This is a genomic window from Cohnella lupini (assembly GCF_003386205.1).
GTDB classification, from domain to species: domain Bacteria; phylum Bacillota; class Bacilli; order Paenibacillales; family Paenibacillaceae; genus Cohnella; species Cohnella lupini.
In genome coordinates this window covers 1-47,748 of the sequence record NZ_QRDY01000029.1, presented here as the reverse complement: position 1 = coordinate 47,748, position 47,748 = coordinate 1, and the positions used below count along the sequence as shown (strand labels likewise).

Here is a 47,748-nt window from a genome sequence, read left to right as displayed (position 1 = left end):
TGATTTCTTTGTATTCTTCATCAGTTAAGTCAATTAAATATGCCACATTAACAAGATAAGTTTTTTTAGTCACTTCTTTAATCCTTTGATTTTCAGTAACGTCACTCACAAAAGAGCCCCCAATGCTGAATATGTTATCATTGTCAACGAAATAAAGAGATTGTCAACCATCATTCGTCATCCGTTTAACCTGGATAAAAGTATTCAATCACCAAAAACCTTAGAAATAATGCAACAGTCTTCAATGGCGTTGACAATCCTCTAGGCTCATGTAAACATTCAGTTCGTACAAGAAAGGGGCTACCTTGTGGCAACCCCTTCGTACCCTGTGTTACAACTTGTTCTTTCTAAGTTTGTAAGAATGGAATTTATTGTTTTCAATCTCAATGTCGTCAAGTAAGTCAAAACCACATTTTTGTATCACTTTATTCGATGGAAGGTTGCGTACCTGAGCGATCGCTACCAGTTCCTCGACATTGGTATGATGAAACAAATACTTAATTAATCCTCTTGCTGCTTGAGTGGAGTAACCCTTATTTCTGTGGTCGTTTGAGATTCCATAATAAATTTCTCTATTGGGCGGCGATACTTTATCCAATATTCCTGTACCGCAAACGCCGATAAACTGACCGGAGTCTTTGGCAATGATACCCAATCGCAAACGAAGTTCTCCAATTTCTCCATCTCTAACTACTGCATCTAAGAAGCGTTCGTTTTCTGGTATTTCATAATGCTCGATCCAATCTTCCCGTTGTTCCTTGGATACATTCCAATCCATTAGAAACTCATAAAAGTGAGGCTGCCAGGTGAGATTCTGTAGTTCGTCCAAGTCCTCAACCTGATACTCCCTCAGAATGATTTCCCTACACTCGATCGTAAAGAGGTTTTTGCTTCTATCTTGTGAATTGCTCATATGATCCTCCTAATGTATAGAAGGAATACAAAGGCGATAATGAGAAGGATTTCACAGAAATGCAGCAAATCACAAGGATTCACTACATCATGTGATTAAACCACACTGTGCTTTGTACCCTTGTAATAGTGAAAATAAATATACCTATCAACCATTACAAAGTTACTGGCATAGCGTTAAGCCCCCTCCCAAATATATCCTTATTTATTGTAGCAAAATCTAGGATTTTATTCAACTAAAGCAAATATTTGTTTAACGCTTCGTTAGTTGAATCAAAAAGGATCAGGCCATAGTTGCGACCTGATCCTTTGAGCTATCTTACCCAGTCAGCGTAATAAAAAGTTATCTTTATGTAGCAAGGCCTCTGCCTCTTGAATACTTTCTTTTAACCAGATTGGAGCCCTTAGGTGATTAGTTATTTCATCAGTTGTCATCCAATATACAGCATCAACTTCATCAGGACTCTTAGCAAATGGTTCACCTTCTTCAAACTCACAAAGGAAAACAATATCAATAACTTCACTACCGTTATCTAATGAAAACGAGGTGTCTCTTACAAACCTTATCTTTTCTTTTACCTTTACCCCGACTTCTTCAAATAGCTCTCTTTTTATGGATCTTTCCAATATATTTTTTGAATTACCCTCGTTTTCTACTGTGCCTCCAACAAGAGAAAGAAGTCCTCCAGCATGTGCCTCTTTTATACTACGTTCAATTATCAACCACTTATCTCCTCTAAAAACAGCTCCTTCTACGTTCACATAAAACATTTTAACTCCCCCTTTGCAGTTGATGTGATCTTCATCTTCAACACCCTTAATTATTCCCTATTTATGTAAACGAACGGAAAGTAGCTTTGTTGCATTAACCTGCCCAGTTACCTTAATAAACAAAAACGAGGAGCTGCCACGCGGTAAGCTCCTCCACTATCGTATCCGTTATCTGTGCGGTTCCAACATGTCACTGGATAGTACACCTAAGAAAAGTGTAATACCATAACTGCTATCAGATATTTCAACATCAAAATTTTAATCACCGCAAACTTCTAATATTGTTCCAATCTGCCCTTTAGTGATTCCATTCTCAGGGTCATCTTTAGTTATCTTGACGACATCGTATTGATTTATAATTTGCACCCCCATTTTTCTGTATCATTAGAGTTTTCTATTTCACAAATTGATTTCCTTTATCCAGCAATCCTGACCGTTACTCAATGAAGAAGTAGACTTTGTTGCAACGTTAGCTTAATGTCTACTGATTGGCTAACTGCATCAACTTCTCTCGGGTTTCGCTTAACCGTCCCTTAGCATTTTTGGTATCAGATGGTTCCACCCATGCAAAACCATCTGAATTGTATCGTGGGAAAACATGCATGTGGTAATGTGTTAAATCATTGAATTTACCACCATTTTGTATAACCGTTATTCCATCAGGCTGGAATAGTTTTTTTTAACAACCTTGCTAACATTGCAGATGTCTTCATAATCTCACAGGCGGTGATTTCGTCCAAATCGTCGACATCGTGGTAATGTTGTTTAGGAAGTATTAATATATGACCTTCATTTAATGGTGCAATATCGAGAATGCAAGTAACCAATTCATTCTCATAAACAGTTTGCGTTTCAATTTTATTATTTGCAAGTTGACAACCTAAGCACTGACTTTCTTGCATCTCTGTTCCCCCTTATGAATAAACTTAATCTGCTATTTCGTCGTTAAATCTAATTCTCCTTCTTGAGCATAACTGCCCTTTAGCATAATAAAAAGGAGCAGCTACCGTTGTCGCAAGCTGCTCCTGGATGGCCGAACTAACGTTTCCGTTAGTTCAATCTTCTGGACTTTCCCAATCCTCATCTAAAACAAGCTTACCTGTTTGATCTCTTATAAAAGCAGTACCTGTTGGAGCATCAAGAAATTGAATAATTTCTGTATCATAATTACATATAGTGTTTACCTGATAAACGGAATGATTCTCAGGATTATTCATATAGTCGTCATCCTCATCACCAGACATAAAGCGCCAACCACTATCAGGATTGCTAGGGGACGGTACTTCTCTGTACATGAATCCAACTTTACAGCCATCTATGGTAATCCTGTCAGTTGCAATACATCCCTCATTAGAATCAATTAACTTTCGTATTTTATCTCCAGGAATTTTATATTTTTTCTTGTTTTTAAAACCAAACATTCATGTTCCTCCTCATATGTACTAAATGTTTGCAGATCCTAAATAATTCGTGAAGCCTAAGCAATCCTGCCCGCTAGCGTAGTGAAGGGCTGCAGAGGTAGACCTTTCGGTATTGCGCTATCGTTCTCCGTTAGTGTAAAAAAGATTGGCAGAGCCAGCCTATATAATGAGTTGTGATTCTTACCTTACAAATTGAAATAAGCCAACTAATAACAGAGCTATTATCGGTCCTATTACGAAGAACGCAATAAACTTCATTGGCATTGACAACCCTTTGGGCTCATTTAATTTATCAAGTTTTTGATTTATCTTTTTTAGTTCTATTAGTATTTCTTGATCCAACTCATCAGACAAAACTAAACACCCCCATCAGGAAAATATAGCTCAACAATGTATTTTACCATAATTAGGAGTAAATCTTATTAACTGTCCGATTACTTCGGATAAACGAAAAGAGAACTGTCTTAAGGCAGGCTCCTGAATTATTGTAATCCGTTAGCATTCCTGTAGATGGATTAATTTCGTCTTTGAAAAAAGAAAAGCGCCTCGGTACGATGGGAGTACGCAACGGGTCATAGCCCTTAAAATCCCATCATCCAGGAGGACGCTCTACTATGAAGTTTAAAGCGCAGGATAAACAAAATCAACTCATTGAAAAAATTACCGCTCACCATCTAGTCGTCGGCATCGACATCGCTCAACACATTCACGTCGCACGAGCGGTCAACTTCCGTGGGATCGCACTTGGAAATCCGCTATCCTTCTCGAATGACGAAGATGGCTTTCAAAACCTGCTTCAGTGGATCCTTTCGCTGCAAGCCGCTCAGGGTCTAACGGCAGCCATTGTTGGCATGGAACCTACCGGTCATTACTGGCTCAACCTCTCGAAGTGGCTATCCGAGCGCCAGTATGAGGTCGTTCTTGTTAATCCTCACTTGGTTAAGAAGAACAAAGAGAACCGCGACAACACGCCATCCAAGAGCGACAAAAAGGATGCTCTCGTCATTGCGGACATGGTCAAAAACGGCTACTACTCGTTCATTCGTAACACTCCTGAGGCCTTTGAAGAGTTACGTGTCTTTCTCTCAAACCGAGACTCAGTTGTGACGAGACTCGTTAGTGCCAAGAACCAAATCCATCGATGGGTCGACGTTGTTTTCCCAGAGCTGCGACAGGTCTTCAAGAGCCTCATGTGTGTAGGTGCACTGGCTACACTTCGTCTATTCCCTACCCCAGATGAACTGAGTAAACTACAGTCTCAAGACATCGTCAAAGGCTGGAAATCTCTTATGAAACGGCATTCTGGGGAGCGAAAAGCTCGAGCACTGGTCTCTCTTGCTAGCAACTCAGTTGGTTCGAAGCAAGCTATTCATGCCTACAAACTTCATTTAAAGCAGCTACTCGATGAGTACGATCTTGCCTGCATGCAGCTGAAAACGGTAGAAACCGAGATCATTTCCGTTCTTGAACGCATTCCTTTTGCGAAATCCATGCTTGCTGTTAAAGGGATTAGTGCCATTTCACTTGCCGGAATTTTAGGCGAGGCGGGGGATTTGAGCGGCTTTGTACACGGGAATGCTTTACTTCGGCATGCTGGCCTCAATCTCGCAGAAGCAAGTTCGGGCAAATGGACCGGACAAATGAAGATTAGCAAACGTGGACGTTCTCGTCTCCGTAGGTTCATTTTCATGATGACCATGAGTTTGGTTGCAAACAATCCGGAATTCAAAGCTATGCATGCAAATAACGTGAAGGTTAAGAAGATGAAGAAAATGAGGTCCATCATGAAACTATGTGGAAAGTTAGCTCGAATATTGGTTGGAATGGCTTCCCGTGGTGAAGCCTACAACCCTCAGAAAACCTTGCCAATGCAACAAGCAGCTTAACTAATACCTATCGCTTCATTGAACGAGTATTGGCTTATTCGCGGGATTTCAAAGAAAGCACGGAGTACCGGATCCATTAAACCAAAGGGCACCGACCCGTACCGTTAGCATAACCGGCCTCCACCCCTTGGAAAGGCGTAACGAAGGAATGAGAGGGCATAGACCCGTTGAGACATGGGAGTGAAAACCTCCAGGGGCGGCGTGGAGAAAGCGTGCAGTATATGGAAGGATATGGGGTTGCAACCTCCCCCTTTATTTCCTCACGCCTTCATGTTGTCCGGCTCTACTACGAGGTCCCTCTTACTCTCGTTCTATATTTCTTGCAAGGGTGAAATCCTGCGAATAAGCGAGCATTCGTGAGAAAACTAAATCGTACCGAGGGAGTTTAATTACGACAGCCCGAAGGTCGAATTCATATCAATTGAAATTCAAGAAGATCCAGGTTATCGCGCACGAGAATCATTTTGTCTTTATAGTCCCAACGGCTGATCAAATCAGGCAGCTTCACCAGATTATACTCTTTATTCCATGCCAATAAGTTTTGGATGCCTTCTAGTGTCTCGCGCTTCTTGCTTGGAACGATGTCTGTAATGCGCTCTTCATAGCGCTTCCATATTCGTTCTTCCTGGACGGGCAAGGGTGTCATCAAAACGACGATCTTATCTGCGGCGGCAAAGCTCGGCTCAACCCACGCCCTGAACACACCTTCAACGATCCATGAATCGAATTCGATGATCTTTTTGAGCTGACGGTCCCGTGCTTCTTCCGATGCCTTGACGCCGTATTCGTTCGACTGATTATGCCAGAAAATATCGTCTAGATCGTAATGCGGGATCCCGAGCTTCCCGCTCAATAAAGCCGCGATATAGGATTTGCCGCTTCCTGAGCCGCCGATGATATGGATTCGAATTGTGAACACCTCTTCCTTCCAAATTACCTGATTTCGATATTACTTCGTCGTATTGTTTAAATTTTCCTGCCCGTTAATTCAATGGAAAAAGCAGACTGCCGTAGCAATCTGCTTCATATCGCTAACGTATCCGTTAGCGGAATGATAAACACTACAATTGAGTGGATTTTTCGATTCTCTTAAACTTCTAATTGACACAAACCTTTACGAAAATACCATAGTCTAAGATTAATTCCTTTGTACGGGAGTTAATTGAATTCTCCGTGTAAGCTATTTCATTAGTATCTAATGATTGTGTTGACGAAACTCGTCTAAACTCACCGAAATCATTATAGATGGCTCCTATTGATTCTAGTACCTTTTTCTCTTCTTCTGGTGTCATTTTTTGTTGTGGACCAAAATCACTTGAGGGAGAACCGTTTCTTGTATCTGCAAAACTTTTTGTCGCTACACCGCCAACGAGAATGATGCTAACAGCACAAATAATTATTCCTATACGTTTAATTTTAAACATCTTGTTTTAATCAAATCCTTTCAGCAATTTGAAATGAGACAACCTATTAGATTAGACTAAGCATTCATGGGGAAAGTTTCCATTTATACAAAATTAAATTTTACTATTTGTTTCATCTAATCTACCCCATTAATTGAGGGGGGCTTAAAGCCCCCGATCTTAGAAATAACGGCGGTACAGCTCTTTCCGTCTTTCTCCCCGTAACTGAGCATAGATTTGAGTTGTGGATGCTTTATCGTGGCCCAACATACCTTGAATAAACTCCAGCGGAGCACCGTTGTCTAACAGGTGGCAAGCATATGTATGGCGAAAACGATGGGGATATACATTTGCTTTAACTTTGCCGCGGATCGCTAATCTTTTAAGTGAGTAACGGATTGTCGAGATCGCCATTCGACGAGTTGGAAGGCTTTCCGTTACGAAAAGTGCTTTACAGGAATCTTCACGGCTTTCGACGTATCTCTTTAGCCAGATCTTGCACTCCGTTGTGAAATAGACCTCTCTTTGTTTAGAACCCTTCCCATTCACAACAGCCGAGCAGTTTTCCCAGTTAATGTCCTCAACGTTCAGCCGATGAACCTCGCCAACACGGCAGCCAGTACAATATAGAAATTCCAGCAATGCATGCTCGCGCGGAGATTCGCAGGTGATCTTGAGATGAATAACGTCCTCTTCAATCAAGAATTTTGGAATACGTTTGTCCATCTTCGGTTCTCTTAGTTTAAGTGCAGGATTCCTGGCCACATACCCTTCTTCAAATGCAAATCGAAAGAGGGATCTAACGAACCGTACGCGGTGTCCTAAACTGCTTGGTTTCAGCCGTTCTGATTGTTTAGCTAGATATTCTTTGAGCAAGGTTAACGAAACTTCTTCAATATCGAGGTTGCCGATGTCACGGGTCAGCACCTTTATCTGAAGGGAATATGCCTTCAACGTATAAGGACTAAATCCCAAAATGCGCTTGTCTGCCTCATACAAAAACCACAATTCGTTCAAATTCATAACAAAACCTCCCAAGGGTGAATTATCATTAGCTTCGCACCGTTTGGAGGGGTTTAATCTACAATGTTTGGATATCCGTTAGTTCAATCTTTTTTACTTATGCTTTTTATCTCATCATCAGAAATTAGGTATTCCTCCTGGTGTTCAGGGACCCATATAAAGAGGAAGGTATTTCCCCCTTCATCTTGCCAATGTGTGTCTGCAATTTGTGCTTCTAATCCATGGATGCTAATATCTTCATCAAAATAATGAATAACGTAACCTTCACCAATAGTTAATTCATATTTCAACCCTTGGATACTAATCAAAAGCAAGCCAGAATTTGATTCCATATTGTTCTCCTTATTTCAACTCTCGTATCCGCGTAAAGGCATGTGCCTACTTTTTGGCTCTAATCCATTGACTGTGTTCTGTTTCCCTCCATGCAATCCAGCCCATAGGAAGGTTAGCTAATTGAACCAAACTTGGTATGATGAGCACCTTGAGAGCCTCCCCTGATACCCGCAACTCTCCGTCTGTGATTGAACTGCCTCCCACTTAGTGGGTACCAAGTTCGACCAGGCTATTTCCGGCCTTAGTGCCAATATCTCACCCGTATAACAAAAGGGATCAGGCGGAACACAGGAAAAATGCCCGTTCGAAAAAAGTTGTTCGATCGGGCTTTTACTATCTCGACTATTCAGATCATTTCTCCCCTAATATTTCAGAAACAAATACAATTATCTTTCGAGTGATCCTCAGCAGCGCCTCCGAACTCTGCATTATGTCCAATAGCTTGTTCTCCTTCCAACCGCACCAAGCGCACACTGGCCGGTTGCTACTATTGGCAAGTAATTTTCACGGTCGTAGTTCGGATCACATATATAACAGCGAACCAGGTAGAGTTGCCCGTCCTTTCGAAAGTTCGCCCTACAATCATTGATGTCTGTTCAAAACTCAATTAGCTTCCCCGTTCTTCTTGTGCTCCAAATCCTGTACCGCGGCAGAAGAGAATGCTGTCCTGCACTTTCCCGCTAGAGGACTCGATAAGCCTCATCGGTTTGCCGTTAAAAACAGGACCGATTAATACTTGTTTTTTACTCTGGCCTAAGATTTGAGTACCATGATTTCTTTTAAGGCCAGTAGAAGAACCTGTACTTCCACCTCTAATCACCGTATATCTGCTGGTAATTTTACCAATGGAACGACGAATTTTTCTACTCATTTTAATTCCCTCCAACAATATATTTTTCGTAAGAACACCGACCATTTTGCAGATCCTCCGTGATATCGACAATCATTCATTGAATTAGCTTCTCTCTTGAATAAAATTGTATAATTGAGTAGACCACTCAGTTCTCCAATAGATAATGAATTCGTCCATGAATTCTTTCTGTGTAATGAATTTTTTTAATATTTCCGTTTCTTGAATGCAATAAATAAGTTTACTTTCAAGTTCTTTAATTCGACTATCTTGTTCAACAACTAATTCTGAAGTAAGTTCCAAGAACTTACTAAGTTCATATTGATCAGAAGCTGATAACTCTCCTGCCCTAAGCTGTTTGCATAAACTAATGATAATTGTACTCATAACATCACTGTGCATAATTTATCTCCTTTCCAATCGATTAACTATCTTTCCTTTTTATAATCCTATCTTTCAAATCATTTATGGTTTCCAGATACGCATTAACTATCTCTTTATCCATTTCCTCATGTGCATCTACTGCACTAGCCACTTCCAACCCGTCCATATCATATAGTAACAAAAAGTCAGGATTCTCTGGCTTATATAGCACAGGTATAAACCATTCACCATTCTTCTCTGCAGCTTCAAACCATTGGTTCGAGACCATCCTTACGTTTGTATAGACATTACCGTTAAAAACAATACCTTGACCGGTTACTGAAGCCAGCCTCATTTGAAATTCGTTTAATAGTGCATTTTTCATTTTATTTTCCCCTCTCAGTGATAAGCATACAAATGCTACTTCAAAACAATAGTCGATTTCTGATCGATCGAATGTAACATTCATTAGAGAATCACAAGTTAATTCGCTTGCCGTCTGCAGTACTCCATCGACTACAAGCTTAATAATCCCCGTAACATCCAATCCTCTCTTTGGATACATTTGCACAATATCTCTTAATGAAATACGACCCGTACAATTCTTCTGGTCACCTTTGCACTTAATTAACAGGCGTTGAATCTCATCAAGAGCAACCTTCTTCTCAAAGCCTATATCTTTCTCATGTAAGATTCCTATTCGAGCCATCTTGTTAACGGTCTCTTTTGCTACACCAAGAAAATGACTAGCTGCTGTCTTTGACAAATATTGATAACTGGAAATGTTCAACATAGAAGGTGTAGCACGTACATTCCAATTTGGTTTAGCATCTTTCATAAAATTCGAATAAACCTGTTTGAGCTGGTGCCATGTCGGGTCCAATAACAGCTTTTCAAAGTTGTATTTTGCAATCGTTTGTGCGGAAGGTGTTTTTGATTTCTGTTCCTTCAGAACCCGAATAAACCTGTTGGGGAAATCACGGTACATTTCGATTACTTCAAAGTAAGATAAGCAGCTCTTATAACTATGTTTACCTTTACTGGTCAGATCCCTAATCTGTGTCCCCTCACTTATGCAGCTAGGGATATCGTGAAGTAAACTAAGACTGTGTTTTACTACAGCGAGGAATTCCGCAACCCCAATTTCTTGGCTAAGAATATGAATCTTTTTGGACGAAGTTACGAATAGCCGACTTAACTCGTATTGAAGATCAATGAGGTGCTTATCCGGATCATTCTCATTGGAAAACTGCTGCATGCGTGTTTCGCAATACATACAGTACCCCTTAATAATGGAATGAAGATTGATTATCTGACCGCAAATACATCCACTTTGTAGCCAGATATGGTGCACGGGACAAATATTAATTGCGCTGAGACACCATGACTTCCGATGGACGGGCATCTCTTGAACACAAAGTGGGCAGTATTGCACACGTTGACGTAATATTAATTGATTATACTGATGCCCGTGAATAAGAACACGAAGATCTTGGCTGGTCATGTTTACTAATTCGATTTCGTTGTATCCCGTATACTGACCTAATCTACTAATACTCCTTTCATTTAAAAGGTTACGTTCCAACTCCCTTTTATCAGCCTGTATTAGGTGTTTCACCTGACTGACAGAAGGATAACCGTTTTCCTCAGTCAATCGGTATAAGTAACCAATCATACTTTCTCCATCTTGAGGCTTTGGCCTGATTAACAACATTTCTCTTCCTCCCTACTAACTATTATTCCCATTTCTCAGCAAAATATTGCTTATATGCAATGTATTTTTAATTAGGTCTTATATGTTTATTTTTAAGTTTTTATACTTTGTCTACACTTCAATTAGAGGTGTGGCAATGACAAAAGTTCAGAGATTAGTAGGTGCACGAATCCGCGAGATACGCAAACAAAAAGGTTTGTCCCAAGAAACGTTGGCTGAACTTGCTGGCTTTCATTACTCTTTCGTTGGAAGCGTCGAACGAGGGCAACGGAACATATCCCTCACTAATTTAGAGAAGCTAGCATCCACACTAGGAGTCGAGGTCTATCAACTATTTGCCTACTCCAAAGCAATGCCCGAGGCGTACGATAAAGACCCCCTACTTCATGAGATAATTGATATGTTGATACGATTGGACCGCAGTGATTTAAAGCGGCTTAAAGTGGTCATGAAGGAATTCCTTTAATAGAAACAAAAAAATGGATCAGCCCCCAATAGGCTGATCCGTGTTTTGTTTCCTGCTATTCTTAAACAATCGCTTTTCTAGCTTTTGCTTCGCAAGTAATTCTTGCTTGAATTTATTCTCTTTATCCGTTTCCTTACGGAGCTCAGCTGCCAGCTCGAAATCTACTGACTCAAAGGGATTCATCGTGAATGGTCTTGCTGTCTGTTTGATCTTCTTAAAAGCCTGATTTAGGTGCTTCATTTCAATACTGTCGTTGCCAGCGTTTACGGCGTAAGCAGTTGCTTCAATTAATAGTTGCATCACATAGAAGGGTATACCCTGAGATGTGTAGTAGATGCGATCAGCTATTCCAATGTCTGTGATGTTGCTAGGTTTTGCAAAAGGAAGCTGTTTTTCAACTTCTTTGAGAAACTTTCTGAATGTCGTTATCTCCGCCGCCGTACCATAACGGAATGGGGGTAATTCAATTTTATTCGTAAACCGCCGGTCCAACTGAGGGTTGTTGATGAAGATTCGCATGGATTCCGGCATTCCGCAAAGCACTACGGGGATTTTGATTTCCTCGGTGAAGGTCTTCACCCAGTTTGAGGCGGTTACCAGAACGTGTAGCGTGTCACTATCAATCAGATGCTGAAACTCGTCTAAGATGAACATCTTGACTTCGCATTTCCCAAATAGGTAATGGACACGGCTGGTCAGCTCAGACTCCGTACCTCTAAAATGATTGGGATCTCCTAAATCAAATAGAATTTTAGAAGCTAAGGAACGTGGTGTAGCTTTAGGCGGTACTTTCACATGAAGGACAGTAACTCTGGTGTACTCACGTGAATCGGTTACCAACTCTTCACGCCGATACCGACCTGTAAACTCACTTGTTACCGTACTCTTCCCCGCCCCCGTAGGACCATACAGATAGAGACAGTCAGGCGCGACCGAATCCTCCCCAAGGTCAAAGCGCATTTCAAGCTCTTCAAGCACTTGCTCGTAGACAGGGTGGTGGACAATAATTTTTTTGACATGTTCGACACGTCTCTTCAGCTCTTGCCGACTTGGCTTGACTCCATTGAGTGCTTGAAATACATTGTCCATGAATAATTATCTCCCTTTCGTCCCGGACCCCCACTCTGGCAATGAATCCAAATCCACGTCATACGGGATTCCATTACCAGGTTGAGGTTCATCTATTTTACCGACTTCAATTGTTGAAACCCGTCGGCTTACCGGCTTGCTTTGCTGATTTTCGTGTGTAGCATCTTCGATGTTCTTTATTAAATCCATTTTCTCCACGCCAGGGACAAGGTGAGAAGGAACACCTGAGATGGCAGAAACGAACGGAATATCGATGGCTTCTTCCCTAGCTCGCTTGCGTTTGGCCGCTCGATAATCCTTTTTCTCTGAGATGTAGATTTCGCGAATACTCTCATATGCATTCTCTTCGACTTGCTCATCAAAATGGTAGTAATCGCTGTTGTTTTTGTTACATTTATAAGCGAGCACTTCTGCATGTACGGGGTACAATCGATCGATCTTTTTATTCTCCAAGCTTCCCGGGCGTGGATATGCTTCAATATAACGCTTCTCTTTTTGATCTCGAACGAAAATGGTACGAAGGTCGGCATCACCATACCTGACTAACACTGTAGTATCGCCCTTCTCCCTTTCCAATCTAAGGCGCAGCTGGTTCAGTTCGTCGCTAAAAAAGAAGTTGCCTAGTAGTTCGATACCCTTTGGAGTAATCTTTCTTTGAACCCCTTGAGTAGCGAGCAGAAGCTCGAGATACTGTCGCTTATAGGGAAGCTTTCGTTGAACCTTACACTCTTTCAAACCCTGTTCCCATAAATGAGCAGGAACACCACGGCGGCCACGGTTGTAATTGTTTGCACGGAGTTCAACCATCCAAATATGGATGATCTTATATAACCCTCTCATGCTGATGCAGGCTTTTTCCTTCGGGTCATACTGATCTCGCTCCCCGACCGGCAACAGTGTACCTTCATTTGCGTGAAATATTTTCATGTCCATATTGCGAAAATCGCCTTCAACCGTGCCTTTTTGAAAGCCAGATCGCACCTCACAGTATTGCAATCCGATATTTAAGAAAGAGCATAATTCTTCAAAGTCCCGGCTATCGTTGATTTTTGCGTTATCCAGCCTGATATTTTCGGGTTTACCGTATGCCGTCCAATCAAAACAGACCATAGGGTAGAGCTCTTTTAGATAGGTTTTCGGCAAAGTACAATACAGCAGCAACTGCTTTAAATCCTGTGCATTAGGCTCCGGCTTGAGAATGATATGGAATCCTAAAGGATATCCCGTATGTTTATCGACCGCATGTAGCAGTGTCGGACGCTTTGTCTCGTCGAGATCGAAGTCACGGATAAGTAAATCAATCGGAGTCCAATCAATTTCCACTATTTCAAGCGGGCGTGATGTCACCGTCTCTGAACTTACGCCATTCTTAATCAAGTTGGCTTTAGCTGTACCGTAGAGAATTTTATTGCGCGGATAAGTATCTTTTATCTCCTTTCGGATTCTTCTAAAGGTAGATTCAGAGACTTTCGGCAGCTTATTCTTCTCATCACGCTCTTCATTATCCTTTTTAATTTGATTCGTATATTCCTTGTACAATTGACGATCATTGAGTTTCGCGGCTTTATTATCCGCCGCATGAACAATCTTGCTGATTCTTTTCGCCGACTCACTATCGATACGCCTGAACTTTGGCCCCCGATCCTTCGGTAGCAGGCGCCGTTTGTCCTCGTATTTGTTCCATATTGCTACAAGTCTATAAAACGACGCTGACGAAAGCTCAGGCATAGACGCCGGACGTTGCTCAATCGGATAATTTTTAAGGTAATTTATAACCTCGCGGCCTTTAATCTTACCCATAATAAACGGCTCTATGACCTTATATCGTCGGTTCATTTCCTCTATTTGCTCTTCTGTATATTGGCTAAGATCATGCTCCAAGCCATCGTTTGAGTCCTGAACTTCCTGATTTCGTTTCTCCCCCTCATCCTCTTTGAAGAAGAGTCTTCCTTTTTCGTACGCCGACAAGACAAATTGCTCATCTAGCAATTCGATTTCTTTATACGAGAGATTCATAACCTCAAAGTTATTATCTATGATCTTCCTAACCTCGTATTCCACGTCATCAAGCCGAAACCTCGTACCATATTCAAACCGAATGAACATGTTACACCCGCCCTTTCAGTGTAACGTTCTGCAAGCACTCCTCAATTTGAGCTTTATCCGGCAAGCTTAGGTTAATACATAGACCTACAACTTTACGAGTATATTGATCAACAGCAAATTTAATAGTCGGCCGTAATCCCTTTTCATCAATGAAAAAGTCGAGTTCAGTAGCATCAAGCTCAACAATTTGTTCATTTAATCTCTCTTTCATTTTCATTCACCCCCTTCTAAATTCATTTTAATAATAGACTCCTCAGTTAGATGCGATTTAATAAGGTCCGTGAGAAGTTCCTCCAAATAGATCAACCGATACAGTGCAACTTGGAAATCATGATCTGAAACATCCATGAATTCTTCCCTTAATTCAAAAATGTAACATTGATGTTTCACAGTCATTTTCTCCTTTATAGAGGAAATGACATGCTCAACGCCATCTTCAAACCCATAAGCCCTTAGGAGGGCAAGGTTATTCTGTAAGTAACCAGGTCGAATCTGTTCTTCCGTTACAATGACGAATGTCCAACCCTTTCCCTCACAAAACTGCTTCCCTACCTCGTACTTCACGATGTTTTTAGGGTGACGTAGATACTTAGTAGGTTTTACTTCAATGACGATCACGTGTCCGTCCGGGGAAATGATTTTGAAGTCCGGGTAATAGCGACGCGTTTTGCCCATGTAGGTATACCTGATGCACACGGGTTGAAAGTAAATTTCTTCGACTGCCGCATCGAAATCAGCTAACCGAATATAATCCCTCTCCAGGTAACTGTCCCAGTGGACCATTTCTCCTGATTTTAGAAATGGCTCTTTACCTCTAAACCCCTTACGCTTGGGACCAATCTTCCTAGCAATAACCTCTTGCATTTTGTTGAACACCTCCCTTTTTCATCTTTCTAGCAATAATTCTCACCAATTCTGAATGAATTATACATATAAAAAAGAACTCTCAAAATTCTGAAAGTTCTTTGGCTTTAGTCACAATAAAGCGGTTTTCTCCCCAATAAACTTTTTAAGACTATTGGATAATTGATATACATAACAATGATATTTGTGTTCATTGTCCGTATTAATCGGGTAAATATTAGATTGAGATAGCTGAATTTTTAGCGTACCTGCTGCTGTCTGTAATAACTTCGCAAGTTTAGAAAGCAATATATATTGGCTATCAAAATGCAATAACTCGTCTTTTTTAATTATTTTATTCGCTTTCGTTTTTACGGAATCGATAAGAGATAGCTCTAATAAATAGTTAAGCCTGTTACTATCTATGCCAAGTATTTTTGCTGCATCGTTTTGAGTATAACCAACCTCGTCAAAGTATTTTTCACATTTACTTTCCAGCAGAATATCTATATCTGATTTGCGAAAGCAGTATTGCTTTAAACCTATTTTTTTGTCCTCACTATTAAACACTTTCAAGTGACCACTTATCACAGCTTCCACTAAATCAATTACGGTTAATTTGTTCTTATTGCTCCCTCTTAAGAAAACTCCATTAAAGGAAACAAAATCTTCATCGTTATAGTTAACTATTGAGGTGGCTGAAGCAAAGATATCCAATAACAATTTGATACTTTCTCTCTTTACTCTCCACTTCATATATTGGTCTGTATTGGGTCCGCGTACTTCAGTTAAAACTTTACTTTCTATTAACTTACGAACACTATTCTTATGTAATCCAAGGATCAATGATGATTCTTCTACAGAAAGGCTTTGTTTGAAATCTTCCATAAACATATCCACACTTGAGGAAGTACCTAGGATAATTCTCCTCTTCCCCTTCAACTCAATTTTCCCTTCGACCAATCCTTTTGATACTAATCTTTCAAGAGTATTTCCTGATAATCCATACTTGGTTGTGAATTCGTGAGATGTATAATATGCTTTATCAATTTGAGTTGACCTAAATTTCTTTCTTATCCCATTTAAGTATCCGCCACGGAAATCAGCAGCAAGATAATTCTCAAACGCATCAAAAACAAATTGAAAAGATGGTTTGGAATATAGTGAATACAATTTGGAATAAAAGTCTCCAAAATGACTCAAATGCATTCCTACTTCCAGTTCAGTTTCAATTCTATTATTAAAGGGAACCCTCCTTTTCTTGTCTAAGCTATCCAGAAAACTCCAAAAATTATTGGGCCAGTCTAAAAAAACATTCAAGGCTGACATAAGTAATATGTGTGTCTCATTTAGACTAAGATGGCTAAAATGGTTCATTGTAAAGTAGTATTGATTTTTTGGATAAAGCCACGCTACAAGAGAGATCAACGAGATTAATTCGGGCAAAGTCAGTCTGTTAAATTCCTCTGGGAGCCCTTGTTCATTTACTAGTATTTTTGAATAACCAAAATAACGATAGAAGATAGATGACAACAACATTTCCGAAGGATCAATATATCTTTCAATATTAAACAAGTTCCAATTGGTGCCACATTGACAGCCAAACAGTATATTTTTATGCCATCGAAACGGCTTATTGCATTCACTACAGGTGTTGATTAATTTGCAACGATGGATTGGACACGTTGTCACGAACAAAAAATTCCATAAATTATTTAGGTAACCGAAATCCTTTATACAACACACACAAACCTTCACCTTATTTTTTTCCAATGCAAAATGCGGCAAAGTTAAATTGTTTAACTGGATGTTATATACACGATTTGATTCGTCACTGCGTGATATGTAGCTTAAGTTCGAAACGATGCGTTCACCCAGCAACAGCTTTAGGTTGTCACCCAGTTCTTTGTTTTGATAAACAACATGAGGATAATTCCAAAGATATGAGACCCGAACTACATCATATACCCAATGAACGCTTGGATATCCGTTAGCTTGTTGACATCTAATGAAATAACTATATATACTCTCTTGAACATGTGGCATTGGCCTATTCGGTAACATTCTAATCACTCCAATGTTTAGTAAAACACCTGTTAACATAGGAGTTTGAGCATTGATCTATAATGTTATACCTTAATATTAAAATTATCTGGTTTCAAAGTACGAATAATTAAACTATTCTTTTTATTCCTCATCGCTCAGCCACCACCTGCATCACTGCGTGATATGAGGGTGTTTTCAAACTGCACTTTTTTTGACAACTCCATAACCTCCATTGGCGTGGAGGGTGTTGGTTAAATATGGATTATGCTGGGTAGGGCTGGCCTTTCTTCAAGATGGCGAAAATATGATGCAATAGCTTGTTGGCGCAAGCAATCACCGTCACCTTGTAGGGCTTGCCCTCTGTTCTTTTCTTGTCGTAATACGCCCTTAGTCTTTGGTTCGTACTCCCTCTGATTCCGCATTGTACGGCCAGGAACAACGCTCTTCTCAGTCGTTTCGAACCTCGCTTTGTTATTCGATTACTTGTAGCCACGAACTGCCCTGAACTGTACACGCCAGGATCTAGCCCTACAAACGCGACGAGTTGCTTGGCATCCCCGAACTGCTTCGCGTCCCCAATTTCCGATACGATGGCTGCAGCTAGCTTATCTCCGACTCCCGGAATGCTCTTTACGAATGCCACTTCCGGTAATTCATCTGCTAGTTGACGCATCTGCTCTTCGATCGCTTCAATTTGCTCCTGCATTGAAAGCAGCAATGAAACCATACTTTGCAGCATCTGTATTTGAGCAACGCTTTTCTTGCTCTTGCTCCATGGCTCATAGATGCTCTCTAGCTGCTCGACTTTCGCGCGAATCCAAAAACTTGAGCGCGATTTTCCTGCGTTCTGTCGAATGACTTCTTCCCATTCTTGACCCTGACCCGACAAGCCATTTTGCAACGTGGCGAGCGCTGTGGCGGAGTACAGGTCAGAAAATACATGCTCATAAGTTGGAAATACCTGATCCAACAGCGCACGCATATTAAGCTTGGCCTGTACGTATAGCGAAGTTACAAATTCGTGCTGTCTGGTTACGTGCTGAAGCTCCATATAACACTCATCCCAGTTCCGATGCGGCTCTACATCGCCGCGATAGTACATTTCGGCGAGATGCCAGGCGTCCGCTGCATCTGTTTTTTACTTTACGGAGCTGTGCACTCTTAGCCCGCTTGGAAAGCAACGGATTGATGATGAAATGCTTAGCCCCGATGTTCGTTAAATACGCAACGACAATGCGATGATAATGACCGGTTGCTTCAAGAATGATAACGGGTTCCTCTCCGGTACGTTCCTTAAGTTGTTGTATGACGTTGCCAAGTCTGCTGAACCCAACCTCCGAATGCCGACTGTCTCCGACGTCCCTAATACTTCATTACGCTTGACGAACGCTTGAAACACGCTCGCTCCTTTTGACACATCTAATCCGATAACCGGTCCCATCTTGTCTCCTCCCGATGTTAAATCAGCCGGCACTCCCACGATGGTTCCAAACCCATAGCTTCGCTTGTGATGCGAGGTCAAATGCCTCAACCAGCTCAAACATGGTCATTGGGGGTAAGTAGGAGAACAGTTTTTATTTCGGGGTCTGTGCCCCTAAAAGCCGCACGTTCTCCCGGCTACCGCCATCTTAAAACAGCCAAAGAAAAAGGCCAACCAGAAATCTCTGGCTGACCTGATAATACGAAAAATCCGCCACTTAAAGGGTGGCGGATAAACATTACTCATGAACGTGTGCCAATTTATGGTTCGAAGTTCGTATTTTTAATCTTAGCTTTTCAATTTCAATACTACGATCAAACAACACTTCTAAAGTAGAGCCTGATTCCATTATCAATTTCTGAAGCCGATCTTGCTTATCAAAATAATAATTAAATAGAACTTCAGCTTCCCCGGCTTCTCGATAGCAAGCTTCCACATGTAATCCCACACTGTTGTTTGAAAACTTTACAAACTCATAATTGGGTAATTTTGCATTGTTCAATAATTCTGCTGGTGTGATTATGTGCCCCTCTGTTAACGTGTAAAGATCATGGATCTGGGTCATTTACTTTCCTCCCAATTCTGACTCTATAATTTGAATCATTATCGCGTATATCCCCTCAACCTGATCGAGTGCAGCAGCATATTCTTCCGGCCCCCAGGTTGGACGACTCTTGTTTCCCACTTCCTCATTCACTCTAAATTCTAGATAAGAAGCCAACATCCCTGCATTATTACTAACTCGCACGGGAATCCAAGCATATTTACCCTGGAAGAGACGAGACTTTCCTAAGTCTGTAGCTTCTTTATCAATATTATATTTGATTATCAATTCTGGAACCATCTCATCTTTAATTCTATCATCAAGATTTCGTTTTTTCCTGGAAATAAACTTATCAGGCCTTAAAATTTTCTCTGCAGCTGTTCCTTCTTCTTGTCTTCTAACCATTTGAAGAAGAACATCATCAGGATAGTCAGGGAGCAATTCCTTAAGTTTTTGTAGCTTTTCACGCTCTTCAACTAAACGCCTTTCCCTTTCTTTCATTAATTCAGTATTAATAAATGAATCGGATACGAATTCACCTTGCCCGTCTTCCTGAACATGACCAGTCTCTTTATTTATGATTCGTTCTGTGACATTCCCACCTTCTAGTTTTGAACCGCCGCGTTCAATAAATTTGATTACATCGCTCTTTTCCTGTTCCTTTTTATAAAATTCCCAAAGTTCCTCTAGTCCTAACTCTACATGATGAACCACTGCCGCAATATTGTCTTCTACGCTCACAACCTCATCCGCGTCAATTGCACGAAGTACCCTTCCAATAAACTGCTCATAAGGTAATCGCGAACGAAACGGTCTAAAAATAGCTGCTACCGATAAATACTTATGATCGTACCCTTCGCCTAATTTTGCTACATGAATTACAACCTCAACTTTATGATTTTCGATAGCATTTAATCCAGCAGCAAGCTTATCTTTCGGTAATTTGCTATGGATTGTAGCAACCTTCATCCCTGTCTCTTCATACAGAGCTTGAATCTGTTCGGCATGGTAGATACTACATGCTACTGCAATGATTTTATGGGGAATGCCGGTTTCCCTTTTGCTTCTAAGGATTCCAACGCTCTCCAGTACAACTTTCAAACTACATTCTTTTGAATATGCCACTGATCGTGAAATCCATTCATCCTCTTTTAGACCCATTTCTCGTATTTGATCAATTGAATACAAAATGTCATCGTTACGATCAAGAGTAAGGTACAGCGCATCAGGGATGTACTTTACTCTTTCCAACGATTTTATATAACCTTTGGCCATTGCTTTGCTAAGGGGATACTTATAGACATATTTCCCTTCAATAATTTCACCATCCGAGCGAAACGGAGTTCCAGTTAACTTAACAACTTTAGCAGAGGAGAAGTATTCTAACGTATTTTCCCATGTGGGAGCTGTGGAATGATGCGCTTCGTCGATTATAATTAGATCAAAATAATCCTGCGGCACTCTCTTAATAAGAGCTTTCTCCAGTCTCTCTTGGAGTTTGTGAACATTTAAAATAACAATATTAGCTGCGTCCAAAACCCAATTAGAAGTGGCGCTGCTATACTCGATAACCGATGGCAACTCATTAAATTTGCTGAAAATATTTCGAGCCATCCAGAAGTTTTTAGGGTGCTCTGGATCCAGTGAGTCTAGTACCGCATCTTTAATTACCAATTGAGGAGTAATGATTAATACCCTGCCTAAAGAGTTCCCATATGGAATTAATCCCATTACACCTGTTTTTCCTACACCTGTTGGAAGAACGACAATGGCGTGTTCCTTACTTCTTTGAATTGTAAGATGGTCGTACACAGCTTTATACGCATCAACTTGAGGCTCCCTCAGACGATTATTTTCATTAACATTAGGAATTGCTTCAATAAAATAATTTTGATCCATCTGGTCCCCGCCTCTATAGATATTTCTTTAATTCCAAATTAGTTTTATCAATTTATACTTGTTTCTTTGAAATTTTCACTTGGGAGTACTCAGTTCAGTTAAAGCTGTATCCATAGTGTTAAATGACCGAGCTTCACAGAGGAAGCCCACTATAAATAATAACGGATTGTAAAGCTAGCACCATTGCCCTTTGACGGCTCCGACAACACATCGTCCCGGGGTTTCATCAGTTGGCGCATCACACTGCAACAAGCTGGCATTCGATGCGATTTCCCAGGATAGCCCCCGACAATCCGATGTACTGCGCCAGCGTTAACCGTCACGCTCGAGTGTCCCATAGAGCAGGCATCCTCTCTCAGTGCCTCTAATGCATTCCTGAATACTTCCGTGGTCATTTACGCCACTACCTTTCCTGTTCACAGATATCAGATGCCACAAGATCAAGATAGCTAACTCGGTGATGGGGAGCAGTTCAAACAACCTGCAAACAATACCTAAACTTAAGTCTGATTTACTTATTTATTATAGATAGTTCTTTCGACATAAATCCAGTAATTTCCTCCTGTTGCGAAAAACAACCTTCAACCCATGGTGCCGCTTCCTGTTGGCCATCCGGCCAACAGGAATCGGTCGTCGTCTATTCCCTCATAGTTTAAACAATGGTTCTTTTGAAGAGTGTGAAATTGCTGATTTCCATAAATAACCATGCGTAGTAAAATAGTCTCAATGACCTATTAGCAAATACCTCAGCCGATGAGGAACACTAAGGAGATTCAAATGAAAAGTAAACTGGGACTTATTGTATTAGTTTTATTTGTAGTTTCATTTTCGATTGGGTTTGGTGCGTACGCAGCCGTTAAGTACTCTCTCGTAATTAACGGAAAAACAGTAAAAGCAGACATTAAGGTTATAAACGGTGCAACTTACATACCGGTATCCGCTTTAGCCGCAAACCTAAAGGGCATTAAAACCAAAGTCGACACAAAAACCGGTATTATTAGAATTGATGAACCAAAACCAACTCCAACACCTTCGGCTAAACCAACACCAACACCAACACCAGCACCAGCACCAGCACCAGCTCCTAAGTTTATTACACAAACTGATTTACCTTACACAATTAACGCTACAAACGGAATGTCGTTAACTGTAAATTCATATTCAGCTTCGAGTAGCGGAGTAACATTTAATTTCACATTGACTAACAATTCTTCCGTCTCAGATAAGGGTGAGACAATGACTTCTACATGGGAGCTTTATGATGGTAAGAATACCCTCAAGTACATTGATCAAGATAGAATCTTCTACGATAGTCTCTACTTACGCTCGGGTCAGTCAGTAACAGGAAATGTTAACTTTCGTGGTATCTCTAATCCGAACGCTGAAAAATTCACTCTTTATGGTGGCTTGTGGCAGTACATCGATAAAGAAGATTTCAAAATTGTATTCATGATTTAATTCTAGTTTTAGATTCAAACAAAAAAGAGCAGTGAGGTCATCCCTCCTGCTCTTTTTGGTATTCGATCAATTCTACAATGTCCGCTAACTCGAGTGCGTTCATGATCTTCTCTAAGTTCTCAGGTGACCATGCGTTAGATTTGTTATTCTCCATATCCTATATGTATATTTTCTATTGTATCAGGTTCCTTTATTGAACTAAACTCCCGTTACTTCAATGAAAACAAGGAGCAATTGCCAATGGCAGCTGCTCCTTGTTTCGATACGATATCGTTCGCCCTTAGTTTAAAGACCCTAAGCATTTAATCAATATAACAGAACGACTGTGGAGCTCGAAAACTACTGTCTTGCTGGATAGGATCGTAAGGAGTTTCATATTGAACAGCCTTAGCTATCTTTATTGCATACCCCGCTGTTCGGTCTCCAAAGTATTCTTGAAAGAAGCTATAACTGATGCCAGAATCCTTTTTTGTGGATGACCAGATAGAGTCCGGAGAATCGTTTAATATATACTCTATAAATAATTCTCCAACAATTTTCCCTTCCGGCTTTGTTGAATACACAACAATTGACTCTACATCTCTTTTGAAAATAGTTCGACGATATTCGAATTTCTTTTCTCCAGTAAAAATCTTTTCAACAAACTCGGGTTTAATCGATAACAAGACTTTCATGTGCGTCACCTGCCTGCAATATGGAATCAAACTGATTGTCGGTAAGTTCAAAAAACGTCCAACGACTAGCCTCAATCCCGAGTTCGTCCATCAGTCGCCCACGAGTCAACTTCTTCCTAAGAGCAATATTATACACCATTTTTATTACGTAATGCCGTTTTCTTTCAACATAGATCCCATGTAATTCCTTTGCAGTGTATACGCTATACTTATCACAATAATCTATAAATGAAGCAGCATTACTAAAGTTCTGTTTAGATTTAACTTCTTCTACGACACAGATTGACGTAGCAACGGATCGATACCTTGCTGGCGCCAGGTTATCAGAAGTTCGATAAATAACAATTATATCTCCTGGTCTAAGTCCAGATACTGGAGCTGCCGAAATAAAGACCTTATGAATACTATTAGTATGAGAAACATCCTCGAGAACATCGAAATGTTCGTTATTTAAGATTGAATCAGGAAAAAGTCGAGTATGAAAGTCGGGATAAATAGAGAGTATATGTTTTCTCTTTCCCCTTTGACTTATTCTCGGATAGTCCAATAGTGTATTTTTTTGCACGTCGTTTAGTGATTTCCACAATACAAGTTCAGTACCCGACACGGATGATTTTGTTGACCGCTGAGAAAACCCGTACTTCTTAAAGAGAGTAACCAGTGCCTCGTGCTTAGAAAACACAGTAACATAAATGCCCTCGACACCTTCGCTAATTGCAACATCTAAAGTTTTCTTAATAAATCGCTCTCCTAACCTGGTTCCATGCGGATTGATTTTCATTGTACCTATTTTTAATACGCGACTTACCAAAATAGCTGGAGTGACATCTTCAATCGGCCCATTCTCAATTTTTAAATAGAGGAATGCCTCTAATTTCCCTTGGGGGTTGCTCATAACAAATGCTTTTTCTTTAACTTTTCTCGCAAACCAGTTTTCGAATTCTGGATAATCTATTTTGAGACTATCAAAAAAAGGATCTATAAGCTCAATTTCAGAAAAAAGCTTATGCTGGATATACCCTTCCAAAGTTGTCACGTCCTTATTGAATATATATTCCCTCCAATGTTACCATATATTAGAATAGTTGGTATCGGTATTTTCTTTTTAATTCGAGGATTTCAAAAGTTGGGAGAGAGACGATTGAAAAAGATGATATTGATTGGGGGCATACATGGGGTCGGCAAAACTTCCCTATGAAAAGATCTATCTGAACGCTTTAATCTGCCCCATTGTTCTGCAAGTCAGTTGATTTCTCAGGAAAAAAAAAGAAGCATACACTTCAAACAAATTGATTCCAAACATCGAAGGGATCAATAAACCGTCTCTATAATACTGGTTGGTTTTTATTGGACGGACACTTCTGTTCACGGTTCTCTTTCAACTTATAATTATTCTGGCTCACCTTCCCCTGCGTCTTTACAGTTTGGGGATGTTTTAGATCTTCATTTTGCATACAGTGGTTCAGGAGCCTCCGGAACCATTACTATAGAGTGTAAGGTGCAATAATTATAAAAACTTTCTGAGGATGAACTAAAATGGCAACGAACAATCAATATCCCACTAATATAAAATGGTATTTTGACGAACAGTATTTTGAAACAATGAGAGAATCGCATGAATGGGCTTATAGTGTTCCATTTAATGAAATTGGGAATAAGTATGATGGTTATATTACAAATGATGAAAAAATTGCTTCTGCATTAGTATTTGAACTTATAAGGAGTAACACGATTCATGGATTTAGATTTAATGTCCATTGTGATTGTGAATTTCCAGATGGGAATATCTTTTTTAAGGTTTGGGTCACTAACTAGATAATCTTTGACAAACAGCACCTGCGTTGGTGCTGTTTTTTTCTTGTACACTTAGTATTTCAGAGTTTTGGAATGCCCGCAGACGAGATCCAATAATAGCTCACTGTTCAACATTTCTCTGAATAATTTTTCAGTAATTGGGAATTTTAGCGAGAATAGTCCAGACCGCAGTTGATGGGTTCTGAAGGACAAGTTAACCTTCAACAGGACGGAAGCTCTGTGAGCAATGGTTGTCAATTATAAAAATACAATTTTGTGTATATTATCTGTATATATGATCGTTTACTATCAAAAATTCTGCAACCATTCTCTACAATTCTGACACCACTCAATTGACTTTCCTATAAAAAAGACGTAATATGATGGTATTAATATCAGGTACTAATACCAAATGCTAATCAAATGGACGGGAGTGTTATCGATGACCCAAGCACAACAAACAGAGCTTCCTTCTTTCGTCTCTAATGCCCGAATTTCGGCAATCGGCAGTTATGTACCGGAACGCGTCATCACGAACGCGGATATAGAGAAATTGGTCGACACCGATCATGAATGGATCGTGCGCCGAACGGGTATCGAAGAGCGCCATCAAGCCGACGTCGATCAAAATACGAGCCATTTGGCCATCGCGGCCGTTCAAAACTTATTGCGCCGGTTTCCATCGGTCGAAGCAGCTTCCATCGATGCCATATTGGTCGCGACGACTACGCCCGATATGCCCTTTCCTTCGGTAGCTTCCATGATTCAGCAAGCAATCGGGGCTTCGAGATGCTTAGCCATGGACGTCAGCGCGGCTTGCGCCGGATTCGTATCTTCGCTGCAGCTCGCTAACGGATTGATCATGACGGGGAGCTATCGCAAAGTGCTTGTCGTAGGAGCCGAGACGCTCACGAAGATTACGGACTACACGGACCGCTCTACATGCATCCTGTTCGGCGACGGGGCAGGAGCGGTGCTCGTGGAGGCTGCGGACCAAGGGGCGTTCCTTTCTTCCAACGCCAGTACCGACGGTTCCGGCGGAATGCAGGTATACTGCAGCGATGATCATAAAATCGTGCAAAACGGCCGGGAAGTATATAAATGGGCATTAACGACCGTCCCCGACGGCGTCCGCGATCTCCTGCAGAATGCCGGCTTGTCGATGAACGATCTGGATTGGTTTATACCGCATAGCGCTAACCTCAGGATGATCGAAGCCATCTGCGAACGTTTGGAGCTCCCTTTCGAGAAGGCTCTGCAAAGCGTCGTCCGCAACGGCAATACTTCCGCGGCATCGATTCCGCTTGCTCTAGAAGCGGCTTACTCGGAAGGCAAGCTGCAGCCGGGTCAGCTTATCGCGCTTTACGGCTTCGGTTCCGGCCTCACGCAATCCGGCTTGCTTCTTCGGTGGACGCTATAACCCGTAACGGCACCGCATGCCGCTAACTTCACCACACCAACCAACACCAAGACCCGTAACGGCACGCCAAACCGTTACGGGTCTTTTTGCTACCCAAGAAGTCACGAGTATGCTTGTCTCTGTTTCCCGGCGCCCAAGCCTCCCCATGTTCAACCTCAGGTATTCGCTTCGAATCTCAATCCCTTCGACATTCGGTTGAAAATAGGCAGTTACGACTGGTTCAACCGTCGTGGCGGCAAGTGTCCTGTCCACATAAACTAGCACATACCACTTTGCTCATTCGGTCTGGAGGTAACTATGGCGAATAATGATCTTTTTCCGCTCGTCAGCGTAATTATTCCGTTCTACAATTGTCCTTACATCGACCAAGCGGTTGCTAGCGTGCTCAACCAAACGTACCCTAATATCGAAATACTCGTCGTGGACGACGGTTCGACCATTCATCAGAATAAGCTGGATCCCTTCCGTTCCCGGATCCATTACTTCGGCAAAGCCAACGGAGGTACGGGTAGCGCCCTGAACTACGGCTTGCGTGCTGCCGGAGGCAAATACTTCGCTTGGTTGAGCTCGGACGATCTCATGTATCCCCACAAGATCGCCCGACAGGTCGATTTCATGGAGAAGCACCAGGCACTCATCAGCTGTACGGACTTCCATCTCATCAACAATTTCAACCAGATTACGATGCGTGCGCTTGCCGTGAAGTTTCCCAGTCTCCGCAAATTGATCGAAGCCTTGCTCACCTTCTGCCCGATTAATGGTTCCACCGTCATGATGCATCGCTCGATACCTGGTCGCATCGGCTTTTTCAATGAGTCATTAGCTTGCACTCAAGATTACGAATATTGGCTCAGAGTTCATCTGACGAGAATCGATTTCTATTTTATCAACGAGGTTCTGACGCTATACAGGTGGCATGAGGGAATGGGATCCGTGCAGAAAAAAGCGATCGTAGATCACGAGTTTAATATCGTGCGCGACCGGTACGCTCCACAGATGCGTGCTTTGCTTAACCTCTTGTGACATTCGATCATCGAGGGGAGGGATTTCATGAAGGTACTATTCGTATTCATCGTGCCGAGCGGCGGCGTGGATACCTTGAATCGGTTAAGGTATAGGGCTCTTCTCTCCAAGGGGATATACAGCCACTTTCTTTATTTCCGTCAAGGAAGCGGATCCTCTAGCCTCCCTCCGGAAATACCTGTTTTCTATGCTTCGGACCCGCCGGCCATCAAGCATATTCTGAATTACTACGATTTCGATTGCATCGTAGTCACATCCTTTTTTCTTAAATTGTTGTTGTTCCGGCAGCTGGGCTTCACCAAACCGATCATTTTCGAGGTCCAAGGCTTCGGCACCCCAGAGGCCGCCCGTACGAATTTATTCAATGCGCTGCCTTTCGTAGATAACAACGCCAATGCTTTGCTATATCCCTCTACGCCGCATATCGGGGATCTATTGCACCAATTGTATCCCCTGAAGCCGAAATTCGCATTCGCCAACCCTTTCGATCCGGACGCTTTCCGCGGGCCGCAGCTCGACCGGCTGCCTTTTACCCCCCTTGTCTGGATCGGACGGTTGGAAGACAACAAAAATTGGCGGGACTTTCTAAGGATCGGCAGACAAGTCGTCAATATGCAGCCGAAAGTCAGATTGTTGATGTTCAGCGATCCCGATGTAGCTGTACCCGGAGAAAACGAACAATTGATGGAGATGACAGAGACTCTAGGATTGACAAATCACATTATTCACCACCACAACGTTCCTCGCGATCATATGCCGGCTTATTATTCGCAGATTGCCGCGTCCGGCGGATCGATATGCATGACCTCCAAAGCCGAAGGTGCCCCGTATGTCGCTTTGGAAGCTTTAATATGCGGATGTCCGGTCGTCACCTCGAATTCGGACGGAGTACGATCGGCCATCATCGACGAAGTGACCGGGCTTTACTATAACCATGGAGATATCGACGGAGCTGCGCGGCAGATCATGCGGGTGCTCACCGATAGAAAATTAAGAAAATCCCTTGCCGAAAAGGGTAAAAAACATGTGCGGAGTGATTTCTCGATGGAAAAATACGCGTCTCATTTCTCCGACATGCTCTTGGCCGTTGGGGTGACGTCATGTTAACAAGCATCGTTATCCTTACCATGAACAACCTCGATCAAACTCTTCGTTGCATTCACAGCATACGAACCTTTACGGACAGTCCTTACGAGCTCATTTTCGTTGACAACGGTTCGACGGACGGTTCGGTTGCCTGGTTATCGCAACAGCCGGACGTTTCATTGATCGCGAACCGAACCAATAAGGGTTTCGCCGCCGCGTGCAATCAAGGCGCGGCTTTGGCGACCGGAGACCACATTCTGTTGCTCAACAACGACACTATCGTATCCCACCGTTGGTTATCCGTCATGCTCCAATGCTTACATTCCAACGAACGAATAGGCATCGTCGGTCCGAAGTCCAACTTCGTGCTACCCATGCAGAAAATTCCGGCGGACGTAAGCAACGAAGGGCAATATCATATGTTTGCCCAAGGCTTTAATCGTCACAATCCCTCCTTGTGGCAGGATCTAACCGCCTTAAGCGGCTTCTGCATGCTGCTGCGCAAAAACACTTGGATCTCGCATGGAGGCTTCGACGAGTTATTCGGAGTCGGAGGTTATGAGGATATCGATCTCGGTTACCGCGTTCTGAAATCGGGATTGTTCCTCCGATTAGCCGGAGATGCCTTCGTCTATCACGAAGGAAATCGCAGCTTTAACGCCAACGCGATCGACACTTACGGCGTCGCCGCGGTTAATCGGAGAAATTTCATTCGCAAATGGGGCTTTAACCCGGAGAGGCTGATCCTTAACCACGATCCCGTTTTCCTACCCGATCGATTCGCTAGCCCCCATCCTCATCACGCTCCGTTAACTCCGGATTTGCCGAGCGGATGGTATGGTCTCGCCGATGACGGCTGCGTATATCGCGTGGAACGCGGGTACAAACGGCCCGTTCATTCCTACGATACTTTTCAGAGCATGAATTTAAGCTTAGATAGAGTGGGACGCTGCGGCTCCGCCCTCCTGCACTCATTGCCTACCGGAATTCCGATCGACTTGGGCAACTTTCCCCAAGGTTATCCCGATGTCTTCATAGCCCGTGATCCGGGAGGCGGCTTGCATGGCGTCGGCTACGGCATTAGATATCCGATCCGCAACGAAGCATCGATACAAGCTATCGGACTTAGGGCGGAGGAGTACATCCCTGTCAGTTACAAGCAAATATGGAGCTTGCCCGAAGGCTGGCCGCTTCAAGGCAACGTATGGGAAGAGCACGAGCTCTACGATCATTTGCTGTACCGCGGTCCGAACGGCGGCCTGTATTATAGCGAGGGCCAACGATTGCGTCCGATCGTCTGGGAGGCCACGCTGGATCGATTCGGATGGAACAAGAACAGGGCGGTCATTATTCCGAAATCCCTATTCCTCCGTACTCCTATCGGCTTCCCCATACACTAGCGAAAAAAAACGGTTGAGCAGATTTTCTGCCAACCGTTTTAATTAGGTTGAAGAGCCGATAGCAGATGTTGCATCCGCTGCGAATAAATTTCCTGTATACTGGCGATTTCCTGCTGGATCTCCTTCTGATGCCTTAACGTCCCCATTCCGGGATGTATTCGGTATTCCGTTAGAGGCTCGTTCAAGTATCCGATCGGAAATCCGGATAGTACGATGCGCATCCATAGATCGTAGTCGTGGGTAAACGGGAGCAACTCGTTGAATCCTCCCATGCGGTCGAAGAGCGCTCGCGTCATCATGACCGTGCAGCCGTTAACCGTGTTGCTGACGAGCAAAGAACGATAGAAATGGAGCATCGATCTATCGTGCAGAGCTATCGGCTGCTTATCGACTTCTCCGTAACCGTTCATTCGCCAGAAAGCGGTATGGCTGATCGAGTATCCGCTTTCGTTCATGAACCGTAATTGCTTCTCGATCTTATCCGGCCTGAAGCGATCATCCGAGCTTAGCCAAGCCACGTATTTCCCCCTTGCGCCCCGAAAGCCCGCATTTAAGGCACTCGCCGTTCCGCCGTTTCGCTTGTTCAAGACGCTGATACGTCCGTCGAACTGCTGCAGGTGTTCCGTCTCCCGGTCCGAACCGTCATTAACGACCAAAATTTCGATAGGCTCGTAGGTTTGCGCAAGCGCGCTCCCCAGAGCCTCCCGAATATATGGATCGTTGTAGAACGGAATCACGATCGTAACGCTCGGTCTGCTGTTCGAGTCTAGTCGAATGCGGATCCTCCCCTTTCCCTCAGCCTGCGCGCGCGTTCATCTTCCAGCGCGTCCTCGATCGACTCCCGGAAGGAACGGACGGGCTTCCAGCCGAGCGCGCGAATCGCCGAAGTATCTCTTGACGGCGGCGAGGCCGGTTGAGGGGCGTTTCCCACGAGCCACGGAAGCGCGGTGAGCGACGCCTCATCGAATGTCTTCCGGACGTCTCCCAAGGTGCGGAAGGTTCCGGACTCAAGCGCGTAAGTTTCCCCCGGCTTACCTTCGTTAAGCACGATCTCGTAGCCGGCCACCGCATCCCTAACATCCAGAAAGTCCCTGGATTCCTCCAGCGAAGACAGCTTGAAGGGCTGTAAATCGCCGCCCGACTCCTCCGCCGCAACCGCCCAACGGGCGATCTTACCGCATAGTCCCGCGTTGCCTCCCGGGCCGATGAGATTGGACGGCTCGGCAATCATCGCGGATATGCCGTACCAACGATGCCACGCTTTAGCCGCCTCGACTTGAAGCGTCTTGCTAAAGCCGTAGGGATGAGCGGCATCGGACAATTCCCCCGTCGACGAGCGAAGTAAAGTGCCGACGACCAGTAACCTGCTAGATCCGATAACTCGCGATCCCTCTAAGAGGTTAACCGTAGACAGCAGATTTCCGGACAGCGTCGAAGCCGGTTCTCTCCATGAATAATCCACCGAGTTCCGCCCGGCCAAATGCAGGATCGCCGCCGGTTCCAAGCGCTTCAGCAGCCGCAACACCGCGTCCGCGTCCGTAAGATCGCAGCTTACGGCATGCGTCGACCCGCGAGGTGCGATACCCGTCGAACGAGGCGACAGGAGGGCAATTACCTCCCATCCCGCTTCGGCGAACCGATCGCACGCATGCCCTCCCGTAAAACCGTTCGCTCCGGTAATAAGTATTGTGCGAGAGGTCATAACGCGTTCATCCACTGGTGCATCTGGGAGAGCATCTCGGGATAGCGAAGCGACCGATAGCCGAAGTCTAACCTGCCGACGATTAGCGTACGATCGATTACCGGTTCTTCTTCCGGAACGATCGTCACGTTCCTCTTGTCGAATTGATCGCGCATCAGCAATAGCAGGTCATGCTTGGAAACCATCTCGGCAGCCGTGAGATGAACCAAACCTCCCGTTTCGGGATGATCGATCAGCCATGCGACCGCTTTGGCCAGTTCCAACGTCGTTACTCCGTTCCATAACACCTTCCGATAACCTCTGATTTCGCCTTCTTGCGCAAGAAACCATTTCATCAAGCCGATGCCCGAGGGATTGCTATCCGGTCCGATGATAGACGTGCGAATCGTAACATGCCTTGGATCGCGTATTTCCCCCATGGCCTTGCTTCTCGCGTAAACCGTAGTTCCGTCCGGCATGTCTTCTTCGGAATACTTACCTCGACTGCCGGAGAATACGCAATCGGAGCTAATATGAAAGAGCCTCGCTCCTACTCGATCTCCCCAATAGCGAAGCCAATGCGGAAGCAGTCCATTCACTCTGAAGGCATCGAGAGGGTGATCTTCCGCATGCATATTCAGAATGCCTACCGCATTCAGGATAAGCTCGGGCTTCGTTTGCTCGATCAACTCTCTTACATCTTCGAATGAACGGACATCCAGCTCCCGAACCTGAAGGCCTTCAAGCGCCTTCTCGGTTCGTGCCGGAATAGAACGGGGCCTTACCGTAACCGTAATCTCATGCTCCGTGCTTCGCTTCAAGTAGGAGGCTAACATATGGCCGGCCATTCCGTTTCCGCCAAGCAGGACGATTCTCATATCAGAAAACCTCCGCGTTCCAGCATTGCCCGGATTTCTTTTTTATCCATAAGAGATTGGCTGGAAGAGAAACTTTCGAAATCTACTTGCTGATAAGGAGCATAATGTCCGCGCAAACCAGGTATATCCAACGTAGGAAGAATGACCAGATACTGATCGTCGTAAACGATCGTGTTCAGGCTTTCGTATTCCGTTAGCAGAATCTCGTGAATTTTCTCTCCCGGCCGGATGCCCGTTTCTACCATTTCCACGCTTTTGCCCATGGCCTCCATCAACACCTCCGCCAAATCCACGATTCGGCAGGTCGGCATCGTCATGACGAATATTTCACCGCCAATGCTTTGTACCGTCGCATTGAACAGCAAACGTATTGCGTCTTCAAGGGTCATGAAAAATCGGGTCATGCCGCGGTCGGTTAGGCTTACTTGGTTCTTGTGCTGAATTTGGTTCATGAACAGGTGAACGACGCTTCCATTCGTTCCGAGCACGTTGCCGCCTCTGACGCATACGAACTTCGTTTCGCTGCGAAGAAGGTTGGCGTATACGATCAATTTCTCCCCGATCGCTTTCGTCATGCCGTAGAAGTTGGACGGATTCGCCGCCTTGTCCGTCGAAATATTGATGACCCGCTCCACTTTATTCTCAATGGCCGCTTCTATGACGTTCTGCGTGCCTATTACGTTCGTTTTCAAAGCTTCGTAAGGTTGATCTTCGCAGACCGGCACGTGCTTTAATGCCGCTAGATGGAAGACGATGTCGACCCCTTTGCAAGCTTTCGAGAGCGCCTCGCGATCGCGGACGTCGCCAATGCAGAAGCTAAGCCGCGAATCTTCGAAAGCGCGGTTCATCGCCACCTGACTCGACTCGTTACGGGAGAAAACGATCACTTCCGCGGGACCGAGCGGCAATAGCTGCCGAATTAATTCGTAACCCCAAGAACCGGTCCCTCCGGTGACCAGGATTCGCCTGTCTTTAAACATCCCTTTTCCCTCCAAGCACAAATTTCGCCACTTTGTCGGACACGTTTTGTTCTAAATACCCTTCGGGGCAGTTCCAGTCGTCATTCAAAGACATCATCACTCTTGCCGCGTTCAAGATCGCATCGGGATCAAGCCCCGCGACCACGTTGCTACCGCAATCCACGGTTTCCGGTCTCTCCGTCGTATGACGGACGGTTACGGTCGGCACTCCGAAAATGCAGCATTCCTCTTGGACGGTGCCGCTGTCGGTTAACGCCAAGCGGGCATTCTTCTCCAATCGGACGAAGTCGAAGAAGCCGAACGGCTCATGAAACGTAACTAACGGATCGATCGATTGGCGGACTTCTTCGGACAATCTCGATCTCGTGCGCGGATGCAGGCTGCAGATTAACGGAAGCTGATGTTCCGCTGCCGTCCGGCTCAAGCCGAGCATAATGCCCCCCAGTGTTTCCGGATCGTCGACGTTCTCCGCGCGGTGAATCGTCGCGAGCAAGTATTGATGCGGCGAGAGGCCAAGCCGTTCCAGAACGGTACTATCTTCGATCTGTCGATCATAAAACCTCAGAACTTCGTATATCGGGTTTCCGGACTTGAATATGCGTTGAACCGGGAAGCCTTCCCGCAAGAGATTTTGCTTGCTGTTCTCGGTGTAAGGAAGGTTGTAGGTGGAAACGGAATCGATGATCCTTCTGTTCTTCTCTTCCGGAACGCGAAGATCGAAACAGCGATTGCCGGCTTCCATATGAACGACGGGAATGCCCATCCTCTCCGCGACCATGGCGCATAACGCGCTATTCGTATCCCCTAGAACGAGCACGCGGTCGGGAGCTTCCTTCCTGAGTAGCTGCTCGACTGCGCCGAACATGACCGAAAGCTGTCCCCCGATCGTTTCCTTGCGGTCGTCCAGCAGTAAATCCGGCGCGCGAAGTCCCAATTGCTCGAAGAATACCGCGCTTAAGCTTGGAGTGAAATTTTGCCCCGTATGGACGAGAACGTGCCGTTCGGCTAGTCGATCTAATTTGTTTATTAACACGCTAAGGCGGATAATTTCCGGCCGAGTTCCCAAAATCGTCACGACGCGCATGCCTTCACCTTCTTCTGCGATGTGCTTTTCTGCCCGCTTTCCTTATGCGAGAAGGACGCAAGCGCCGCTTCCCGATCCGGTGCCTCTTGTTCGATTTCCTTTTCAATCGTTTCTTTCGTTTTCTCGCTTTCGGCGGAACGTCCGGTTGCAATTCCAAGATTGAATGCCCCGAAGGTAGCTGGTGCAAATCTCCATCGGGCACGTCGGTAACCTCATTGAACAAGTAGCCTCTTTGCCTGAAAGACAATTCCGATGCGAACGGTCTTTTAACTCCGTTCTCGATTAGGAAAACGGTTGGCCCGCTCCCCCTCCACAGCGATGTCCGATGGAACCCCTGAGAATTGGGAAGCTGCGCGATAAGATCATCCAGCCTAGAACGGAAAGCTTCGACGCCGAATACTTGCAAAGACGTCTGCATATTGCGCTCTCCGACCGCCCTCAACAAGCCTTCGTTGCTTAGTAATATATTCACGCGCTCGGTAAGCCCGTTCACGTCCCCGGTGTTGGCTAAATACGCTTCGTTGCCCGTAGCGCTTAGAATCTCGTTAAGCCCGCCGGAGGCGAACGCAACGACTCCCTTGCCGAATACTAAACCTTCCAGCGCAGTCATTCCGAAACCTTCCGCCACAAGGCTAGGTACGACGACGACATCCATGACGGGATAGGCATGCTGGATTTGTTCCGCGAACGGCAGGAAGAGGAAACGATCCCCGTACCCCGATTGCTGAACCAGCTTCTGGCAATGACGGTAGTAGACGTCGTCCGCGGAATTTCCTATAACCAATGCCCGCGTTTTAACATCGCTTGCCACGATAGGAAGCATAGCTTTCAGGAACTGCTCCAAACCTTTGTTCGCATAGATGGTCGCTGCCAGATAACCCGCCACCCGGTGGTACTCTCCCCAACCGTATTGCTGACGAAGGCGGAAACGGTGATACACCCAGCTGTTCGGGAGGAGCTCTTCCTTGATCAAATAAGGAGGAAGCATGAATGTTTTGGCGGCTGGGGCTAACGTTCTAATCGGTTCGAGCGTCGTATGGGAGATTCCGATCACGATGTCGCTATGACCAGAGATAAACGAAACAACGTCTCCGCGCGACGGCCTATCCATGATCGTTTCCATTAACGCCCAAATCGTTGGTATTCCCATGGATTTGGCCGCCATTGCCGGCAGAGGATGAACGCTTGTATTAGAGAGCACGTAATCTGGACGCTCTTCGGCTAGCAATACGTGAACCCGGCTCCATGAGGGATGCTTCTTCAGCTCTTCGATTTCGTCAATGAAAGACGGCGCCGCCGTATAAAGCGAAATGCATAACGGAATATCGAGGACGATTACCCGTATCCCGAGCGATCTTGCCTTCTCGGCGATAGCTCCCGATTGGGGAACGACCATTACGCAATGAAACCGGTGAACCATCTCGCGAGCGAAGAGCAGGAGCAGCTTCTCCGCTCCCGTGACGAACACCGGACTGCAAATATGCGAGAAGAACATCAGCTTCGGTTTCCCGTCGACTCCGTTCATGACACAACGTACCTGTCTCTACCCATCGGTAAGTCCGTCGCCTCCTTTTGCCGAGTTGTACAATGTATGGATCGAATGTCTTTCCCGGCGCGGCTATTAACCATTCATCGTCAAATCCATGAGCTGATTCAGCCTGGAGACGTACGTGTGATCCCTTAGCGTCCTGCGCAGCCCTCTTAGCGCGATTTCTTGCCGTTCCTCCTCGTGTTCCAAGTAGTACTCCATCTTCGCCGCCAGATCTTCGGGGGAGTCATATGTGGCGATCTCTTGCCCGGGGATATAAAATTGGGCCAGATCTTCACGCCAATCCGTCAGTTGCAGCGCACCCGAAGCCGATATTTCGAAGGTTCTTGGATTAGGAGAAACGGCCGTAATCTCGGCCTTGTTCTGATTAAAGGTTCCGTCGTCGTGCGCCCGGTGTGAGTTGATGACGATTTTGTTGGCGTTGTACCTCTCGGAAGTTTCATCCGGCTCCATCCACTTGCCCAAGTCGATCAAGCTCTTCCATTGCTCGTATTCGTTCAATCGATCCCACCACATACCGGAAATATGCAGTCGCCTATGGGCTAATAACGGCATAAGCTGATTAAATAGAGCAACCCGGTTCCAATAGGCGGTGCCTATGAAACAAATCTCTCCGCGCATCGAATGAGGCGTATTTCTCGGATGGTAGGAACCCGGGAAAACGCCAAGCGGCAAATAGGAAACCCTTGAACAACCCCGTTCCGCATAAAAAGCGACGCAATTGCTCTCAAGAGTGAATACGTGGAAATAGTGGGTAGCAATACCCGCGGTTATATCGGTGTAATACGGATCGTCCGTAAACCAGATCGCCGTTCTGATGCCCATTTCGTTAATCGCTTGAACTTTGTCGACCGACATATGCATGCCATCCAGCACAAGCATCATATCGGGTCTGACTTTGGAGGCGACCTTCACGACGTCCTCGTCGGGAACGACCAAAGTAACTCTGTCCGCCACGGTTTTAAGCGTTTCGACGATTCCGTTATCCAGCGGCGAATATGGATATCCCTTGCCTGAGGTGACGTATAAAACGTGAATGGGGCGTTTGACAGGAACGGGCGTTGCCGCTCTGATGACGGCTTCGCATCTGCCTAGCCAATGTCCGTCCGCCCATCCTAGCGGATAACCATCGTCCCTACCCGCACGGTATGCCGGCTTGAAGCTATCCGCATAACGATTGTTCGCTCTCGCCATCCTTCATTCCCCCTATGCTTTTCAAACCCTCATTCACTATTGAAGCCCGATAGAACTCAAGAGCTTCCAGATTCGGTCGTTGAACGTGTGGTCTCTTTTCGTTCGGTTATAGCCTCGCGCCGCAACCCTCAGACGCTCTTCTTCGTGCGTTAAATAGTAATCCAGTTGTTGCACAAGCTGTTGCGCATTGCCGAATACTCCGATTTCCGCTCCGATGTTGTAGTGCTCCGGCAACTCGTTCCGCAAATCGGTAAGCTGCAAGGCACCGCACGCGGCCATCTCGAACGTGCGCGGATTAACGGATTCCGCCGGCCAGTTAATGCCGTTTAAATTATCCTTGCCTGCTTCAGTCGTACGATGGAGATTAATGACGATCTTGGCGCCGTTATAATACTTGGCGGTTTCCGGAACATCGATCCAGCCGTCGTGAACGAATTTCGACAGCATCGAAAAGTTGCTCATCCGGTCCCACAGTTTGCCTCCGATCAATACTTTCTTGTCCTCGAGGAATGGTGCGATCTGATCGAACAATTCGACCCTGTTCCAGAATGCGATACCGATAAAGCAAATATCGGTGCGATATTGCTGGGGGACAACCATCGGTTTGAAGATATCGAAATGCGCGGCTAGCGGCAGATGGAACACATTCGCGCATCCCACAGACTGATAGAGACTAATACAAGACTTCTCATGCGTGAAAACATAGTCGTAATGAGGAGCAATTGTCACGGTATGGTCGGTGACGTAGGGATCGTCCACGAACCAGATAACCGTCGGAATTCCCGACTGGCGAATCGCGTCTATCTGTTCCAGATGATCCGGCGGAAAGACGTGTAAGCCATTCATCACGATGACCGCATCCGGTCGATATTGCGCGGCCTGGATCTGCATTTCCGCCGCCGGCGATACGCGTACTTCCGTAACCTCGCTTTGCAAGGCTGAAATGACTCCCTGGTCGATCGCTTCGAAGCCTTGCGGCACATAAAGAATACGAGCTTTGCTGCGAGGGGGGTAGCTTCTCCTAACATTCTCGTCGATGCCTCTGCATGCCCCAAGTCTCCACCCGTCCGTCCAACCGTTCGCAAAGCCGTCTTTACGGCCTCGATTTCTGTTTACAGTCGCCGAATGGCTCCGCATCCTCATCACCCGCAATCAATATATGCGTTAGCTCAGGGTTGGACTTGGATACTTACCCGTCCATAGGACGAATTTAGGCGGGTAAAAAAGCGCCCGTTCTCTCGAGGGTTGCTCGGGAGAACGGGCGCTTACCTGTTAGCGAATGATATATCATTGAACGCGGTGCACTTGGACGTACTCATCGACTGTGCCTTTAATCAGAATCGGAACGATCGAAGCTTTCGTAACTCCATTACTATACGTAACCGTAAAGATAAAGCTATATGGGCCATGCGGCAAATCGGACAAGATCAATTCCGTATCCTCCTGGCGTAGCAACCCTTTCCACACCGCAAACCCAAGGGAAAAGATCGTTAGATCCTTACTAAGGCCGGCATTCGCCGCGGCAACCACCGCGATCGGCTTCGTATCGGAAGAACCCGTGTCCGTCACCGTCGCTTCCAGTGCGAATGCTTCCCCTGCCCAAAACACGTTTGCCTCCCGGTGCTTGTCCGGATATTTAACGTTCCAATTCAAACGGTGCTCCTCCCACTCGGGAGTATGGTTAACCTTCCCGGTTATGGCGAGCGCGCCGACCGTCAACTGTTTCGTTACGGTATCGCTGGCACCATCGGGATCCCTCACTGTTAACGCTACGGTATATATGCCCGGACGGTTTACCGAATCCTGCATCGTCAAGACCGGCTCCGCGGATACGCTGCTTCTAGTGAAGCCTCCCGGACCTCCGATGCTCCAACTATAGCTTAGGAGATCATTGTCCGGATCGGAGGAACGATTCAGGAACGTAATGACATCCCCTTCCCACGCCGGCTTAGGCGTCCAATCAAAGTCTGCAATCGGCGGTTTATTGGTTTCAATGACAAAGTATTTTCTTGAGCTCCAGTTTCCCCAATCATAATCGTCAAATGAACGTACCTGGATGTAAAGCGTGACGTGCTCGGGTAGATCGGCGCTTGCGTTCCATGAAATCGCGGATCCGTTTTTAATGCCTGAATCCAGGAGCAACGTACCGTTAAGACGATAAATTTGAACTTGATATTGGGCTTCCGGATCTCCGTCCTGATCGTTGTAAGTCCAGCTGAAGGTCGGCCGCAGCTCGGTTAATTCAGTCGGATTATTCGGATCCGTGCTGCTTGGAACGGTAACATTAGCCATAGGAATCCGGTTGTGGATCGTGATTTGACGTTCAAATTGAGCAGTAGCACCGTCCAAGTCTTCGACGACTTGACGAATGTTAAATGTACCCATGGTATTAAAAGATTTAATCCAAGAGGTTCGCGAAGTACTATAGAGCCCCTCTACCCCATTTGTGGTTAGGTTGCGAATGTAATACTCATGCTTCAGCTTTGTTCGGTCTCCATCCTCCGCGTCATAAGCCGTGGAGTCAATCGTGATATCGACGTCTCGGTATGTGTTCATGTAGCTTGTCGTAAATCCCGGTACCGGCGGCGAGTTAGGCGTAACGATTGTCGTTATGTTAATCTGCTGTTCGTTCCAGTCCGACCAAGCCCCGTATTCGTCTTTTACGGCCATGGCGGTCGTGTACAAGCCCATTTCAGTCGGCGTAATAAGCTTCTCGGATTTTGTCACTCCGCTTGGTGATACGAAGTAATACTTTCGTTCAATGATGCCTCTCGTGGACAGGTAGTTAATGCCTGTCGCAGGATCAGCTGACGAGTAATGGGTCGAGCTTAAATATCGATCCGGATCATAACTTGTATCTGCCCACTTGACCTTCTTGGTCGCAGCATCAATGGATAATGCATAGATAGACAAAGGTTTACGATGAACGATGATGTCTTGGCCGTACTCATTGGATAATTCCCGGTAATCGGCAAAAGCCATGCTTGGATACAAGTAATCCGGATTCGGATCATCTGGCACCTTGTACGTGATATTGTACAGTCCCACTTTGTCCAGGCTTGGCGGCACGCCCGTTGCATTCGTGCCGTGGTAGCTAGACAATCCCGATTTCCCATCCCCGGAATCCAGGAACTTGCTTGGATTCACATGCTGGATCTTCCAAGATTTCAGCAGATTCGCAATCGGATCATTCTCGGTATCGAAGTAACTTGACATAAAGGAAATCGGTTCTCCGACAATCGCGATGTTATCGAGTAACAATACGTCTGCTTTAGTTTCCGTTATGATCATTTTCTTGAACTCCACCAACGACGCATTTGCGAAAATACCGATCGTTCCTGCGCTTGCGAAGGTTTTGTCAGTCACGTTGATAACAGGAACGCCGTTCATATATACCTTGATTCTGTCGAACAACACATCCACTTTAACGGTGTAATAGGTGTCTAAGGCAAGAGAGTAATTGTATTCAGCTAGAACCGTTCTCTGGCCGTTCACTACTTTTAGAAGTTTCGTTTTGGACATGGAAGATTCAACGCGGTACATATTCTGATTATCGCCCCTCTTATTTCTGAAAGAGACGCCAGAGGTCGGATCTGTACCCGCACCGCTATTAATCTTCATTTGATAGGAAACGTTGAAATTGGCAAGGTCCGGAATCGTGTTGGAATAAAACATGCCAAATGTATCGTAATTATAGCCGCGTTGAGGCGCATCATCCGAAACATTTACGCATGTATCATTACTTCCGCAAATTTCAAGATAACCTTCCCCAACCTTTCCAAATCGATAATAGGAATTCCCAAGGCTACTACTAAGGTCAATTGATTTTTCTAACCCCGTCTCTAAGTCGAGCTGAAAGATCTTAGTTGGCGCTCTCGAATTCAAATAGTATAGGAATCCATTAATCGTTGGCTTTATATCCGCCTGACCTATGTCTTTAGACCATAATACAACATTTGGATTATCAAACGATCGTGCATAGATGGTTTGATCGTAGGAAGAGTTATACCCTTTGAACATCAGCGTATAGAAGACATTTTTATACCTCGTTAAAATTTGCTCGGGGTTAGTGGTAAGGGTTGTAGTTTGAAGGAGTACACCAGTTGCTTCATTTCGAACAATAAGCCTTGACTGACCATAATAACCGCCACTCTCATAGGTCGAATAGACAATTTTCGTACCATCCTCATTCCCTACGATACGAGTCCCGAAGCCGTACTTTCCACGATTATTGCTATAGGCACTCCCACTAGAAATACCATCGTCATAACTGATAAGATGGTCTCCCGTGTTTCCGTCCATTTTTGCCAACATCACGCCATATGTGCCTGCACTAGAGTTGAAGCTTCTCCATGTTTCATAGTACATGTTACCTTTGGAATCATATCCAATAGGATTCATGATTCCCGTTCCCGTGAAGTCACCGCCTATGTTTCCAGCAGGTACATCGCCTTTATAAATAGAGCCGATCGGATTCCCATAGATATTTGTAAAGGGATGCGTTGTAACCGTACCGTAATAAACCAAGCTTGGGTCAGGAGGAGAATTGGGATATCCATAGTCTCTATCTCTTGCTTCAATGAGTTTTGCGTTATGGTTGAATCTAATTACACTTATATCTTGAAGTTTGTGTGATCCCGCTATGAAATAAGAATCACCGACGGATGCGTTATAGTGTTCGCCGTTATACACGGATGCGATAGGTGCTGCACCCTCTGCTATGCCTTTAAACGTATACACCCTATCGTTATAACCTTGATCCGTGACAAAAATATATTGCAGTTCTTCATCCGCACCTTGATATTGTATGGTTGACAGCCTTCTTACTTCTACTCCATTTCTGTAAACGGCAATGCTGTCTAATGAGTTTGTAGCGATAACACGGATTTCGTAATCCATGTATTTAAATATGGGGTTACTAACATCACTTGCAAAAACGGGACCTACTGTTACTTGATCAAACGAAACTCCCTTCCAGCTATTCACTGGAGTTATGCCGCCAGGCGTATCGCTAAACAGATTGAACAGATTTACGGTAGAAATGGAATTCTCAGCCGTATCTATACTCCAAGGTTTACCGCCAATCGTTGTGCTCCACGCGGATGACATTAAATCATTCGGCCAGACCGAATACGTTACCCCCGGTTCTGGCGGAGAACCTACCTCGCCTTGAGCGTAGAAAGCGACTGTAGGACTGTCATTAATGACTTCCATCATAAAATTCTTTGAGTCTTGTTTGCCCCAATCTTCGACGACTCTAACATTAAACTGATACTTACCGACCTTCGTTGGATTCACGACAAACTGCTTGCTGCCGTCCATCGTCATCGTGGTGGGCGGTTCTAGATATAGACCATCGTTATTCGCATCGTATCTCATTTGAACTATGTTCGTAACAATCATATCCCCATCAGGGCTATAGGAAGTGTTCCTAAATGTAACCGGTACTCCCCGGACCGTTTTGGCTGTGTAACTTAGTTGCGCTACAGGCGGCAAGTCCGGCTTGACTTCAATATTGTGTACGGCAGGGCTGAGAGATCTTAAGCCTGCGCTATCATAAACATCTAGCTTTACCTGTTCAGTACCGACGACGCTATAAGAGGATTGTCTGTTCGCCCATTCATCTCGTGCATGGTCGATCGTACGTCCAATTGGGCTATAACTGTTATTCGCGTTTAATGGTATCGCCAGAGGTCTTCCCTCAATTACAGATGTTGATCCGGCAATGACCGGTATAGGATTCGGAGGGACGACAGTAACACACGCTACTCGAGTGACCGTAAGTCCCCATTGATCACGTAAGGTTCCTTTTCCGCAGAAAGTCCCTACGGTGTCCATCAGAACATCGTGAACTCCGTCCATATACCCCACGCCCTTGTTCGGGACATCTTGAGACCATTCGTTGTATGCCGAGAAATCGAAACCAAGAAACTCTACCCAATCCCCATCCGGATCGCTTGGCGCGGGATCGCTTAACATGACGATATCCAGTCTGGTTCCGACAACGACTGAAGTTTTGACGCCTGCGCGGTTAGGTTGATTTGGCAGAGTCCAGCCTGCTTCGAAAGTTGGCGGAGAGTTGCTTGTCGGTCCGCTTACATTAAGCGTCTTGGGACCTATCCAAGCGGATTCTCCGCAATTAGACGTTTTGATTTTCAAATACACGTTATGCGTTCCTACTCCGATAACGTATGGGTACGATGAACCGGTGAAGCTCGTGGTGCTCGTTTTCCCAGAAATCGCCGCAGACGTCCACGTGGACCCATCCTTCTCGATCTTGAACTGATGCGACATGTAGGTACAGCCCTTCAAGATGAAATTTATAGGCTTTAGGGCAAAGGAGTCTCTCCATGCTATGGATGAGGGAATAATATCGAAGTCGCCGGTGAAAGCGCTGTTGCTTTGATAGAAGAATGTGATATAAGCCGTTTTTTGCGAGGTTGTAAGATTTGCGGTCGCGTTGCCGCCTAACTGAGGCGAGTTTGAGTAGGCACTGTAGGACAAGCTGTACCCGTTAATCGAGCCATACACGCTGTTGGCCGAATAAGTTCTTGAACCGGGAACGGCAATCGTGTCGGAACTGACGGCTGACTGCGAGTAAGCGCCCGTGGTCGACGTTCGGACCATATGCCTAACGTTAATCGTCCCTTCTTCCTCCGGTTTATCGTAATAGTAATTGACGTAGTAATCGCCATACGATCCGTCATAAATTATAGGCGGCGGATCGGCAGGTGTTAATATCGCCGTTCCTCCCGATGGCGGCGAGACGGTACTTTTCTTCCATCCCTTATAGGTATATCCTGCACTGGATGGATACGAGTACGTGTAGCTCTGTCCGGAAGTCATGACTTCAGTTCGGTTCGGAAAGACGTTATTCAAGGACGTTCCGTCCGTAGCGAAGTGACTTATGTGTGCGGTGCCCGTTACCGCGATCGGCTCGACGATGATCGTGTAGAGGACGGGGACGTAGTAGCGATATCCGACGACTCCGGGGGCGTAGGTTCCATCTAAGTGTCGGGGTTCTCCGTTTAGTCCTATATTGGCAGTTAGAGTTACACCAGGAATTTTAATCATTCCACTTATATTTCCCGTACCTATACCTATTTCCGTCCCATCTTTAAATGGAATACCGTATGAAGTAGCAAAATATTGTTTATACGTATCATATCCCGTTCTTGTTGCCCGAAAATATTCTTCGTGCTTAGCATTACCTTCGATATATTTTGACGGTGTGACGCTTTTAATTTTATAACCATCAAAATTAAAATTATAAGAAAAACCTAAAATCGTTATACCTGTACTTCCGGGATATTTCCCATCCCCGGTCCAATCCCCCCCGGAATCCCTCCAAACTTCATAGTAACCCATTCCTACCCAATAACGTTTATTCGGATCATTATCATCCTGCACAGTCTCGGAGATACTTCCTGCAGATACACTTGGAGTAAACGTTGAAAAATTAGGAACGAAAGGTGCAATAAACGTCATAAAAATGGTTACGAGTAAAGAAAGAGCAAAGATTCTAGTCCTTGCTCTAGAAGGAATAAATAACTTCACAGGTTGCGCTCCCTTTTTACAGTCCAGTATTCTCGATGAGTACAAGATAGCCATTGTAATCAAAGGTAAGACCGATATACTTGGCTTCCTTCATGGTAAAACTTAAGTAGGTTTCATCATCTAGAGATACCTGGTCTACCGGAGAAACTACAGGATATTTATATTTTCTAGTGCCGTCAGGAAGTCGAACTGTCTTTGAATCAAGAGCAGTACGCACACGAGGTGTGTGTGTTTTAGACATATAAATAATCGCTGGCTTGTCAAACTTAAAATGCAATCCCATATTGTCACCAGCATTCCAAATATCATACAGAACATAATCATTGATCTTAACCGGTAAGTCTGAACGCTTTAAAATGTAGAATCCTTCAATCTTTCGATTTCCTGAACGCTTTAAGAAATATGAATCAGGAGAAATGTACTCCTTCAGTTCCCCCACAGGAGTAACCTCAATCCCCATCTCTTCCGGAGAAAGAACCTTGATTTCCTTCACTTCGCCAATAAAAACTGCCTTACTAGCAGCATTCCACTGCACTTTCTCTCCCATCGCTTCGGAAATAAACCGCAACGGGACATAAGTTCTTCCCTTATCCGATTGCGCGGCAAGGCCCAAATCTATTTTCTTTCCGTTCACCGATGCCGACTTGGCGCCGATAACGAGCTTGATCGTGCGATCGCCTTTAACGATCGTGATTTCTTTACCTGCCAACTTCAGCTCACCGGCAAGCTTGTCCGACACGAACCGCACCGGAACTAACACCTGGCTATTGATTATCTTGGGCTGCTGGTCGGGAAACATAACCCTGTCGCCATTAACTAAAACTTGAATCGGTTGTGCCGCGAGGGAAGCCGCAGGAATACTAAGCAATCCGACAAGCACAACGGATAACAACAAAACCATCATTTTCTTCATCTCATAACACTCCTTAAATTTGTATAAAAGGGCATAAAAAAGAGGAAGCACGGCCGACATCTGCTAAACGTCTGCGGGGTGCTTCCTCGCGATTAATATCCTGTTTTTGGTTAATTTATTATATAAACAACAAATACGATTCGTCAACAACTTTTGTGTCGACCGATTGAATATTTTGTTAATAAATAGCGGATTTCGGTTCTCTTGATCCCCTATTAAATCTGCTGCTCATACGCGATCTGATGACCGTCTTCGAACCCCTTGGCGAAACCCGCATTGTAACCTTCGTTGTATGCCTGGTTAAACCCGGCATTATACGAGGGTCCGCCCCCTCCGTCGACGCGTTGCCTTTTTCCCTTGACCCGTCGCTTGATTCCTTTACGAACGCGCAGCTTTCCATTGCCCGAACGGGATTTCCCCCGACGAACGATCTTCGACGATTTCTTCGAACCGCGGCTGCCGCCCGATTTTCTTTTACCGCTTTTACTCGCACCTGAAGAACGCTTTTTGCGTTTCAATCCGAGACACCTCCAGCAATTTTCAGTTACCCGGTCTTATGGCATCGGATAGCCAAGGAGAAGCCGGCTCCCCCCGGACGGGCGGACGCCAGCTCGTTCCGGATACCGTTCTAAGCAATGCGCCCTGCATCCCCGTCAATACGCGAACATGCTCTTGCAGAATCGCGGGAGAGACTCCAGCCGAAACCGTAACGTCCGCTACGCTTTCAAGTATTCTCGCTAGCGCCTCTTGGCTTCTCGTGATGGAGCTCATGAGTTGAAGCTTGATTTCCCATTCTTGCTGTAGCCGGTTCATTTGTCGCTATCTCCGGAATCCATTCCTCCGAACATGGAAGACATGCCGTCGGAATCGTCGTTATCGGGGTTAATGATGACTTTCAGATTGCGGCTAAGCCCGTTGCAGAGCTTCGTTAATCCGTCTATGACCTCGATGTTTTGTTCGTTCCACTGCAAACAAGTCGACAACTGATCATTGTGAGCTTCATAGGTATCGTTGGTGATATGGGTACACAACCAATTCCGGACTTTCTCGGCTTCGGCCGCTTTAGCTTCGAGTATCATGGCTACGTTCCATTGCATTTTCGCTATTGCGTCTAGCGTCTGATGGTAGGCTTCATCCCGACTCATCCTGTTTGCCCCCCTCTCCTATCCAACATTTACTCTTCGTCGGACGAATCGCCCATCGCTTTTACGACATGCGTCATGCTATCCGCGACTGCCTCTTGCAAATCCGCCAGGCTATTCAAATAAGAGATGACGCCTTTCGTTACGTTAGATGAACTATCAAGCAGCCCGTCAAGGCCGTTTAATTGCGGATGCTCATCCGGCAAAGCCTGAACCAAATGCGCCATCCGAACGGCCACATGCCTCTTGGCATCCAATATCCGCGCCATCTGCTGATGGGATTTGGACAAATGAACGACAATTTCCGTTAACAAATCCTGCATGCCTGCCGCATCCCCCATCCCTTAACGAATCGAGTTGATTTTGCATCCCTGCAAAACGTCTAATTACCTACAGCATATGCGTCCGCTCAGCGCTTGCCACAATGGCTAACACCCACATTCCGTTCGGGAAAACGATGAGGAAGTCAACAATAGCACCACCTCGCACGCTTATTTCCCTCCTCGGAGCGACTTTGTGGAAAATAACAACGCCTCGCACGCTTATTTCCCTTGGCAGAGCGACTTTGCGGAAAATAGCATCGCCTCGCACGCTTATTTCCCTTAGCTGAGCGAATTTGTGGAAAATAGCACCGCCTCGCACGCTTATTTCCCTCCTCGGAGCGACTTTGTGGTGATGTAAAGTAGTCTGTGTACCAAAATTTGGCGCCTTCTCAGGCAACAAAAAAGTAGGGTATTCTCGGGGTTACGAAGCCAACCAAGAAGGA

Annotated in this window: 42 protein-coding genes and 2 pseudogenes; 8 read left to right on the top strand and 36 right to left on the bottom strand. The window is 45.0% G+C overall.

What is annotated here, in order from left to right:
- Positions 1–331: 331 nt before the first annotated feature.
- The 4 genes and pseudogenes from DFP95_RS26100 to DFP95_RS26085 form a co-directional block, all read right to left on the bottom strand.
- Complete coding sequence (locus DFP95_RS26100) at positions 332–913, bottom strand: GNAT family N-acetyltransferase (protein WP_115995618.1); 582 nt, start codon at positions 911–913, stop codon at positions 332–334.
- Between the two features lie 326 nt (positions 914–1,239).
- On the bottom strand, positions 1,240–1,683 hold the full coding sequence (locus DFP95_RS26095) for an NUDIX hydrolase (RefSeq protein WP_115995617.1): 444 nt from the start codon (positions 1,681–1,683) through the stop codon (positions 1,240–1,242).
- Between the two features lie 481 nt (positions 1,684–2,164).
- A pseudogene (locus DFP95_RS29910) lies at positions 2,165–2,585 on the bottom strand (HIT family protein).
- A 153-nt stretch (positions 2,586–2,738) separates the two neighbouring features.
- Positions 2,739–3,104, bottom strand: a complete 366-nt coding sequence (locus tag DFP95_RS26085) for a DUF2185 domain-containing protein (RefSeq protein WP_115995616.1) — start codon at positions 3,102–3,104, stop codon at positions 2,739–2,741.
- A gap of 614 nt (positions 3,105–3,718) precedes the next feature.
- Between DFP95_RS26085 and DFP95_RS26080 the strand changes: the two genes are divergently transcribed.
- Entirely contained in the window at positions 3,719–4,990 is a 1,272-nt protein-coding gene (locus DFP95_RS26080; protein ID WP_115995615.1) for an IS110 family RNA-guided transposase, read from the top strand.
- Between the two features lie 412 nt (positions 4,991–5,402).
- Here DFP95_RS26080 and DFP95_RS26075 read toward each other — a convergent pair whose 3' ends face one another.
- From DFP95_RS26075 to DFP95_RS26050, 7 genes are all read right to left on the bottom strand, one after another.
- On the bottom strand, positions 5,403–5,909 hold the full coding sequence (locus DFP95_RS26075) for a P-loop NTPase family protein (RefSeq protein ID WP_115995614.1): 507 nt from the start codon (positions 5,907–5,909) through the stop codon (positions 5,403–5,405).
- A gap of 178 nt (positions 5,910–6,087) precedes the next feature.
- Positions 6,088–6,414, bottom strand: a complete 327-nt coding sequence (locus tag DFP95_RS28710) for a hypothetical protein (protein WP_147304222.1) — start codon at positions 6,412–6,414, stop codon at positions 6,088–6,090.
- A gap of 159 nt (positions 6,415–6,573) precedes the next feature.
- Positions 6,574–7,416 carry a tyrosine-type recombinase/integrase gene (locus DFP95_RS26070; protein WP_115995613.1) on the bottom strand — a complete coding sequence of 281 codons (843 nt, stop codon included), beginning with the start codon at positions 7,414–7,416 and terminating at the stop codon, positions 6,574–6,576.
- 83 nt (positions 7,417–7,499) lie between these two features.
- Positions 7,500–7,748 carry a hypothetical protein gene (locus tag DFP95_RS26065; RefSeq protein WP_115995612.1) on the bottom strand — a complete coding sequence of 83 codons (249 nt, stop codon included), beginning with the start codon at positions 7,746–7,748 and terminating at the stop codon, positions 7,500–7,502.
- A gap of 608 nt (positions 7,749–8,356) precedes the next feature.
- Positions 8,357–8,620 (bottom strand): hypothetical protein, encoded by a 264-nt coding sequence (locus DFP95_RS26060; RefSeq protein WP_147304221.1) that lies wholly within the window; start codon positions 8,618–8,620, stop codon positions 8,357–8,359.
- A gap of 84 nt (positions 8,621–8,704) precedes the next feature.
- Positions 8,705–9,001 carry a hypothetical protein gene (locus DFP95_RS26055; RefSeq protein ID WP_115995610.1) on the bottom strand — a complete coding sequence of 99 codons (297 nt, stop codon included), beginning with the start codon at positions 8,999–9,001 and terminating at the stop codon, positions 8,705–8,707.
- A gap of 22 nt (positions 9,002–9,023) precedes the next feature.
- Positions 9,024–10,676 (bottom strand): TniQ family protein, encoded by a 1,653-nt coding sequence (locus DFP95_RS26050; RefSeq protein WP_115995609.1) that lies wholly within the window; start codon positions 10,674–10,676, stop codon positions 9,024–9,026.
- A 136-nt stretch (positions 10,677–10,812) separates the two neighbouring features.
- Between DFP95_RS26050 and DFP95_RS26045 the strand changes: the two genes are divergently transcribed.
- On the top strand, positions 10,813–11,142 hold the full coding sequence (locus DFP95_RS26045; RefSeq protein WP_115995608.1) for a helix-turn-helix domain-containing protein: 330 nt from the start codon (positions 10,813–10,815) through the stop codon (positions 11,140–11,142).
- A gap of 18 nt (positions 11,143–11,160) precedes the next feature.
- On the opposite strand, the gene DFP95_RS26040 is transcribed toward DFP95_RS26045, so the two are convergent.
- The 8 genes and pseudogenes from DFP95_RS26040 to DFP95_RS26005 form a co-directional block, all read right to left on the bottom strand.
- Positions 11,161–12,231, bottom strand: coding sequence for a TniB family NTP-binding protein (locus tag DFP95_RS26040; RefSeq protein WP_115995607.1), 1,071 nt, complete (start codon positions 12,229–12,231; stop codon positions 11,161–11,163).
- 6 nt (positions 12,232–12,237) lie between these two features.
- Positions 12,238–14,337, bottom strand: coding sequence for a Mu transposase C-terminal domain-containing protein (locus DFP95_RS26035; RefSeq protein ID WP_115995606.1), 2,100 nt, complete (start codon positions 14,335–14,337; stop codon positions 12,238–12,240).
- A gap of 1 nt (position 14,338) precedes the next feature.
- Complete coding sequence (locus DFP95_RS26030; RefSeq protein WP_115995605.1) at positions 14,339–14,548, bottom strand: hypothetical protein; 210 nt, start codon at positions 14,546–14,548, stop codon at positions 14,339–14,341.
- Positions 14,549–14,550: 2 nt separating this feature from the next.
- Positions 14,551–15,201 (bottom strand): TnsA endonuclease N-terminal domain-containing protein, encoded by a 651-nt coding sequence (locus tag DFP95_RS26025; protein WP_115995604.1) that lies wholly within the window; start codon positions 15,199–15,201, stop codon positions 14,551–14,553.
- 111 nt (positions 15,202–15,312) lie between these two features.
- Entirely contained in the window at positions 15,313–17,244 is a 1,932-nt protein-coding gene (locus DFP95_RS26020; RefSeq protein ID WP_181907616.1) for a TniQ family protein, read from the bottom strand.
- Between the two features lie 244 nt (positions 17,245–17,488).
- A pseudogene (locus DFP95_RS26015) lies at positions 17,489–18,667 on the bottom strand (IS110 family RNA-guided transposase).
- A 277-nt stretch (positions 18,668–18,944) separates the two neighbouring features.
- Positions 18,945–19,271, bottom strand: coding sequence for a hypothetical protein (locus DFP95_RS26010; protein WP_115995602.1), 327 nt, complete (start codon positions 19,269–19,271; stop codon positions 18,945–18,947).
- Positions 19,272–21,149, bottom strand: coding sequence for a DEAD/DEAH box helicase (locus DFP95_RS26005; RefSeq protein WP_115995601.1), 1,878 nt, complete (start codon positions 21,147–21,149; stop codon positions 19,272–19,274). It abuts the gene before it with no gap.
- Positions 21,150–21,926: 777 nt separating this feature from the next.
- Here DFP95_RS26005 and DFP95_RS26000 point away from each other — a divergent pair.
- Positions 21,927–22,607, top strand: a complete 681-nt coding sequence (locus DFP95_RS26000) for a hypothetical protein (protein ID WP_115995600.1) — start codon at positions 21,927–21,929, stop codon at positions 22,605–22,607.
- Between the two features lie 302 nt (positions 22,608–22,909).
- On the opposite strand, the gene DFP95_RS25995 is transcribed toward DFP95_RS26000, so the two are convergent.
- Together DFP95_RS25995 and DFP95_RS25990 are read right to left on the bottom strand one after the other, a co-directional pair.
- Positions 22,910–23,281 (bottom strand): ASCH domain-containing protein, encoded by a 372-nt coding sequence (locus tag DFP95_RS25995; protein WP_115995599.1) that lies wholly within the window; start codon positions 23,279–23,281, stop codon positions 22,910–22,912.
- Entirely contained in the window at positions 23,259–24,317 is a 1,059-nt protein-coding gene (locus DFP95_RS25990; RefSeq protein WP_245987980.1) for an N-acetyltransferase, read from the bottom strand. Before DFP95_RS25990 ends, DFP95_RS25995 begins: the two co-directional genes overlap by 23 nt.
- A gap of 500 nt (positions 24,318–24,817) precedes the next feature.
- Here DFP95_RS25990 and DFP95_RS25985 point away from each other — a divergent pair, with 500 nt between their 5' ends.
- The 5 genes from DFP95_RS25985 to DFP95_RS25965 all read left to right on the top strand — a co-directional run bounded on the left by DFP95_RS25985 (position 24,818) and on the right by DFP95_RS25965 (position 30,004).
- Positions 24,818–25,096, top strand: a complete 279-nt coding sequence (locus DFP95_RS25985) for a hypothetical protein (protein ID WP_115995597.1) — start codon at positions 24,818–24,820, stop codon at positions 25,094–25,096.
- A gap of 421 nt (positions 25,097–25,517) precedes the next feature.
- Positions 25,518–26,495, top strand: coding sequence for a ketoacyl-ACP synthase III (locus tag DFP95_RS25980; RefSeq protein ID WP_115995596.1), 978 nt, complete (start codon positions 25,518–25,520; stop codon positions 26,493–26,495).
- 297 nt (positions 26,496–26,792) lie between these two features.
- Positions 26,793–27,518 (top strand): glycosyltransferase family 2 protein, encoded by a 726-nt coding sequence (locus DFP95_RS25975; protein ID WP_115995595.1) that lies wholly within the window; start codon positions 26,793–26,795, stop codon positions 27,516–27,518.
- 27 nt (positions 27,519–27,545) lie between these two features.
- Complete coding sequence (locus DFP95_RS25970; RefSeq protein WP_115995594.1) at positions 27,546–28,625, top strand: glycosyltransferase family 4 protein; 1,080 nt, start codon at positions 27,546–27,548, stop codon at positions 28,623–28,625.
- Complete coding sequence (locus tag DFP95_RS25965; RefSeq protein ID WP_115995593.1) at positions 28,619–30,004, top strand: glycosyltransferase family 2 protein; 1,386 nt, start codon at positions 28,619–28,621, stop codon at positions 30,002–30,004. The genes DFP95_RS25970 and DFP95_RS25965 overlap by 7 nt, the downstream gene beginning before the upstream one ends.
- Before the next feature lie 38 nt (positions 30,005–30,042).
- Here the strand turns inward: DFP95_RS25965 and DFP95_RS25960 are convergent, their stop codons facing one another.
- From DFP95_RS25960 to DFP95_RS25890, 15 genes are all read right to left on the bottom strand, one after another.
- The gene (locus DFP95_RS25960) at positions 30,043–30,780 is read right to left on the bottom strand and encodes a glycosyltransferase family 2 protein (protein ID WP_115995592.1); all 738 of its coding nucleotides are present in this window, start codon (positions 30,778–30,780) and stop codon (positions 30,043–30,045) included.
- On the bottom strand, positions 30,771–31,706 hold the full coding sequence (locus tag DFP95_RS25955; RefSeq protein ID WP_115995591.1) for an NAD-dependent epimerase/dehydratase family protein: 936 nt from the start codon (positions 31,704–31,706) through the stop codon (positions 30,771–30,773). The genes DFP95_RS25960 and DFP95_RS25955 overlap by 10 nt, the downstream gene beginning before the upstream one ends.
- The gene (locus DFP95_RS25950) at positions 31,703–32,563 is read right to left on the bottom strand and encodes a dTDP-4-dehydrorhamnose reductase family protein (RefSeq protein WP_115995590.1); all 861 of its coding nucleotides are present in this window, start codon (positions 32,561–32,563) and stop codon (positions 31,703–31,705) included. The genes DFP95_RS25955 and DFP95_RS25950 overlap by 4 nt, the downstream gene beginning before the upstream one ends.
- Positions 32,560–33,543 (bottom strand): polysaccharide biosynthesis protein, encoded by a 984-nt coding sequence (locus DFP95_RS25945; protein WP_115995589.1) that lies wholly within the window; start codon positions 33,541–33,543, stop codon positions 32,560–32,562. Before DFP95_RS25945 ends, DFP95_RS25950 begins: the two co-directional genes overlap by 4 nt.
- Complete coding sequence (wecB, locus tag DFP95_RS25940) at positions 33,536–34,627, bottom strand: non-hydrolyzing UDP-N-acetylglucosamine 2-epimerase (protein ID WP_115995588.1); 1,092 nt, start codon at positions 34,625–34,627, stop codon at positions 33,536–33,538. Before wecB ends, DFP95_RS25945 begins: the two co-directional genes overlap by 8 nt.
- A gap of 4 nt (positions 34,628–34,631) precedes the next feature.
- Complete coding sequence (locus tag DFP95_RS25935) at positions 34,632–36,152, bottom strand: glycosyltransferase family 4 protein (protein ID WP_115995587.1); 1,521 nt, start codon at positions 36,150–36,152, stop codon at positions 34,632–34,634.
- A 96-nt stretch (positions 36,153–36,248) separates the two neighbouring features.
- Entirely contained in the window at positions 36,249–37,370 is a 1,122-nt protein-coding gene (locus DFP95_RS25930) for a CgeB family protein (RefSeq protein ID WP_115995586.1), read from the bottom strand.
- Between the two features lie 36 nt (positions 37,371–37,406).
- The gene (locus tag DFP95_RS25925) at positions 37,407–38,507 is read right to left on the bottom strand and encodes a CgeB family protein (RefSeq protein WP_115995585.1); all 1,101 of its coding nucleotides are present in this window, start codon (positions 38,505–38,507) and stop codon (positions 37,407–37,409) included.
- Positions 38,508–38,657: 150 nt separating this feature from the next.
- Positions 38,658–44,444, bottom strand: coding sequence for a PKD domain-containing protein (locus DFP95_RS25920; RefSeq protein WP_181907615.1), 5,787 nt, complete (start codon positions 44,442–44,444; stop codon positions 38,658–38,660).
- A gap of 499 nt (positions 44,445–44,943) precedes the next feature.
- Positions 44,944–45,840 carry a copper amine oxidase N-terminal domain-containing protein gene (locus DFP95_RS25915; RefSeq protein WP_181907614.1) on the bottom strand — a complete coding sequence of 299 codons (897 nt, stop codon included), beginning with the start codon at positions 45,838–45,840 and terminating at the stop codon, positions 44,944–44,946.
- Between the two features lie 215 nt (positions 45,841–46,055).
- Positions 46,056–46,358, bottom strand: coding sequence for a hypothetical protein (locus tag DFP95_RS25910; protein ID WP_115995582.1), 303 nt, complete (start codon positions 46,356–46,358; stop codon positions 46,056–46,058).
- A gap of 22 nt (positions 46,359–46,380) precedes the next feature.
- The gene (locus DFP95_RS25905; protein WP_115995581.1) at positions 46,381–46,653 is read right to left on the bottom strand and encodes a hypothetical protein; all 273 of its coding nucleotides are present in this window, start codon (positions 46,651–46,653) and stop codon (positions 46,381–46,383) included.
- A complete protein-coding gene (locus DFP95_RS25900; RefSeq protein ID WP_115995580.1) occupies positions 46,650–46,985 on the bottom strand; it encodes an alpha-helical endospore appendage domain-containing protein in 336 nt (111 codons plus the stop codon). The genes DFP95_RS25905 and DFP95_RS25900 overlap by 4 nt, the downstream gene beginning before the upstream one ends.
- Positions 46,986–47,014: 29 nt before the next feature.
- Positions 47,015–47,305, bottom strand: a complete 291-nt coding sequence (locus DFP95_RS25895) for a nucleoside-diphosphate sugar epimerase (protein ID WP_115995579.1) — start codon at positions 47,303–47,305, stop codon at positions 47,015–47,017.
- Between the two features lie 67 nt (positions 47,306–47,372).
- Positions 47,373–47,624, bottom strand: coding sequence for a hypothetical protein (locus tag DFP95_RS25890; protein WP_115995578.1), 252 nt, complete (start codon positions 47,622–47,624; stop codon positions 47,373–47,375).
- Between the last annotated feature and the right edge of the window lie 124 nt (positions 47,625–47,748).

Excerpts from the sequence above, each read along its gene's own strand:
- DFP95_RS26100 (WP_115995618.1), bottom strand. The coding sequence starts at position 913 with ATGAGCAATTCACAAGATAGAAGCAAAAACCTCTTTACGATCGAGTGT.
- DFP95_RS26095 (WP_115995617.1), bottom strand. The coding sequence starts at position 1,683 with ATGTTTTATGTGAACGTAGAAGGAGCTGTTTTTAGAGGAGATAAGTGG.
- DFP95_RS26085 (WP_115995616.1), bottom strand. The coding sequence starts at position 3,104 with ATGTTTGGTTTTAAAAACAAGAAAAAATATAAAATTCCTGGAGATAAA.
- DFP95_RS26080 (WP_115995615.1), top strand. The coding sequence starts at position 3,719 with ATGAAGTTTAAAGCGCAGGATAAACAAAATCAACTCATTGAAAAAATT.
- DFP95_RS28710 (WP_147304222.1), bottom strand. The coding sequence starts at position 6,414 with ATGTTTAAAATTAAACGTATAGGAATAATTATTTGTGCTGTTAGCATC.
- DFP95_RS26070 (WP_115995613.1), bottom strand. The coding sequence starts at position 7,416 with ATGAATTTGAACGAATTGTGGTTTTTGTATGAGGCAGACAAGCGCATT.
- DFP95_RS26065 (WP_115995612.1), bottom strand. The coding sequence starts at position 7,748 with ATGGAATCAAATTCTGGCTTGCTTTTGATTAGTATCCAAGGGTTGAAA.
- DFP95_RS26060 (WP_147304221.1), bottom strand. The coding sequence starts at position 8,620 with ATGAGTAGAAAAATTCGTCGTTCCATTGGTAAAATTACCAGCAGATAT.
- DFP95_RS26055 (WP_115995610.1), bottom strand. The coding sequence starts at position 9,001 with ATGCACAGTGATGTTATGAGTACAATTATCATTAGTTTATGCAAACAG.
- DFP95_RS26050 (WP_115995609.1), bottom strand. The coding sequence starts at position 10,676 with ATGTTGTTAATCAGGCCAAAGCCTCAAGATGGAGAAAGTATGATTGGT.
- DFP95_RS26045 (WP_115995608.1), top strand. The coding sequence starts at position 10,813 with ATGACAAAAGTTCAGAGATTAGTAGGTGCACGAATCCGCGAGATACGC.
- DFP95_RS26040 (WP_115995607.1), bottom strand. The coding sequence starts at position 12,231 with ATGGACAATGTATTTCAAGCACTCAATGGAGTCAAGCCAAGTCGGCAA.
- DFP95_RS26035 (WP_115995606.1), bottom strand. The coding sequence starts at position 14,337 with ATGTTCATTCGGTTTGAATATGGTACGAGGTTTCGGCTTGATGACGTG.
- DFP95_RS26030 (WP_115995605.1), bottom strand. The coding sequence starts at position 14,548 with ATGAAAGAGAGATTAAATGAACAAATTGTTGAGCTTGATGCTACTGAA.
- DFP95_RS26025 (WP_115995604.1), bottom strand. The coding sequence starts at position 15,201 with ATGCAAGAGGTTATTGCTAGGAAGATTGGTCCCAAGCGTAAGGGGTTT.
- DFP95_RS26020 (WP_181907616.1), bottom strand. The coding sequence starts at position 17,244 with ATGTTACCGAATAGGCCAATGCCACATGTTCAAGAGAGTATATATAGT.
- DFP95_RS26010 (WP_115995602.1), bottom strand. The coding sequence starts at position 19,271 with ATGACCCAGATCCATGATCTTTACACGTTAACAGAGGGGCACATAATC.
- DFP95_RS26005 (WP_115995601.1), bottom strand. The coding sequence starts at position 21,149 with ATGGATCAAAATTATTTTATTGAAGCAATTCCTAATGTTAATGAAAAT.
- DFP95_RS26000 (WP_115995600.1), top strand. The coding sequence starts at position 21,927 with ATGAAAAGTAAACTGGGACTTATTGTATTAGTTTTATTTGTAGTTTCA.
- DFP95_RS25995 (WP_115995599.1), bottom strand. The coding sequence starts at position 23,281 with ATGAAAGTCTTGTTATCGATTAAACCCGAGTTTGTTGAAAAGATTTTT.
- DFP95_RS25985 (WP_115995597.1), top strand. The coding sequence starts at position 24,818 with ATGGCAACGAACAATCAATATCCCACTAATATAAAATGGTATTTTGAC.
- DFP95_RS25980 (WP_115995596.1), top strand. The coding sequence starts at position 25,518 with ATGACCCAAGCACAACAAACAGAGCTTCCTTCTTTCGTCTCTAATGCC.
- DFP95_RS25975 (WP_115995595.1), top strand. The coding sequence starts at position 26,793 with ATGGCGAATAATGATCTTTTTCCGCTCGTCAGCGTAATTATTCCGTTC.
- DFP95_RS25970 (WP_115995594.1), top strand. The coding sequence starts at position 27,546 with ATGAAGGTACTATTCGTATTCATCGTGCCGAGCGGCGGCGTGGATACC.
- DFP95_RS25965 (WP_115995593.1), top strand. The coding sequence starts at position 28,619 with ATGTTAACAAGCATCGTTATCCTTACCATGAACAACCTCGATCAAACT.
- DFP95_RS25955 (WP_115995591.1), bottom strand. The coding sequence starts at position 31,706 with ATGACCTCTCGCACAATACTTATTACCGGAGCGAACGGTTTTACGGGA.
- DFP95_RS25950 (WP_115995590.1), bottom strand. The coding sequence starts at position 32,563 with ATGAGAATCGTCCTGCTTGGCGGAAACGGAATGGCCGGCCATATGTTA.
- DFP95_RS25945 (WP_115995589.1), bottom strand. The coding sequence starts at position 33,543 with ATGTTTAAAGACAGGCGAATCCTGGTCACCGGAGGGACCGGTTCTTGG.
- wecB (WP_115995588.1), bottom strand. The coding sequence starts at position 34,627 with ATGCGCGTCGTGACGATTTTGGGAACTCGGCCGGAAATTATCCGCCTT.
- DFP95_RS25935 (WP_115995587.1), bottom strand. The coding sequence starts at position 36,152 with ATGAACGGAGTCGACGGGAAACCGAAGCTGATGTTCTTCTCGCATATT.
- DFP95_RS25930 (WP_115995586.1), bottom strand. The coding sequence starts at position 37,370 with ATGGCGAGAGCGAACAATCGTTATGCGGATAGCTTCAAGCCGGCATAC.
- DFP95_RS25925 (WP_115995585.1), bottom strand. The coding sequence starts at position 38,507 with ATGCGGAGCCATTCGGCGACTGTAAACAGAAATCGAGGCCGTAAAGAC.
- DFP95_RS25920 (WP_181907615.1), bottom strand. The coding sequence starts at position 44,444 with ATGATTAAAATTCCTGGTGTAACTCTAACTGCCAATATAGGACTAAAC.
- DFP95_RS25915 (WP_181907614.1), bottom strand. The coding sequence starts at position 45,840 with ATGAAGAAAATGATGGTTTTGTTGTTATCCGTTGTGCTTGTCGGATTG.
- DFP95_RS25905 (WP_115995581.1), bottom strand. The coding sequence starts at position 46,653 with ATGAACCGGCTACAGCAAGAATGGGAAATCAAGCTTCAACTCATGAGC.
- DFP95_RS25900 (WP_115995580.1), bottom strand. The coding sequence starts at position 46,985 with ATGAGTCGGGATGAAGCCTACCATCAGACGCTAGACGCAATAGCGAAA.
- DFP95_RS25895 (WP_115995579.1), bottom strand. The coding sequence starts at position 47,305 with ATGCAGGATTTGTTAACGGAAATTGTCGTTCATTTGTCCAAATCCCAT.